We start from the raw sequence: 56,750 nt of genomic DNA, 5'->3' as shown, positions 1-56,750 counted from the left end.
TCCTCACCGACATTCCCGGATATGAGCATTCGGGAGTGTCGCAATCGGGGCAGTACGGCACGCTCACGTCCGTACGGAATGCCCTCCAGATGCAGCAGGCCGCGAAACTCGACAAACCCGAATGCGCGTCGTCGACGCGCGCCGTCTCCTCGAACAAGGACGTCTGGTCCGCGCCGGCGGCGTTCGTCGCGTTCGCCAAGGGCCGGGACCAGACCGTCTCGGAGATCCTGATGGCGGTCGGCCCGGACGTGGCCGCGCAGCAGGTCGGGCTCCGCGTCCCCGCCTCGTGCCGGAGCTTCCGGGCGAGCGTCGGCGGCCGCTGGTCGACCGGCTCGATCGTCGAGGCGCGGGGCGCGCGCATCGGGGAGGCCACCCGGACCGTCGGCGTGGCGACGACGACGGGCGCCGCGACGGTGAAGACCTGGTACGTCGTGCTGCGCTCGCGCGGATACCTCGCCGCCATCACCCTCTTCGGGCCGAACGCGACCCGGGACGAGGCCGAGAACCTGGCCCGGCAGGCGTACCAGCAGGCCGAGCGCATCCTGCCGTGAACACCCGCGCAACATCGGGCGGCCGGGCTCTAGAGGCGGAGTGATCGCGGCGGGTACGGTTTCGCTGAGGAGAAGGAGGACGCCGTGGTGGGCAGGCAGGGCCGGGTGACCGGCAGGATCGGTCCCGGCCTGGTCGGCGAGGTGATGATCCCGATCCGCGGTGGGGTGGAGGCGTTCTACGCCTACCCGGCGATCGACGGCGAAGAGATGGCGGTGGGCTCGCTCGTGGTGGTGATGGATTACCACCCACCGCGAACCGTCTACGTCTCCTCTGCGTCTATTTGACGTCCTAACCGCTCGGCTCCCTAGGAGGAGCGATGCCGATAGTCGCCGTGGCGATCGGTGTGGTCGTCGCCATCTTGGTCCTCGTCATCCTGTTCAAGGCGGTCTGGCGGGTCGCCGAACCCAACGAGGCACTGATCATCTCGGGGCTCGGAGCCCGTGCGCACAACCGGGACACCGCCGAAAGTCTCGGCTTCAAGATCACGACGGGCAAGGGCACCATGGTCCTCCCCGGGTTCCAGACCTGCCGGCGGCTCTCGCTGGACACCCGGGTCTCTGGGCTCGAGGTCACCTGCGTGACCTCCCAGGGCATCAAGGTGCACGTCCGCGGTGTGGTGATCTACAAGGTGGGTGACGACTTCACCTCCATCGCCAACGCCGCCCGGCGCTTCCTCGACCAGCAGAAGCAGATGGACGACAAGACGCACCAGCTGTTCGCCGGGCACCTGCGCTCCATCGTCGGCAACCTCACCGTCGAGGACCTGCTGCGCGACCGCGACCGGCTCACCAACCAGGTCCGCACCTCCTCCGCCGACGAGATGGGCAAGCTCGGCCTGGTCGTCGACTCGCTGCAGATACAGGACATCGAGGACGAGGTCGGCTACATCGACAACCTCGGTAAGCCGAACTCCGCCGCCGTCGCCGCGGCCGCGCGCATCGCGCAGGCCCAGCGGAACCAGGAGGCCACCCAGGCGGAGCAGATGGCCGAGCAGGCCAACGCCGCCCAGATCCGCGACACCGAGATCAAGAAGCGGGAGTACCAGGGCCAGGTCGACCAGGCCGCGGCCGAGGCCAAGCAGCAGGTCATCCTCAAGGAGACCAAGAACGCCGAGCTGGAGGCCGACCGCAAGGAGAAGGCCCTGGAGGCTGAGGTTCGCAAGCCCGCGGACGCGAAGGCGTACGAGCGGGTCACCCTCGCCGAGGCCGAGCGGCAGGCGGCGGTGGCGAAGGCCCAGGCCGAGTCGGAGGCCACCAAGATGACCGGCCAGGCCGAGGCCGAGGCGACCCGCGTCAAGGGTCTCGCCGAGGCGGAGGCGATCAAGGCCAGGGCCGACGCGCTCGCGGAGAACCAGGAGGCGGTCATCGCCCAGCAGCTCGCCGAGAACTGGCCCGAGATCGTCGCCGCCGGCGCGAAGGTGTTCGGCAACGTCGACAACATGGTCGTGCTGAACGGCGCGGAGGGCGTCGAGGACATGCTCGCCAAGGCCCTCACCCTCGGCGGCACCGGTCTCGGCGTCGCCCGGCAGCTGCTCGCGTCGATGAACGACGGTCGGCAGCAGATCGCGTCCCCCAACGGAAAGCCGGTCGCGCCGGAGAAGGCCGCGCCGGGAACGGCCGCGGACACCGGCGGCGCGGCCTGATGACCCGGCCCGCCGTCCGTACGGCCCGGTGGTTCCCCGGGCCGTACGGACGCCGCCCTCCCGCTCCTTGCCGTCGTCGGGGCGGCGCCTCGAGCCGTACGGGAGCCGGATGGCGCCTCGAGCCGTCGGTCGTCCTGGGCGGTGCCGGGCCGAAGAGGGCTTGGAGCATCGCGCTTGCTCACGCCGCATCCTCCTCTTCGAGCTGAGCGACGAACTCGGCGAGCGCAGCCGCCGGAATCCTCCGGAGGCCACCGATCTTCACCGAGCGGAGCGCCCCCGAGCGCATCAGTTCGTAGACCTTCGTCCGTCCGACTCCCAGCGCATCGGCGGCGTCTTCAGGACGCACGAGGCGCGCCGGAAGGCGGCTGACACCGGCATCGGTCATCACGCGGCACCTTCGCCTATGGCCATGGGAGCCAGGGCGCCGAACGGTGCAGCCCGACCACTTCACCGCTGTGCATCCCGTACGCCAGCGCGATCACGATGGCGACCTCGAAGCGGTGACCGGTCACGGTGCCGAGGAGCTGCCAAGGCGGCGGCGCAAGTTCCGCCGTAGGCCGCCCGTTCCGGCACGTCCGACAGGCCTACGGCGACTTGCAGGCCGCCCCGCTCACCAGTCACGGATCCGGTAGACGCGTCAAAAGCCTGCCAGCTCAGGGGACGTCATTACTGGCTGCCTCGGTGTGCATCTTCCCGCTTTCAGTTCCGCAGCGGCGGTGCGGTAACGGATTTTCCTCCGCGGGATCCGGGGCGGGGCGGATGGTGGGTCTCGGACAGCGGCCGGCCCCGCGCCGTAGTGACGCGGGTCCGGAGCGGTGGATGCCCGTACCCGCTCGTGCAGACGAACGGGAAGTCACGGTGGGGCGGACCTCCGTAGCCCGGGTTCCGCGTAGGTCGAACGCCCTGGGAGCCGTGGAGGCCACGCTGACCGTGGGGGAAATGCCTACCTCGGCAGAATAGGCAACGTTGCCGATATTCCGACAGTCTCCGGTGAGGATAAGGTCATCGGCACGCATGGGCGATGGATGAGATCGTCATATTTGAAAGGAGGGCTCGGCATGGTTCGTAAGCTGCTGGTCACCGGACTGGCGGCCGCGGGGATCGCGGCGGCGGACGCTACCGCAGGCGCTGCGGCAGCCGCCAACGATTGGCAAAGGGTGGCATATTAATCAACCCACGATAGTTGTGTCGCCGCCGGCGATGCATGGTATGCCTCGCGGGGCCACAACATCTCATGTGTGATGAACTCTGACAGGAACAACTAACTGTGGGTCGGCCACAAGAAGTAACTCTTTTCCTCGACCCGTCGTTCTCGGAATGGCGGGCCGCCTATGACGTGCAGATCACCGTTATCGCACACGGCGGGTGGCCGGCGGCCCGGACGCCGGCGCGCAGATGGCTGAGCCCAGGAGTCACCCACAAGGCCCTCACCTTCGCAGCCGACAAGGTCGATGGCGGCCTCTTGCCTCCACCTTCGACGCGGGGCCGCCGCCCCGCAGTGCTGCTGTTCGGTGGCTCAGACGGGTATCGCTCGGGCTGATACGGCCTCGGCGCAAGCCTTATTCTCCCAGCTGAGAAGCGCTTTTCTCATGTAAACGCTCAGATCACCCGCCGCGCGCATGAAAGCGCGGGGCTGATGAGGGATGGCTGGGAGCAAATCCGGGTGTACTCCTCCGCCGTGGCGGTGCCGATGATGACGTGGTCGCCTCGCGTACGCCCTCCGGCCGGTGGTGGACGAGGTGGAGGCCGGGTACTTGCAACCGTCTTCAGATCAGTGAGAAAGGTGACATTTGAACGGCGTTATAACCACAGTTACCGTGTTCTGCGTCGCTCAGATGCTCGCCGCCATCCTGATGGCGCGCAACCCTCGTCACCGAGGGCTATATCAACGATCTCGGCTACAACAAAGCGTTCCCCTGGTCAACTTCCTGTGCTTCGGAGCAGGGTGGTCGATCAGCGTGGCATTCGGCGGTGATCCGCTGCTCGCTCTCGTCGTCGCAGGCTGCGGGGGCGTGGCGGGTGTCCTGACGGGGCGGAAACTAACCGATTTTTGGCCGGCGGGTTCGGTGTTCATGGTGACGATCGCAGTGTTGTGCGTGCTGCCGATCGTCTGGACCACAGTGTTTCTGAGGTACATCATCGAACATGGTGTTAGCGCCGAGACGATATTCCTGGTATCGGTCGGTGCCATCCTGTACACCGTCTTTTTGCCGTCCGACCTGTTGGCGCAACTCGAGCGGTGGCAGATCGTGCTGCGATGCAGATGGCGGAGGGCGCGCAGCAGCGTAAAGCCCTGTCCACCGGGGTACGCGCCAATGGTCTCGGTGCAGGTCCCGATCCACGCCGAGCCGCCAGAAATCGTCATCCAGACACTCAACGCACTGAGTCAGCTGAATTACACGAACTACGAAGTCCTGGTCATCGACAACAACACGGCCGATGAGGACCTGTGGCGGCCGGTGGAGCGTCACTGTGCGATGCTGGGCCCTCGATTCCGATTCCTGCACGTTGAAGGAATCACCGGTGCCAAGGCGGGCGCGCTGAACTGGGCTCGGCCCTATATGAATCCCGGCACCGAACTGGTGGGCGTGGTCGACGCCGACTACGTGGTGGCCCCGGACTGGCTCACGCACGCAGTCGGCCACTTCGTAGATCTCCGCATGGGTTTCGTCCAGTACCCGCACGCATACCGTGACTACGAGTCGTCGGTCTTCCGCAGCATGGCCAATGCGGAATACCGCGGATTCTTCTACTCCGACATGATCGGGCTCGACGAGAATCGGGCAGGCATTACGGTGGGCACCATGTCGCTGATCCGCCTGGCCGCTCTCGATAAGGCCGGAGGCTGGGCGGAGTGGTGTTTGACCGAGGATTCCGAGCTGGCCATCCGCATTCACGCCTGCGGATACACGTCGACCTACGTCGAGCGGCCCTACGGCTGGGGCCTGATACCCGACACCTGGAGCGGTTACAAGAAGCAGCGATTTCGATGGACCTACGGCCCGGTACAGGAGCTGCGCAGGCATGCCGGGCTTTTTCGTCCGGGGAGGCGACGGATACCGTCGATGCTCGACCTCACCCAACGGATCTACCACGCGAACCATGGTGTGAAGAACGCGATTGAGGGAATCCGTTTCGCCGGCCTGGTGCTCGGACCGGCGCTCCTGCTCTCCATGATCGCGCACCGCGATACCTGGCCCTTGCCGCTTGCCTGGATCGTCCCCCTCGCCGCCATATCCATCGGCAGGCAGGCCCTGCGCTGGACCCTGTGCCGGAACATCCTGGGATTCGATATCCGTGATTACGTCGGATGGGCGCTGGCCTCAACGGCGCTCACCTACACGATAGGCCAAGCCTCACTGGCGGCTCTCCTGGGCCGGAAGGCCATCTGGCGAAGGACCGATAAGTTCCGCCGAATACAGCCTAGGTTCGCAGCTTTGCAGAGCGCTGCCGCAGAGGGCGTATTCGCCGTGGTCTTCCTGGCATTCACCGTACTGTCGGTGACCGTCCTGCCGATGGGCATCCTGTCCGTGGCGATAGCGTATGGCTTCCTGACAAAGTCGATCACTTTTGCCGCGGCACCGGTGTTGTCGTATCTGTCGGATCGCGAGCAGCGGAAGAGCTTCGGCCCACCTCAGAATGGTTCGGCCCTATCGGCGTCCGACCACGCATCATCCATCGCTGGTCCGGGAAACACTTTGGCGTCGGCAGGCAACTACTGACGGCACTTATTTTCAAGTGGAGAGAGGGAGCTCGGATGCCCGTTATCTGCAAGCCTGCTCTAGCAGTGCCGGAGAACGTCATTACCTTGGACGACACTCTTGAATTGGCGCAGCGGCTTCATTCTGATCATCCACGGCTGGGGCTGGCCTTGCGACTCATTCGCAACACGGGTGTGCTGAAGCGACATCTGGTCCAGCCCATTGAGGCGACTCTGACCCATCCGGGGCTGACTGAACGCACCAGAATCTACGTGGAGCAGGCGACGCGCAGGATACCTTCGGCGGTCGACGAGGCGCTGCGGAACGCCGCCTTGGAGGCGGGGGACATCGACGCGATCGTCGTCGTCTCCTGCACGGGGTTCACCATGCCGCCGCTCAGTACCTGGATGATCAACAATCTCGGTTTCCGGTCGGACACCGTGCAGATACCCATCGCTCAACTGGGGTGTGCCGCCGGGGGCGCCGCGCTCGGACGCGCGTACGACTTCGCCGTCGCCCATCCCGGCGCCAATGTGTTGGTCGTCTCCTGTGAGTTCTGCTCCCTGTGCTATCAACCGTCCGATCTCGAGGTCGGCAATCTGCTGTCCAATGGCCTCTTCGGCGATGCCGTAGCGGCCTGTGTGGTGACCGGGCACGACCGGCCTGGACTGATGATCGACAGGGTGGGTTCCCGGATTGTCGCCGACACAGAGGATTGGATCTCGTACGAGGTGCGAGAAACAGGGTTTCATTTCCGGCTGGATAAGCGAGTGCCTGGCACTATGCGGCAGATCGCGCCGGAATTGGAGAAATTCGTGGCCGAGAATAGCCGGCACGTCGACGAGCTTGACGTGTACGTCATCCATGCCGGCGGGCCGCGCATTCTGGACGACCTTTCGATGTACCTCGGAGTGAAGCCGGAAAAGTTCGATCTCAGCCGGGAGACATTGCGGGAGTACGGCAATATCGCCTCCGCCGTCGTGTTCGACGCGCTACGCAGGACGTTCGAGAGGCAGGACATCCCGGACGGTGCCAGTGGCCTGCTGGCGGGATTCGGGCCTGGTATCACCGCGGAGATGGTGCTGGGCACCTGGCGCGGTAACTCGTGAAAGGATTGATCATGACCGTATCGACATCGTCGGCCAACGAGTTCCTGCTCGGTGGGGAGACGCCGGTCAACCGGCTGGGCTATGGCGCCATGTGGTTGACCGGGCCGGGTATGTGGGGTCCGCCCGAGCGGCCCGAGGAGGCCATCGCCGTTCTGCGGCGCGCCGTGGAGCTCGGTGTGACGTTCATCGACACTGCGGATTCCTACGGACCGGGGTACAACGAGGAGATCATCCGCGCGGCGCTGCATCCGTACCCTGAAGACCTGATCATCGCTACCAAGGGTGGGATGCTGCGCTCTGGGCCGACGGACTGGCAGCACGGCGAGGGAACAACTCCGTACATCGTCGCCTGTGGCCGTCCTGAGTACCTGCGTCAGCAGGTCGAAGTCAGTCTGCTACGCCTGGGCGTCGAGCAGATCGGTATGTACCAGCTGCACCGCATCGACAGCACGGTTCCGCTCGAGGATCAGCTGGGTGCCCTGACCGACATGCAGGCCGAGGGGAAGATTCGTCACATCGGTCTGTCCGGACAGCCGGAGATCACCATCGAGCAGCTCACAGCGGCGCGTGCCATCACCGAGATCGTCGCTGTGGAGAACTTGTACAACGTGGCCGACCGGGCCGGCGAGAAAGTGCTGCGCCACGTCGAGGAGGAAGGCATTGCCTTCATCCCCTGGTTCCCGCTCGGCCACGGCGACCTGGTCGGTTCCGGCAGCCGTCTCGCCGAGGTGGCTGCCGACTTCGGTGCCACCGCCGCTCAGCTCGCCCTCGCCTGGCTGCTGCGCCAGTCGCCCAACACCATCCTGATTCCCGGCACCACCTCGATCGCGCATCTGGAACAGAACATGGCAGCGCGCGACGTCCGGCTGACGGATGACCAGTGGCGTGAGGTGGAGGAAGCCGCCGCCCGAATGAAGCCGTGGAGGCCCGCATGACCATCGACACCCCGCACCCGAACGCGGAAACGCTTCGCCTGCTGTACAAGGACTTCAGTCTGTTGGAGAAGTACGCGACGGAGGACGTGAAGCTGCACCCCGCCGACCGTGCGCCTGGTTATTCCCCGGTGCAGGGCAAGCAGGCTGTCCTCCGCCACGAGCGGGCGCTGCTCGATGCGACCCGCGGAACCCTGCTCATGGACGTCGAAGCAATTCACGCCAACGAATCATTCGGCGCGGTTCTCGGTACGCTCCGCGCGTCGGTCGACGGCGAGGTCGCCATGCCCTTCTGCGGACTATGGCGGTTCTCCGACGGGCTGATCACCGAGCATTGGGAGAACGCCTACGACGCGCCATCCCTGACCCGGGCGCTCAGCGGAAAGGCGTCGTCGTGACGCCCTCCCCCAAACCGGTGATCGGCCAGGCCATCGACGGTCTGGAACTCGACGCCGACCTTGCCGTCCTCCTCGAGGACGCGCCGATCACCCGGATCACACTCCCTTACGGCGATCCCGCTTGGCTGCTGTCCCGCTACTCGGACATCCAGGCCGTGACCAACGACTCCCGCTTCACCAGGGCAGCGCTGGGCGTCACCGTGGACCCGCCTCGCGTCACGCCGACGTTCATCGTGCCGCCGGATGCCGTACAGCGCAAAGACCTCCCGCGGTCGGCCATGATGCGCGAGTCGATCGGCAAGGGCATCAACCACCGGCGGATGCGTGCCTACTCCGAAGTCGTGCAGCAGGTAGTCGAAGCGGCCATCGACGACCTGGTGCGGCACGGCCGGCCGGGCGATCTCATCGAGACCGTGTCCTCCAGGGTCCCGCTGACCGTCATGGGCCGCCTTATGGACATCCCCCGGCCGGTGCTGGATGACATCCGCAGGTGGACCACCTCGCTCTTCAGCATGGAACCGGAGCGGCACGAGGAAACCGCTGCAGCCAAGAAGGGCTTGTTCGGCTATCTGGGCGGACTGCTCCAGGAACGTCGCGCGCATCCGGGCGGCGACATGGCGAGCCGGTTGATAGCCGACTCCGGCGGGCTGACCGACGGAGAGATCATTACGGCTCTGGGCCAGCTGCTGGCGATCGGCATCGCCCCGACGAACGCGCTGCTCGGCGACATCCTTTACGCCATGCTGACACGCCCTGGGCAGGTGGAGAGGTTCCGTTCCGACCCGGCCGGCATCCCCCGATTCATCGAAGAGACCGCCCGGTACACCCAGGTGCTCGTCGGATTCGGCCCAGCGCTGGTCGCGCTCGAAGACGTGCATTTCGACGGCGTGACCATCGCGGCAGGAGAGTCGGTGGTCTACTCGTATGCCAGCGGCAACCGCGACCCGGCCGTCTTTGAGCGCCCGGCGGAGTTCGACGACTCCCGGACTGGCACCAAACACCTGATGTTCGGCGCGGGCCAGCACGCCTGCGTGGGTCAACACTTCTCCCGCCTGGTATTTGAGACCGTCCTCACTACGCTCGTCACCCGCCTGCCCGGCATCGAACTCGCCGTTCCGGAGAACGAGATCCGCTGGGACGGCCGCACGATCTGGCGCTTCCCGGAGACGTTGCCCGTGAACTGGTGACCGGGATGTGCCGGTCGGTTCCGAACCCGGCCACACCCGAAGCTGTTCCTGCCGTCCATTCGACCTTCGATCGCGTACGGGCCGGCGAGGAACGCCGCCTGATGTGATGAGGGCCGGAGCGTTCGCTCTCGGCCCTCGGAGGCCGCGCGGCCCGATAGCGTAACGGCATGACCGACGCGCGGGTGGCCGTCACCGTCGATCTCGTCGTCCTCACGGTTCGCGAGCATCGGCTGTGCGCGCTCGTCTGGCGCCGGGACCGGCCGCCGTCCCCCGGGGCTTGGTCCCTGCCCGGCGGGTTCGTGCAACTCGACGAGGACCTGCCCGTCGCGGCCCAGCGGCTGATGGCCGAGCGGGCGGGCCTGGCCGGGGTGCGGGTGCATCTGGAGCAGCTGGCGACCTACGGCTACCCGGACCGCGATCCGCGGCAGCGGGTGGTCAGCGTGGCGTATCTGGGGCTCGCTCCGGACCTGCCGGCCTCCAGCCGGGCGCAGGTGCTGTGGGAGCCGGTCGGGGACCTGACCGAGCGCGACAAGGCGGCGTTCGACCATCGCCGCATCCTCCTCGACGGGGTCGAGCGGGCCCGCGCGAAGCTGGAGTACTCCCCGCTCGCGGCGGCGTTCTGCCCGCCGGAGTTCACGGTCGCGGAGCTGCGGCGGGTGTACGAGATCGTGTGGGGCACGCCGCTCGATCCCCGGAACTTCCACCGGAAGGTGACGAAGGCCGAGGGGTTCCTGGTGCCGACGGACCGCACGACGACGCGGGACGGCGGGCGGCCCGCGCGCCTTTACCGCCGGGGCAGCGCCGAGTCACTGCACCCGCCGATGATGCGACCGGGCTGTTGACGAGGCATTTGTCCGGTTTTGGTACCTTCCTGCCATGCCTGAGGACGTTGCACGCGAGCTCGTACGCCAGATGATCGACGAGGTCGGCGAGGACGGCGTGGCGGCGATGGGACGTCTGCCGGGACTCGCCGCCGCGGTCGACCAGCACGCGGCGGCGATCCGCGACCTCGTCGCGGGGGCCGGCCGGGAACTCACCCCGCAGTTCCTCCGGGAGTACCTCGACGAGTTCACCGACGCCGCCATCGAGCGCGGCTGGTGGCCGGACGAGGCGTTCGACTTCGAGACCGTCCGCGTGATCGCCATCTGCGCGCTCATCCGTGAACTCGAGGCGCTCGCCTAGCACGCGGCGGTGCGCGCCCTGCTCGACCAGGGCGCCTCGCACGCGGATTTCCAGAAGCCGTTGATCAAACTTTTTGCCTCGGGTCAGGATCATACAGAGCAGCAAACGCATTTCAGCGAATCCACCAGACCGGAGGCTACCCATGAACCTCGACGACCTGCTCATGATCGCGATGCTCGTCGGCAGTTCCGTGCTCGCCGGGGCCGTCACTTACGCGCTCACCGGCCGTGATCTCAAGGGACCTGCCAGGGTGGCGGCCTCTCTGCTCAGCGCCTTCCTTGTGGGTGCGACGTCGCTGTTCGTTCCCTGGCTTCCCCTGCTCGCCTTTCTGGCCACCATGGTGGGCTATCTGGTAATGCGCCGCCTGCTCAAGCCCGGCCTCGCTCTTGCCGCCTCGGCGGTCGTTCTCTTCGGCGGTCTCTCATCCGCGGTGATGCTCATGGCCGCCGCCCTGGACCGAATGTGACAGTGGAGCGGACGCCCGCAGGAGAACCAAGTGATGCTCCTAGGCCTAAGCCCTGGTGGCGACAGGGACCCGCCTCGCTTCGTACAGTGAGGCCGTACGTCTCCGTCCCGGGAGGACAAGGGTGTCCGAGCAGCGCAGTCCACGTTTCCGTTCCGTGCTCGACGACTACGTCGCGTACAAGCCCGGCAAGGTCGCCCGGTCACCGGAGGGCCGGTCGTTCAAGCTGTCCTCGAACGAGTCCCCGTACGGGCCGCTGCCCTCGGTGCTCGAGGCGATCAGCGGCGCGGGCGGGCTCGTCAACCGGTACCCCGACAACGGCTGCGTCGCGCTGGTCGAGGCGATCGCCGGGCGGTTCGGCGTGCCCCCGGAGCATGTCGCCGTCGGCTGCGGGTCCGTCGGCGTCGCCCAGATGCTGCTGGAGGCCGTCGGTGAGCCGGGCGTCGAGGTCGTGTACGCCTGGCGGTCCTTCGAGGCCTATCCCACCCTCGCCGACCTGGCCGGCGTCACCTCGGTCCGCGTGCCGCTGGCCGAGGAGACCCACGACCTGCGGGTGATGGCCGACGCCATCACCGACCGGACCCGCCTGATCTTCGTCTGCAACCCGAACAACCCGACCGGCACGGTCGTGCGGCGCCCGGAGCTGGAGGCGTTCCTCGACCGGGTGCCGGAGGACTGCCTCGTCGTGCTCGACGAGGCCTACCACGAGTACATCCGCGACCCCGAGGTCCCGGACGGGCTCACGCTCTACGGCGACCGGCCGAACCTCGCGGTCCTGCGCACCTTCTCCAAGGCGTACGGGCTGGCGGGCCTGCGGATCGGCTTCATGGTCGCCCAGCCGCACATCGCCGAGCAGGTGCGCAAGACCTACCTGCCGTTCACGGTCAGCTCCGTCGCCCAGGTGGCCGCGGTGGCGTCCCTGGAGGCCGAGGCCGAGCTCCTCGAACGCGTCGAGGCGACCGTCAAGGAGCGCGAGCGGGTCCGCGACACGCTGCTGGGCCAGGGCTGGACGGTGCCGCCCACCGAGGCGAACTTCGTGTGGCTGCGCCTCGGGGAGGACACCATGGACTTCTCCGCGGCCTGCGACGCCGCCGGGGTCAGCGTCCGGCCGTTCCCCGGCGAGGGCGCGCGCGTCTCGATCGGCGCGCCCGAGGAGAACGACGCCTTCCTCGCCGTCGCGGAGGCCTACCGCGGCCGTTCCTGAGCCGCTGGCTCGGCGGCCGGTTCGCTCCCGGCCGCCGGACCCGGCTCCGCGTCCGTACGGGGGCGGCGCTCCGTCGACACGACGAGACCGACCCCCAGGATGATGACCAGTCCGCCGGCGAGGATCGTCCACGTCGCGTGCTCGCCCGCGAACGCCACGCCGAGCAGCACCGCCACCGCAGGGTTGACGTAGGCGTACGTCCCGACGAGGGAGATCGGGGCGTTGCCGAGCAGCCACACGTACGACGTGAAGGCCACGAGCGAGCCGAAGACGATCAGGTAGGCCAGACCCAGCCAGGACGCCCGCGAGACCTCGCCGAGGTGCAGCGTCTCGCCGCGCCCGAAGCCGGCGGCGAGCAGGGCGACACCGCCCGCGGCCATCTCGTACACGCTCGCGGCGAAGGGGTTCTCCGGCATCGGCAGCCGGGAGGACAGGAACGATCCGATCGACCACGACAGTGAGGCGACCAGGACCACCACCACGCCGGTCACGTCGCCCGAGCCGCCGCCGCGGGTGAGGGTCAGCAGCGCCAGCCCGCCGAAGCCGACGAGCACCCCCGCGACCGTCGTGACCGGCGGGCGGTCGCCGGTGGCCACCCGGAACACGACGAGCCACAGCGGAACGCTCGCGACGAGCAGCGCGGCCAGGCCCGAGGAGATGTGCTGCTCCGCGATGCCGACCATGCCGTTGCCGCCGGTCAGCAGCAACAGGCCGACGAGGGCGGCGGTGCCGAGACGGCGCCACGGCACGCGCAGCACGGAGGGGCCGCGCAGGATCACCAGGACGGCGCCGAGCACGACGGCCGCGACGACGAACCGGAGCCCGGCGCTGACCAGCGGCGGCATCGTCTGGACGACGTAGTGGATGCCGAGGTAGGTCGAGCCCCAGACGACGTACACGATCGACAGGGTCGCCCACGTCAGCGGCGAGCGGGAGTCATGAGTCTGTGTGGTCATGGCTCATTACACGGTAGTGGCTGGGGCGTTCTCCGCGCCACGCCCTTTTCCGGCCCCTGACCCCACGGATCGCGCCGGAACGGTCGTTCAGCCGCAGACGTACTCGAAGGCGCCGGAGGCCTGCGGGCCGGTCCCGTCCGACCCGACGATCTCCAGGGTCGCGACCGCGTGCAGGGTCCCCTCGCCCTTCACGGTCCAGCGCAGCGGGACCTGGACCGAGCGCTGCCCCTTGCGCATGCTCTCGGACAGGACTCCGGAGACCTGGCCGTCACTGCGCCGCCAGCGGTACCTGACGTCGCCGTAGCCGCCGTTGGTCCGGATCGTCCCGACGAGTCGTACGGTCGTGTCGCAGGACTGCGTCGTGGCCGGCGCGCTCACGCTCACGCCCGTCACGGCGACCCCGGGACCGCCGCGCAGCAGCCACCACACGATCAGGCCGGCGAGCACCGCGACGCCCAGGGTCAGCAGACCGCCGGCGATCCGGCGCCCGAGCCGCCGGCGCCGTCCGGCCCCGCTCCACCTCTTCGCGACCTCCGCCGGGACGCCCGGCCCGAACCGCAGCGTCGCGGCGTCCCCGGGCCGCGAGGCGCCGGTGTCCCCGGTGTCCCCGAATCCCGGGCCGCGGCCGTCCCGGGACCGCTCCGGCACCGCGTACGGCAGGAGGTCGTCGGATCCGCCGGTCGCCGACGGCAGGGTCTCGTCGGAACCGTGGCCCGTCTCACCCCGGTCGCGCCACGTCTCGCCGACGTCGCGCCGGGTCTCGTCCATGTCGCGCCGGGTCTCGTCCATGGCTCAGTCCCCCACCGCGGGGCACTGCCCCTTTCCACCGGCCGAACGACCGCCCGACGAGGCGTCGGCGGTCACCACCCGGACGCACTGCCCGAGCTCCCGCGTCACCGTCACCTGGTGGCTGCCGGCCCCCTCGACGCTCGCCTCGCCGGACACGGACTGCTCCCCGGAGGCGAAGACCACCGTGACGCCCACGGTCCCGGGGCCGCTGACCGTCACGGTGACGGTCGCCGTCACCACGTAACCCGAGGCCGCGGCGGCGGCGCGGTTCGGGGCGGCGCCGTTCGCGGCGGCGCCGACGGTGACGCCGTCGACGCTGAGGCCCGTGACCGTCGTGGGCGTGCTCTTCACGGGCTTGGGCGTGGGCTTCGGGACGACCACCACCGGCTTGGTCGGGCCCTTCGCCGGAGTGGTCGCGCCGGGGGACGCGGGGGCCGGTGGCGACGTCGTCCCGGATGTGGGCGGCGACGCGGCCGGCGTGGGGCTGTCCGACGGCGTCGGGCTCGGCGACGGCGACTCGGTCTCGCTCGGGGAGGGGTTCGGCTCGGCCACCACGGACGGCGTCGAGGTGGCGGCCGCGCCGACGCCGAGGCGGTGGTGGGAGTCGGCCAGGACGTACGCCCCGCCGCCGCCCGCCACGATCGCGCCCACCGCCATCCCGGCCACGACCATGAGCCGGCTCCTCCCCAGGCGGGTCAGCGCCAGGGCCGTGCCGCCCGCGGTGATCGGCCGGGCGAGCGGGAACAGGTATGCCAGCAGGGCGGCGAGGGCCGCGAGGCGGACCCGGCCCCGCTCCTCCCAGCCCGGGCCGTACCCCGCGAGCGCCGCGTCCTCCAGCTCGGCGAGGAACGCCTCGGCCGACGCCGGCCGGTCGGCCGCGGCCTTGGCGAGGCCGCGCGCGACCAGTCCGCGCAGCTCCGGGGGCACCCGCTCGACCGGGATCGGGTCGAGCCGGTGCGCGGCGGCCAGCGCCCACAGCCCGTCGACGGGGTACGGGCGCTCGCCGGTGAGGCACTCGTAGAACACGCCGGTGGCGGCGTACACGTCGGTGGCCGGCCCGACGGCGCCGGTCGTCCACTGCTCGGGCGCCATGTAGGCGGGCGTGCCGGAGGCGGCGGCGTGCTCGTCCGCGCGGACCGCGATGCCGAAGTCCGCGAGCCGGCTCTCGCCGTCGTCGCCGACGAGGACGTTGGCGGGCTTGTAGTCACGGTGGACGACGCCGGCGGCGTGCGCGGCCGCCAGGCCGCGCAGCGAGCCCTTCAGGACCACCAGGGCGGCCTCCGGGCCCGTGGGGCCCTGGGTCCTCAGGACGTCCTTGAGCGTGACGCCGTCGACGAGCTCCATGACGAAGGCGGCGGTCGCCGGCGTCTCGTAGTACTCGTACAGGCGTACGACGTGGGGATCGGCCAGCTCGGCCATCAGCCGCGCCTCCGCCCGGAACCGGTCGAGGAACTCGGCGTCGGCCCTGAGTTCCTCCGACAGGTACTTGATGGCGGCGGGCGTGCCGGTCGCCTCGTGCACGGCCAGGACGACCGTGCCCGACGCGCCCTGGCCGAGGACGCGGATCTGCCGGTATCCGGGAACCGTTCGGTTTCCGTCCATGACGTTCCTTGGTTCGAACGACGGAGAGCGCCGGGGGCCCGACACTACGTATGCGACGTTCGCCGCCCTCGTGGCGTTGAGGGAACGCGCTGAAGTGGCCGGATTCGGTCATGCCCGAAGGGGCCGCTTGCCCGGGCAGCCCCCGGATCCCGCATCCGGGATCGTCGCGGAGGTCCGCGCCGCGCTGTGGGCCGTCCCGGGACGTCCGGGCGGCCCACCGCGCGACGAAATCGGCTGACAATCCGGCTGACAGATCGGCTGACAGGCCGGCTGACGGAACGGCCGGCGGATCAGCCGGCGGATCAGCCGGTCTTCGGCCCGAGCTTCTCGACGATCAGCCGGTAAAGCTGCCGGGGACGGCCCGGCTGCGGGGTGCGGTTCGGCGGCAGGGGCCAGGCGAGGCCCTCCTCCACCAGCGTCCGCAGCAGCCGCCGGGCCGTGCGCGGGGTGACGCCGAGCATCTTCCCGGCGTTCTCCGCGTCCACAATGAGCGGCTGCCGGCCGTCGGGACCCTCCTCGCCCGGCTGGTCACCGAGCTTGTCGGCCAGGCGGGCGAGGATCTCCAGGCCCTTCGGCTTGGCCGGCGCCGGAGCGCGCGGCGGGGTCCGCGGGGCGGGCACGAGCGCCCGGCCGTCCCGGTCGAGCGCGAAGCCCTGCGCCCGCTGCGACGTCTGCGAGCGGGCCAGCGCCGCCCGCGCGTGCGTCTCCGCCTCCTGGGCGGTACGGCCCATGCCGATGCCGACCTCGACGGCCAGCCCCAGCTCCTCCCGGACCCGCTCGACGAACGGCGGCGTGCGGAACCCCTCGGTCGCGGCCGTGATCGAGCCGCGCGTCGCGGTGACGAGGTAGCTGTGGTCGTCGAGCGGCCAGACGGCGGCGCTCATCCGGTGCGCCTCCTGGAGGAGGAGGCGCTGCAGCGACAGCTTCAGCTCCTCGCGCCAGTAGCGCGGCGTGACGCGCCGCGGCGTCTCGCGCAGCGTGGGAACGTCCACGACCACGACGACGAGCTGGGACTCCTCCAGCCGGTGATGGGCGCCGAGCAGCGCCGAGGTCTGCAGCGCGGACCGGATCGCCGCGCCCGTCGGCCGGATGCGGAGCGTCGGCACGCCGGCCAGTTCGAGCCGCTCCGCCGTCGCGTGCACGCAAGTGAGCGCGACACTTGTGGCGCCGCGGCGCCACAAACGCTCGTGAAAGGCTGCCAGGGTCCCCGGTCCGGCCGCCTCCTCCCGCAAGTGCACGTGCTCGGTGCTGAGATTGATCTCGCCGTACGCCTCTTCGACCTCCGCGCGGCTCAGCACGTCGATGCTGACGCGCGACGGTTCGTGGTTCTCGTCGAGCGCGGCGCGCAGGAGCGCCCCCTGCAGCGCGGCGCCGTTCAGGGGAACGAAGGTCGCCGGCATCGTGAGGACGCCGGCCTTACGCGCGAACTCGTACGGGACCGGGCTGGCGAACAGGCAGACGTCCACCCCCGACCCGAGCCGTACGACCTTGTCCGCGGCCTCCTGCTCGTCGCGGTACGCGGCCGCGACGAGGCGGCTCGGCACCGGAGTGGGGCCGTGGCCCATGAGCATGACCCGCTCGACCAGGTCGTGTGGTCCGACGACGCCGATGGTCAGATCGGGCGTCACCGATCCGCCCCGAGGTCCGCTCATGTCCGCCCCTCCCGGCGCCGTAGCGCCTCCAGGCGGCTTTCGGCCGGTCCCACCCGCCGCGGGTCCTCGCTCGCGGCCGTCGACGCACGGCCCTCACCCAACGCATGACTCATCGCACTGACGCCCCTCATCTGGTCGTCCGCCCCAGCTCCGTGAACTAACACCTCATTGGGCAGATCGCCGGAGGCCCGTGGTATGTGACGCGTCTTAGCGAAATCGGTTAAGAGAGCGTCGAAAAACCACTAGTGGAGAGCGTCCGGTGAGGAGAATATTACTAACCGGTTAGGTCAGTGCGGGTCGGGAATGCTGTGATCATTTTGGTCCGTTACGGTCGTACGCCCCGCCCCGGCCACGGGCCGGAGTTCACACCGGGGCCGGAACGGGGCGTACGCGCCGGAGATCAGACCAGGCGCTCGATGTCCGCGCCCAGGGCGTTCAGCCGCTCCGCGATGTGCGAGTGGCCGCGGTCCAGGTAGTAGCCGTTCGTGATGGTGGTCTCGCCCTCCGCCACGAGGCCCGCGAGCACGAGCGCGCTGCCGGTGCGCAGGTCGTGGGCGACGACCTCGGCCCCGCGCAGCGGCGTCGCGCCGTTGACCTTGGCGCGGTTGCCGTTCACCTCGATGTCGGCGCCCATCCGTACCAGCTCGTCGGCCAGCTTGAACCGGCCGTCGAAGATGCGCTCGTAGATGTAGCTCGGCCCGTCGGCGAGGCAGGACAGCGCCATGATCGGCGACTGGAGGTCGGTGGCGAAGCCGGGGTACTCGTCGGTGATCACGTTGATCGGCCGCAGCGGCCGGTCGCGGCGGACGCGCAGCACGGCGCCCTCCTGCGCGAACTCCACGCCCATCTGCTCCAGCTTGTCGGCGGCGACGCCGAGGTGCTCGAGCGAGGCGCCGACCAGGCTGATCTCGCCGCCCGTCGCGGCGGCCGCCATCACCAGCACGCCCGCGTCGATGCGGTCGGGCATCACCGTGTGCTGGACCGCGGTGAGGCGGTCGACGCCCTCGACGGTGATGAAGCCGGTGCCGCCGCCGGTGATGCGCGCGCCCATCCGCTGCAGGAGCTGGATGACGTCCAGGACCTCGGGCTCGAGGGCGCAGTTCTTGATCAGCGTGGTTCCCTCGGCGAGCGAGGCGGCCATGAGGAGGTTCTCGGTGCCGGTGTGCGACGGCGTGTCGAGGTAGAGCGTGCCGCCCTGCAGCTGCCCGGCCTTGACGTGGATGCTGCCGCGGCCGTCGTCGCTCACCTGCTCGGTGACGGTCGCGCCCATGCGCTTGAAACCGTTGTAGTGGAAGTCGAGGTTGCGGCTGCCGAGGTTGCACCCGCCGACGCCCTCGATCACCGCCTCACCGAGCCGGTGCAGCAGGGCCGGCACGAACAGGAACGAGCCACGGAACCGCGAGGCGATCTCTTCGGGCAGGACCGGGCTGGTCAGCTGCGACGCGTCGATCACCAGGGTGCGCTCGGCCTCGTGCAGCTCGGCCTTCGCGCCGACCGCCTGGGCCAGCTCGACCGCGCGTTTCACGTCCTCGATGATCGGCACGTTCCGGAGGACCGTACGCCCCTCGGCCGCCATCAGGGAGGCGCCGATCATCGGCAGGACGGCGTTCTTGGCGCCCTGGACGAACACGGTGCCGTTCAACTCGGCGCCGCCCCGCACGCGGTAACGGACCTCGTGGCCCAAGCTCATATCGCCGGTGCTCCTTTGGCTGCGGTGAAGTTAGACTGCCCGCTCGGTCGGTCGGCGGGTCACGAGTGCCGCGCGTGTGACACGGGCGGCCCCAGTATTCCATCGGGCGCTCCGTGGCATGACCGAAACTTCCGGTCTGGCGTGGTAGCGCCGATTTGTTAGATGCGGCGGGCCGCAGGTTTGTTGGGGCCTCGCGGACCTCGGCGACCGGGCTGGCCGATGCGTTCAGCGTTTCACTTGTACGAACCTGAGCCATGAGCATACCCACGGGTGCGTGTGGTATCTGCGGCGCGCCGTGCCCGCCGTACGGCGGTGAGGCGGGCGGTGACGCCCGGTGCGGCCGCCGGGCAGCGTGTCCGTTATGGGGACACGACCCGCCCGGCACCGCTCAGTCGCGCCGGGTGGCCTCCACGGCGTCGCCGACGGCGATGGCGCCGAGGGCGCGGGGGACGGCGTTCTGGCCGAAGATGACGCCGCGGTCGCCGTCCGGGAACACCAGGGTCCGGTAGGTCGCCAGGGTGCGCAGCGGCTCCCGGCCCTTGACGGCGGTCTCCTGGTCGGTGGTCGTGATCACGCACCGGGCGCAGGGCTTGACCAGCTCCAGCTCGACCTCGCCGATCCGCAGGGAGCGCACGGAGTCCTCGCCCCACGCGCCGAGGCCCTCCACCACGATGTTGGGCCGGAAGCGGTTCATCGGCAGGGGCTCGTCGAGGCGGGAGTTCAGCTCCGCCAGAGACTCCACTGAGACGATGAGCAGCGGGAACTCGTCGGCGAACCGGACCGTGCCGCCGCCGACCTTGGTCGGGCGCCGGCCGGTGAACCCGACGAGGCGGCACTCGCGGCCGAGCGCGGCGGTGAACCACTCCGCGGCCTCGTCGCCCTGGTCGACGCCCGCACAGGGGTTGCCGTGCACCGTGACGTCCAGCACCGGCCCGTCGGCCGGGACCGCGTGGCCGAGCGGCGCGTCCGGCCCGGTCCCGGCGAAACCCACGGTCAGCTTCACGCCGTCGTACGACGGGCGCAGCAGCGCCATGCGCGGGATCTCCCGCTGCGACAGGTGCCGCCCGTCCGGGCGGATCAGCATGAACGCCCGGTCGTGCTGGAACCCCTCCGGGAGGAGCTCGGCGCGGGTCAGCGGCGTGCCGCCGGCGCTCTTGATGGGATAGACGTTCAGCTCGCGGACGACGGCGGTCATGGCGGAGCTCCCTTCGTACCCCACCATGATCGCATTTCTCCCGCGTCAGCTCAGGGCGGCGAGGCGCTGGAAGACGCCGTCGAGGCGCTCGACGTACCGCTCCGGCCGGCAGACCTCGTCGAGCCGTGCCTCGTCGAGGGTCAGCCCCGCCGCGGCCGCCTGGGTACGCAGAGTCTCGCGGAACGGCGTCCCGGTCTCCCAGGTCTCCATCGCGGCGCGCTGCACGAGGGGGTACGCCTCGTCGTCGCGGGACATCCCGGCGTTGACGAGCTCCAGCAGGACGGTGCTCGTGTAGATCAGCCCGCCGGTCGACTCGAGGTTGGCGCGCATCCGCTCGGCGTCGACGACGAGGCCGGTGACCAGGCGGTGTGTCAGGTTGAGCATGTAGTCGAGCGCGATGGCGGCGTCGGGCAGCGCGATCCGCTCGGTGGAGGAGTGCGAGATGTCCCGCTCGTGCCACAGCGGGATGCCCTCCAGGACCGGGACCACCTGGGCGCGCACGATCCGGGCCATTCCGGCCAGGCGCTCGGAGATGATCGGATTCTTCTTGTGCGGCATCGCGGAGGAGCCCTTCTGGCCCTTCCCGAACGGCTCCCACAGCTCACGGACCTCGGTGCGCTGGCCGTGGCGGACCTCCAGCGCGATCGCCTCGCAGACCGTGGCCATGATCGCGAGCGTGGAGACCCACTCGCTGATGCCGTCGCGGATCACCACCTGGGTGGACACGTCGGCCGGGGTGAGCCCGAGCTCGGCGGCGACGTACCGCTCGACCTCCGGGTCGATGTTGGAGTAGGTGCCGACGGCGCCGGAGATCGCGCAGACCCCGACGGCCGCACGGGCGCGGCGCAGCCGGTCACGGGAGCGCGCCATCGCGAACGCGAAGTCGGCGACCCGGTGCCCCCAGACGTCCGGCTCGCCGTGGATGCCGTGGGTACGGCCGACGCGCAGCGTGTCGCGGTGCGCCAGTCCGTGGTCGCGCAGCGCCGCGACGAGGGCGTCGGCCTTGGCGAGGAGGATGTCGGTCGCCTCGACGAGCTGCACCGCGAGGGCCGTGTCGAGCAGGTCCGAGGACGTCATGCCGAAGTGGACGTACGCCGCGGCCTCGCGGGGCCTGGTGTTGTCGGCCCACGCGGACAGGAACGCGATCACGTCGTGCTGGGTCGTCGCCTCGATCTCGGCGACCCGCTCGGGGGTCGGCGGCGGGGCGGCGCGCACCGGCTCGACGACGTCCGCCGGGACGGTGCCCGCCTTCGCGTGCGCCTCGAGCACCAGGGTCTCGACCCGGCACCACAGTTCGTACTTGTGCGCGTCGCTCCAGACGCGGCCCATCTCCGGAAGGGTGTAGCGCTCGATCACCCTTCCAGTGTCCCAGGGGTCAGAACAGGTAGCTCACCCAGGACCGCCAGTTCTCATTCGCGTCGACCATGCTGAACGGCCCGCTCCCGTTGCCGGAGGAGTACTCCCACCAGGCGTAGTCCAGGCCCTTGGACTTGTAGAGCGCGACCTTGTCCTTGACGTACTGGTCGTGGCCGGTGGCGCCGGCGCCGATGCCGAACTCGCCGATCCAGACCGGCAGGCCCTCCGTCTTGGCCAGGTCGAGCTGGACCTGCAGGTGGGAGGCGAGCCCGGCCTTGTTCGCGGAGTTGTAGCCGGTGGTGCCGTCGGAGGGGTTCGGGACCATGCCCAGGCCGGTGGAGTTGTCGTAGCCGTTCGTGTAGCCGCTCTTGGCGGCCCCGTTGTAGTAGTCGTGGACCGACCAGATGAGGTTGCCGCGGTTCGTCGGCGTGAACGATGAGAACGACGAGGCGGGCACCTTCGAGTCGCCGTACGACGGCTCCAGCATGATGTTCGTGACGCCGTCCTTGGCGCGGATCGCGTTCACGATCTTCGTGTAGTCGGACAGCAGTCGCGCGGACCTCGTGGAGGAGCGGAACGGCTCATTGACCGGGTCGTACGCCGCGATCGCCGGCTCGTCCTGGTACCGGTTGGCGATCGTCTGCAGGAAGCCCAGGCCGTTCTCGACCACCGCGTCCAGGCCCTCGGTCGTGTCGTCGGGCGTGACCTGCGCCCAGCCGGGCACGTGCTCCTGGCCGTCGTTACCGCCGGACATGTGGACGCAGTCGAGGATGACGTAGAGACCGGCGGCCTTCGCCCGCGTGACCGCCGTGGCCAGGGTGGCGAACGCCGTCTCGTTCCACTCGGCCTCGGTCGGCTGGAACATGTCCCAGAACAGGACCATGCGGACCGCGGTGAAGCCCTTGGCCTTGATCGAGTCGTACGTCGACTGCCCCCAGGTGCCCGTGTCGTGGGCGTCCCAGACCGGCTGGATGTTCGGGCCGGTCAGCAGGTGGGTCGTCCCGGCGGAGTCGACGAACGCGTGGGACGAGGTGGCGTGCAGCCGGGTGAGAGCGGCGGCCCGCGCCCTTCCGGTGGCGGCTCGCGCCCTTCCGGTGGCGGCCCGTGCCGTGCCGGTGGCGGCCCGTGCCGTGCCGGTGGCGGCCCGTGCCGTGCCGGTGGCGGTTCGCGGGGCGGTGCCCGGTTCGCGGGCCGGGGTCCCGGCGAGGGCGGTGCCGCAGGTACCGGCCGTCAGGAGGAGCGTGGCCAGGGTGAGTCCGGCTGAACGGCGCATGACAGTCATCCCTTCCGGAGGACCAAGATCAACACCGGACTCTAGATCAACTTCTCCGTTCCGTCAGGAGAGCCGCCACGATGATGAGGACGTCAGACCTTGGCGGCGATGTCCGTGCGGTAGTGCGCGCCGCGCAGCCGGATCCGCTCCGCCGCGGTGTACGCCGCCGCGCGGGCCGCGGCCAGATCCGGGCCGGTGCCGACCACGTCGAGCACCCGCCCACCGGCCGAGACCGGCAGGCCCCGCTCCAGCTTGGTGCCCGCGTGCAGGACGTACGCGCCCTCCACCGCGTCGGCCTCCTCCAGCCCGGCGATGGGGTCGCCGACGGTGGGCCTGCCCGGGTAGTTCTCCGCCGCGACCACGACGGTGACCGCCGCGCCCGGCCGCCATTCCAGCGCCGGGGCCGACCCCAGCCCGCCGACCGCGCACGCCTGCAGCAGCGAACCGAGCGGGGTCGCCAGCCGGTCCAGGACGACCTGGGTCTCCGGGTCGCCGAACCGCGCGTTGAACTCGATCACCCGGACGCCCTTCGACGTCAGCGCGAGCCCGGCGTACAGCACGCCGGTGTACGGGGTCTCGCGGCGCCGCAGCTCGTCGACGGTCGGCTGGATGATCGTCTGCACGACCTCGTCGACCAGGCCCGCCGGCGCCCAGGGCAGCGGCGTGTAGGCGCCCATGCCGCCGGTGTTGGGCCCCTGGTCGTCGTTGTAGGCTCGCTTGAAATCCTGCGCCGGCAGCAGCGGGACGACCGTCGTCCCGTCGGTCAGCGCGAACAGCGAGACCTCCGGGCCGTCGAGGAACTCCTCGATGACGACCCGCTCGCACTGGGCGGCGTGCCGCGCGGCGATCGCACGGTCCTCGGTGACGACGACGCCCTTGCCGGCGGCCAGGCCGTCGTCCTTCACGACGTACGGCGGCCCGAACGCGTCCAGCGCGGCGTTCACGCCGTCGGTGCTCTCACACACCCGGGAGTCGGCGGTCGGGACACCGGCCGCCGCCATGATCTCCTTGGCGAACGCCTTCGAGCCCTCGATCCTCGCCGCGGCGGCGTCGGGGCCGAAGCACAGCAACCCGGCCCGGCGCAGAGCGTCGCCCACACCCGCGACCAGCGGCGCCTCGGGGCCGATCACGACGAGCTGCACCGCCAGGCGCTGCGCGAGCTCGACCACGGCGACCGGATCGGTGGGATCCAGGACATGGTTGTCCGCGAGCGCGCCGGTGCCGGCGTTTCCGGGGGCGCAGTGCAGCGCGGTGACGTCGGGGTCTTGGGCAAGGGAGCGGATCAGCGCGTGTTCGCGCCCGCCCGAGCCGAGAACGAGGACTCGCACGCAGGGAAGCCTACCGAGATCTCCCGTTTCCCGGGCCGGCGAGGGAAGTCGCGGCGCACCCGGGTCTGCGGGCAGGCGAGGGAAGGAGCGGTGGGGCCGCGGCGTTGATCCTCCACGGGACCGGACGCGTGATTTCCGAAATAATCCGGGAAACCTGTGAACCGGCGGGCGCCGCCGGGCGTCCTTATTTCCCGGTGTAACCTCAGAGGCCGCGCTCTGACGCCCCTGACCGAAGGAGGTGGTCGAAATGAGTCCTGGCGATCCTTGCAGTAACGCCGAGCCTCCTCACAGTCCGACCACCTCTACTCGGCGTCCGGCCGCCTCCGGCGCGCGCTCCCCGCTCTGATCTCGGGTCGACGCGCGCCGTCGCGCGTGCGGCCGGGCCAGGGAAGGATCCCTCATGGCCATGACCAGGGTTCGCCCCGGACGCGCGACCCGCGTCCTGTTCAAGCCGCTCGCCCGTCCCGGTCGCATCGCGGCCGGTGAGTCGATCAACCAGCGGTCCGCCCTCATCGACTGGGCGGCGTACGTCGACGGCGAGCGCGTCGGCACCACCAGTCTCGCCGAGGCCGTCGAGCTGGTCCGCGCCCCCGACGACCTTCCGGAGGGCGCCGAGCCGCGCAGCCGCTTCGTCTGGGTCGGGCTGCACGAGCCCGACGCCGCCGAGCTGGAGCGGCTGTCGGAGGTGTTCGGCCTGCACCCGCTCGCCGTGGAGGACGCCGTCCACGCCCACCAGCGGCCGAAGCTCGAACGCTACGACGACGTGCAGTTCGTCGTCATGAAGACGGTCGGATACGTCGAGCGCGGTGGCACGGAGACCGTGCGCACCGGCGAGATCATGATCTTCTGCGGGCCCGACTTCATCGTCACCGTGCGGCACGGTGAGCACGGCGCGCTCGCGCCCGTCCGGCAGCGTCTCGAGGACAACCCCGAGCGGCTGGCCCTCGGCCCCGCCGCCGTCCTGCACGCCATCATCGACCGGGTCGTCGACGACTACATCTGCGTCGGCAACGCCGTCCAGCAGGACATCGACGAGGTCGAGGAGAACGTCTTCTCCGCCGACGCCACCAACCAGGCCGAGCGCATCTACCGGTTGAAGCGCGAGGTCATCCAGCTCAAGCGCGCCGTCGGCCCGCTGTCCGGCCCCCTGCGCAACCTCGCCGCCCGCCGGTTCGTCCCGGCCGAGATCCGGGAGTACTTCCGCGACGTCGACGACCACCTCGCCCGCGTACGCGAGCAGGTCGAGTCCTGCGACGAGCTGCTCACCCCGATCCTTCAGGCGCACCTCACCCAGGTGACCGTCACCGACAACCACGACATGCGCAAGATCTCCGCGTGGGCGGCGATCCTCGCGATGCCCACGGCGATCACCGGGGTGTACGGCATGAACTTCGACCACATGCCGGAGCTGCACTGGAAGTACGGCTACCTGCTCGCCGTGGGCGTCATCGCGGCGGCCTGTTTCGTTCTCTATCGCGGCTTCCGCCGCAACGGCTGGCTCTGACCCGCCGAGCGTTCAGCGGCCCAGCACCGTACGGAGACGGTCGGGGTAGTCGGTGACGATCGCGTCCACGCCGAAGGCGATGAGCCGCCGCATCTCGGCCGGATCGTTGACCGTCCAGGGGACGACCCGCAGGTTACGCGCGTGCGCCGCCGCGACCAGTTCCGGGACGACCATGACCCGCTTCGGGGAGAGCATGGTCGCCCCGGCGTCGGCCGCGGCGGCGATCAGTCCGCCCGCCGGGTCCCGCCCGGCCATCCACGACGCGTCGAGCGTGTCCGGCTCGACCAGCGCGACGCGCTGCCCGCCGGGCAGCAGTTCCCGGGCCACGCCCAGCACCCGCCAGTCGAACGCCAGCAGCCGCACCCGCTCCAGCAGTCCGTACGACTCCAGCACCTTCACGGCCGCGACCGTGATCGTCTCGATGTCCGGCCACGATGGGTCGGTCTTGATCTCGACGGACAGGCGTACGTCGTGCGGGGCGACGAGCTCGCACAGCTCCGCCAGCGTCGGCACCTCCGCGCCGGGGATCGGCGTCTGCGTCGCCTCGAACCGCGTGTTCAGGATCCCCGCGTCGAGCGTCTTGACCTGCGCGAGGGTGAGCTCCCGGATCGGCCGGCCGGCGTAGGGGTAGAGCGGGTCGCCGGGCCGGCACGGCCCCCGGTCCCGTACGGTCCCGGGGTTCAGCGCCTGGTCGTGATGGAGCACCGGAACCCCGTCCGCAGTGAGCGCGACGTCCAGTTCGAGCACGTCGACGCCGAGTTCGAGGGTTCTGGCGAACCCCGCGATGGTGTTCTCCGGCCACAGTCCCCGCGCCCCGCGGTGTCCTTGGATCTCCATCCGTCACAGCGTACGGGCCCGTTCGGCGGCCTTCGTACCGTACGGGGGTCACCCGGGCGTACGGGGCGGGCGGATCAATCCCGGCGGAGGTTCACTCGCCGCGCCACCAGCGGGTCAGGGGGTTGCTGCGCCGGGGACCGGCGTCGAGCAGCGCCGCCGCGAGACCGCCCGCCCGGCCCATCCCCTGGGTGCCGGGGGTCGGACGCGGCGGAATGTGGACGGGCGCGAAGCGCACCGGCAGCGAGACCAGGGCGCGCTGGGCGAACCCGGGCCGCCACTCCAGCCCGCTCGTGGGGACGGCCAGTTCGAGGTCCGGCAGCGCGTCGAGCACCCTCTCAATGGCGATCGAGGCGATCGTTCGCGCCTGGCTCTGCGCCGGGCACTTGTGCGGACCGGCACCCCAGGCCAGGTGGGCGCGGTTGCCCGCCCGGCTCATAGACATGGCAGCCGGGTCGGTGTTGGCGGCCGCGAAGCCGATGACGACCGGCTGGTCCGCCGGCAGCAGGACACCGTGCAGGGCGACGTCCTGCGTGGGGTAGCTGATCGCCCAGTTCGCCACCGGTGGGTCGGCCCATAGGACCTCTTCGAGCGCGTCCTCGACGGGCAGGTTGCCGCCCGACAGGTCACCGGCGAACCGGTCGTCGGACAGCAGCAGGAGGAGCGCGTTGACGATGAGGTTCTGCTCCGTCTCGGTGGCGAGGCCCACGAGCAGGAAGATCTGCTCGATCACCTCCTGGTCGGTGAGCCCGGACGGGTGTTCGATCAGCCAGGACGTCAGGTCCTGGCCGGGCCGGGCGCGCTTGAGCGCGACCAGTTCGGCCACGGCCTTGACCGCGAGCTGGTTGTTGTCTGCCGCGTCGACGTTCTCGACGACACCCCGCATGCCCGTGACGATGCGTTCCCCGATCTCGGGCGGGCAGCCCAGGATCTCGTTGAACACCAGCATGGGCAGCACCAGGGCGTACTCGGCGCGCAGGTCCACCGAGCCCTTCTCGGAGAAGCCTCGCATGAGCGTGTCGACGTTGCGCTCGACGGACTCGCGCACGGTGTTCGGGTCGATCCTGGACAGGCCATCGGCGATGGCCGCGCGCAGCCGGGTGTGCGCCGCGCCGTCCGTCAGGTTGACGGCTGGCCGGTACATCATGAACGGCAGGACCGGGCAGTCGGACGGGACGCTCCGCTGCCACCGGCGGGCGTCCTTCGGGAAGGTGACGGGGTCGCGCAGCACGTCGAGCGCCGCGTTGTACGAGATGACGAGGGACGCCGGAACACCCGGGGCCAGCTCGACGGGGGCCACCGCGCCGTACCGGCGCAGCGCGTCGTAGACCTGCCGGGGGCGGGCGGCGAACTCCGGGCCGTACAGCGGCGTCCGCCCGCCGTGGGCGGGGCATCCGGTGGCGAACGCGTCCCTGCGCGTCTCAGAACTCACGGATGCTCCCGTTCTGCACCGCGATGAGGTACTCGACCAGGGTGATCAGCGCGCGGGTCGAGGACGCGCGGTTCCGGGCGTCACAGAAGATCAGCGGCGTCGAGGGCAGCAGGTCGAGGGCCTCACGCAGCTCCTCCTCCCTGAAGACCGGCGCGCCGTCGAACCGGTTGATGGCGACGGCGTAACGGAGCTTCTGCTCCTCGAGGAAGCTCATGATGTCGAAGGACTGCTCCAGCCGCCGGGTGTCCGCGAGCACGAGGGCGCCGAGGGCGCCGCGCGACAGGTCGTGCCACAGCTGGGTGAACCGGTGCTGCCCCGGGGTGCCGAACAGGTACAGCACGAGTTCTTCGCTCAGCGTCAGCCGGCCGAAGTCCATCGCGACGGTGGTCGTCTCCTTGTCGGGCACTCCGGCGAGGTCGTCGATCAGGGCGCCGGCCTGCGTCATCCGCTCTTCGGTGCGCAGCGGCCGGATCTCCGACAACGTGCCGACCATCGTCGTCTTGCCGACGGCGAAGTGACCGACGATCAGCAGCTTGACCGAGGTCCGTACGGTGTCGCGCACATAAGTGCCGTCAGAGACGAGCGCGGAGTCCATCGAGCACCTCCTGGAGAAGCCGGGTCGAGGTCTCGCCGTCGTCCATGCCGCCGACCCGGGTCACGATGTGGCCGCTGTCCACCAGGTCGGAGAGGAGGACCTTGGTGACGCTGATGGGAAGGGAGAGGTGACCCGCGACCTCGGCCACCGAGAGGGCGCCGCCCCGGCACAGCTCCAGGACCCGGCGTTTCTCCGGGCTGAGGCCGCTCACGTCCGAGCGCGCGGCCATGACGAGCGTGACGAGGTCGAAGATGTTGCGGGTCGGGCGGGCGCGCCCGCCCGTCACCACGTGCGGCCGGACGAGCGCCCGTCCCCGTCGATACGTCATGCGCCCTCCTTCGCCGGAGGAGCGACCGGAGACGCCGTGCTCGTCGTTCGCTCGCTCCGCTCGTTCATGCGCCGGCCCCCGTCTGTCTCGGCGGAGCGGTCAGCTCCTTGCCCAGGCGCTGGACGAGTTCCTGCAGGCGGAACGAGATGGCCTCCATGTCGACGCGCTCCGTCGTCGAGACCGCGAGGTACGCGCCGGGGCCGGCGGCGACGAGGAAGACGTATCCGTCGTCGAACTCGGTCACGGTCTGCCGCCAGGTGGTACGCGAGTTCCCGCAGAACTCCGCGGAGCTGCGGGCGAGGGACTGCAGCCCGGACATGCCCGCCGCGTGGCGTTCGGCATCGTCCCGGCTGATCCGCTCGGAGTAGGCCATCAGCAGGCCGTCCGCGGACAGCAGGATGGCGTGCCGCGTTTCCGGCATTTTCAGGGCATCGTCGAGCATCCAGCCGAGCTTGTTGTTCGCGTCCTGCGTCATTCGGCGAAATTCCCTTCGGACTCCGGAGTACCAGTGGCGCGGCCGGCTCGGGTACCGCGCTGCCAGGCGCCCATCCCGGCGGCGATGTCACGCGGCGGGCGCGTGGAGGGCGCCGGCTCGGACGAGGGCATGGGCTGCTCGCCCGTGGTGGTGACGCGCCGGCGCTTCGGCAGGCCGTTCGCGGTGACCTGGCGTTCCTCCCGCGTCGGCGACGGACCCTGGCCGGACAGGGCCGGCGCGCCGGTCGAGGTCGACGCGCTCGGCACCGGCGGTGCGCTCGGCACGACGGGCGGGGCCGGCAGGGCCGGTGCGCTCGGCACGGCGGGCGGGGCCGGGAGGACCGGCGCGGGACGATCGGCGCCGGCGCGTATGGGCTGCGGCTCGCTCCCCGCGGGGGCCGGCTCGGCGTCGACGTGGGTGAGCAGCTCGGTGGGGAGGAAGAGTACGGCGCGGACTCCGCCGTACGGCGAACTGCTGTCGACGGACACCCGGAAGCCGTACCGCGCGGCCAGCACACCGACGACGGCGAAGCCGACCTGCGGCGGGTCGCCGAGACGGTTGATGTCCACGGACTCCCGGCCGGACAGCAGCCGCTCGGCCCGCTGGATCTCCTCCGCGTCCATGGCGACGCCGGCGTCGTCGACCACGATGGCGACGCCGTTGTGCGCCTGCCGGAAGTTGACCTCGACGCTCGTGTTCGGCTGGGAGTGGCGGGCGGCGTTGTCCAGGAGTTCGGCCACCGCCAGCACCACCGGCTCGACCACGCGGCTGACGACGGCGACGTTGGACTGCGGCTGGACCTGGACGCGCAGGTAGTCGCGGATGCGGGAGGTCGCGCCGCGTACGACGTCGACCAGCGCCGCGGCGGACCGCTGCTGGCCCGGCCAGGAGCCGCAGAGCACGGCGGTGGCCTGGGCGCGCCGGCCGATCTGGGCGTTCATGTGGTCGATCCGCATGAGGCCTTCGAGGACCTCGGGGTCGTCGTGGCGATCCTGCATGGTGGAGATCGCCAGCTGCTGCTCGTTGGCGAGGCTCTGCACGGCGCGCATCATGGCCTTCAGCGTGACCTTGGCCGCCTGGTCCGCGCGCTCCTTCGCGCGCTCGGCGTGGTCCGAGAAGAGGTTCAGGAGCGCCCGGATGCCCTGTTCGGCGCTGGTTCCCGCGAAGCTCGGATTGCGCGGGCCGGGAACCGTCACCGGTTTGCCGTAGAGGGACTCCACCAGGGCCGGGGCGCGGACCGCCACGAGGTGGCGCAGCTCCTCGTCACGGATGCGCGCCGTCTCCTCCAGCGTGCCGGCCCGGCGGCGCAGCCGGCCGGAGATCTGCCGCTCCCGTACGAGCAGCACCACGGCGACCAGGAGCCCGGCCGTCAGGCACACGAAGGCGACCGCCGACATGTATCGCTCCTCAGATCCTCGATGTGGAAAGGGGAAAACCCGAGCGCTCCACATTTCGGGGCAAGTACTCAGTAAGTCGCAAAGACTACAGCCCGTGATCTTGGTGTACCAGGCCAATGCGAAAAAAGACCGGCCGAATAAAGGTCTGGTCGCACCCGACTTGACGGCCCTGAGGAGTCAGGGCCGTCAAGTCGCTCTGTCAGATCAGTGAACGAAGCTGAAGCGTCTGGTCACGGCCGGGACCGACGCCGATGGCGCTGATCTGAGCCCCCGACATCTCCTCCAGCGCCCGGACGTAGTCCTGCGCCTTCTTGGGCAGGTCCTCGAACGTCTTGCACTCGGAGATGTCCTCCTGCCAGCCGTCCAGCTCCTCGTAGATCGGCTTGGCGTGGTGGAAGCCGGTCTGGGTCATCGGGAGCTCGTCGCAGCGCTCGCCGTCGATGTCGTACGCCACGCAGACCGGGATCCGCTCCAGACCCGACAGCACGTCGAGCTTGGTGAGGAAGTAGTCGGTCACGCCGTTGACGCGCGTGGCGTACCGGGCGATCACCGCGTCGAACCAGCCGCAGCGGCGGTTCCGGCCGGTCGTCACGCCGTACTCGCCGCCGGTCGTGCGCAGCCAGTCGCCCGTCTCGTCGAGCAGCTCGGTGGGGAACGGCCCGGAGCCGACGCGGGTGGTGTACGCCTTCAGGATGCCGATCACCCTGGTGATGCGGGTCGGGCCGACGCCCGAGCCCGCGCACGCCCCGCCCGAGGTGGGGCTGGAGGAGGTCACGAAGGGGTACGTCCCGTGGTCGACGTCGAGGAGGGTGCCCTGGGCGCCCTCCAGCAGGACCAGCTTGTCCTGTTCGAGCGCCTTGTTGATCACGAGGGCGGTGTCGGCGATGTGCGGGCGCAGCCGCTCGCCGTACGCGATGTACTCCTCGATGATCGGATCGATCTCGATGGCACGCCGGTTGTACACCTTGGCGAGGATCTGGTTCTTGTCCCGGAGCGCGAGCTCGAGCTTCTGGCGCAGGATGCCGGGGTCGAGCAGGTCCTGCACGCGGATGCCCATGCGGGCGATCTTGTCGCCGTACGCCGGGCCGATCCCGCGGCCGGTGGTGCCGATCCGGGCCTTGCCGAGGTACCGCTCGCTCACCTTGTCGAGGGCCTTGTGGTGCGGCATGATCAAATGCGCGTTGGCCGAGATCAGCAGGCGATCACAGCTCACCCCGCGCGCCCGCAGGCCATCGATCTCCTCCAGCAGCACTCCCGGGTCGATGACCACGCCGTTCCCGATGACCGGGACGACGTCCGGGGAGAGCACCCCTGACGGGAGCAGATGCAGAGCGTAGGACTGGTCGCCGATGACGACGGTGTGCCCCGCGTTGTTTCCGCCCTGGTATCGGACGACATAATCGACGTCGCCGCCGAGAATATCGGTGGCCTTGCCCTTGCCTTCGTCACCCCACTGGGCGCCGACGAGCACGATGGCCGGCATAGGAGTTCTCTCCCCTGGCATCGACGAAGCCCCTGGCGCAAGCAGCAGCGACAGGGGCTCTTGCGATCAGAGGGTACCCGCCGGATGACCGCGAGGAAAACGGTAGGTGCCGGTCAGGAGGTCAGAACCTCGGCCGCCGTGGGGCTGGAGTCCCGCAGGAAGGTCCGGCAGCGCTCCGCCTCGTCCTCCTCGCCGATCGCCGCGGCGGCCCGGGCGAGGGCGTGCAGGGCGCGCAGGAAACCGCGGTTCGGCGCGTGCTCCCAGGGGATCGGGCCATGCCCCTTCCACCCTGCGCGGCGGAGCGCGTCGAGCCCGCGGTGGTAGCCGGTGCGGGCGTAGGCGTACGACTCGATCACATCGCCCTTCCCGAAGGCACGGTCGGCGAGCTCGGCCCAGGCGGCCGGGTACGCCGGGAAGCGGGCGGCGACCTCGAAGGGGTCGACCCCGGCCTCCAGGGACTGTCGGGCTTCGTCGGTGTCCGGCAGCTCGGTCGGGGCCGGCCCGCCGAGAAGGTTCTGGTGCTCCATGGGGTCATCCTGCCCTTTTCAGCGGCGTTCTCCTATTCCAGAGGGTGGGAAACTTCGTCGATATTGCTGCTGGGTACGGTTGCGGCATGACCGAAACCACGTTCACCATCGGTGGAGACCTGACCGTAAAACGTCTGGGGTACGGCGCCATGCGCATCACCGGGCCCGGCATCTGGGGCCCTCCGGCCGATCGGGACGAGTCGCTCCGGGTGCTGCGGCGCGCCGTCGAACTCGGCGTGGACTTCATCGACACCGCCGACTCCTACGGCCCGTACGTCTCCGAGGAGCTGATCCACGAGGCGCTGCACCCGTACGAGGGCGTGACGATCGCCACGAAGGCCGGTCTGGTCCGGACGGGACCGGACGAGTGGCACCCGGTCGGCCGGCCGAAGTACCTCCGCCAGGAGGCGCTGATGAGCCTGCGCCGGCTCGGCCTGGAGCGGATCGACCTGTTCCAGCTGCACCGCATCGACCCGGAGGTCCCCCTCGCCGACCAGCTCGGCGAGCTGCGCGACCTGCGGGACGAAGGGAAGATCCGGCACATCGGGCTGTCCGAGGTCAGCGTCGAGGAGATCGAGCGGGCCCGGGAGATCGTTCCGATCGTCACCGTGCAGAACCTCTACAACCTGACCAACCGCCAGTCCGAGGACGTCCTGGACTACTGCGAGCGGGAGGGCATCGGGTTCATCCCGTGGTTCCCGCTGGCCGTCGGCAAGCTCGCCAAGCCGGGCGGACGCCTCGACCAGATCGCCAAGGAGCTGAACGCCACACCGTCCCAGGTCGCCCTGGCGTGGCTGCTCCGGCGCTCGCCGGTGGTGCTGCCGATCCCCGGCACCGGTTCCGTCGAGCACCTCGAGGAGAACATGGGCGCCGGCGACCTCACCCTGACCGACGACCAGTTCGTCGCGCTGTCCGAGCTGTCGTAGACGAACTGCTTCAGAGCGGGATCCGGTAGAGCAGCGCGCCGTCCTCGCCGTGCGCGGCGGCGGCGTGCGGCCACACGCGGCCGATCGCCGCCCGCGCGGCGTGGTTGTCGGCCAGGACGTCGGCGCGCAGTCCGTCGATTCCCCGGGTGCGCGCTAGGGCGGTCAGGCCGGCGACCAGCCGCCGGGCGACGCCCCGGCGCTGCCAGGGGTCGGCGACCATGACCGCGAGGTCCGCCAGCTCCGGCAGGGTCGCGTCGCGCGTGTACTCGGCGATCCCGACGATCTCGGTGTCCGCGACGGCGACGAGCGCGTCGCGGTCCCAGCGGTCCACCCGGCCGAGCGTCTCCGCGTAGAACGCCGGTATGCGCGGCGTCCCGGCGAAGAACCTGCGGTACAGGCTGAGCGGCGAGAGCCGCATGCCGAGCACGCCCTCCCGGTCGCCGTCCTCGTACGGCCGCACCCCGACCGCCGACGCGGTGTCACCGGTCGGGGACGCCGCGGGCACCATCAGTCTCGTCATGAAACTCATTGCATCATTAGTGAGTTTCATGAAGCAACGGTGAAGGGCGAAGAAGGGCCGGGGGACGTCCCCCGGCCCTTCAGCGCCGGATCACAGGTGGAGGTGTCCGAGATCGATCCTGTGCTCCGAGCCGACCGCGACATGCCACGGAAGGGCGCCGCGGCCACCGTCGTCCGGAAGCTCGAAGAACAGCGAGTCCGGGACGGCCGGCGTGGTGACGACGGACCAGTGCAGGTCGAGGTGGCCTGCCGAACCCGGCGCGATGACGACGGTCTCGTCCGTGCTGCCGGACGCGCGGGTCACGGTCGCCGGAATGGTCCGCGCCCCGCCCTCGGGACCCGGCTCCGTGAACGTGAGGCCCGTCAGGTCGTTGCGCAGGACGCAGCCATCCTCGCCGCGGTTCGTGAAGTCCAGCGTGGCGTACCGCTGGCCCGCGCCGGCGTCGACCTGGCCGAGCGAGATCGTGAGGTCCGTGCTCCGGCAGCTCGGCGTGGCGGTGGCGGCGACGGCCGGCACGGCCGCCGCGATCGAGCCGCCCATGATGGCACCGGCGACGATCGCCGTCCGGATCCGGCGGCGGGTCCTGTCGTTCATCGATGCTCCCCGAACGATCGGCGGACGCGGTGCGCGCCCGTCGGGAGATTGTTGTCGGAGAGTCAGATGCCGGTCCGACCAAGATCGTTCACGCCGCGCGGCAGAAAGATCAAGAAGGTCGGCGGCGGGTCAGGCAGGGGCGTCCCGGGCCTGCCGGACGATCCGGTCCGTCGGGCGCGCGCCTGGGCCGGGACGCGGCTCGACATCGGCCGGGCCCATCGCCACGCCGCACTCCGAGCAGGTCAGCGCGGGCGTCAGCCGCCCCGTGCAGCCGTGGTGGATGAGGACGACCGGCGAGCCGTCCACGGCGTAGTGCTCGTCACCCCACAGCAGCAGGGACATCATCGCCGGCCACAGCCCCACGCCCTTGCGGGTCAGCCGGTACTCGTAGCGGTCGGGCCGCTCCTGGTAACGGTGGCGCCGGAGGATGCCCTCGTCGCACAGGCGGCCCAGCCGGTCCGCCAGCACGTTGCGCGCCACGCCCAGGTCCGCCTGGAAGTCGTCGAAGCGGCGGACGCCCTCGAACGCGTCACGGATGATCAGCAGCGTCCAGCGCTCACCGACGATCTCGAGCGCCCGGGCGATCGAGCAGTTCTGGTCGTCGTACGTGCGGTGGAGCACGAAACCCAGCGTAGGTCGCCGGGTTTCGTCAAACAACGCGGGGACGGCCGGTTCGGCCGGCCGTCCCCGCACGTCGCCTCCGGGACGTGTTACTTGATCTTCGTGCCCTGGGAGAGGAGGTGCTCACAGGCCTCGACCACGCGCTGGGCCATGCCCGCCTCGGCGGCCTTGCCGTAGGCGCGCGGGTCATAGGCCTTCTTGTTGCCGACCTCGCCGTCGATCTTCAGAACGCCGTCGTAGTTCTTGAACATGTGGTCGGCGACCGGCCGGGTGAAGGCGTACTGCGTGTCGGTGTCGATGTTCATCTTCACCACGCCGTACGACACCGCCTCCCGGATCTCCTCCAGCGTGGAGCCGGAGCCGCCGTGGAAGACCAGGTCGAACGGGCTCTCCTTGCCGTGCTGCGCGCCGACGACCTCCTGGATCTCCTTCAGGACCTCCGGCCGCAGCTTCACGTGACCCGGCTTGTAGACGCCGTGCACGTTGCCGAACGTCGCGGCGAGGAGGTAACGACCCTTCTCGCCGAGACCGACGGCCTCCACCGTCGCCAGGGCGTCGCCCGGCGTGGTGTAGAGCTTCTCGTTGATCTCGCCGACGACGCCGTCCTCCTCGCCGCCGACGACACCGATCTCCATCTCCATGATCACGCGGGCCTTCGCGCACTCCTCGATGAGCTCGGCCGCGATCTGGAGGTTCTCCTCGAGCGGAACGGCCGAACCGTCCCACATGTGCGACTGGAACAGCGGCTCCTCGCCGCGGGCCACCCGCTCCTGCGAAATCTTGATCAGCGGCTTCATGAAGCCGTCGAGCTTGTTCTTCGGGCAGTGGTCGGTGTGCAGCGCGATCTGCACCGGGTACTTCTCGGCGACGACACGCGCGTACTCCGCAAGCGCCGTCGCACCCGTGACCATGTCCTTCACGGTGGTGCCGGAGAGGAACTCCGCACCGCCGGTCGAGACCTGGATGATCCCGTCGCTCTCCGCCTCGGCGAACCCGCGCAGGGCGGCGTTCAGCGTCTGGCTCGAAGTGACGTTGATCGCGGGGTAGGCGAAGCCCTGACGCTTTGCCCGATCGAGCATCTCCGCGTAAACCTCTGGGGTCGCGATGGGCATGGCTCTTCCTTCCTTGGGCATGGCTCCCGGCCGGCTCGACTCCAGTATCCCGAAATCCGCGCCCGGCCCTGACATGGCACGCCTACCGGTACCCTCAGCCCGTGGCCCTCGCCGTGAATCTCCTGGATCCCCACTCCCTCATCGCGACCTTCGGGCTCGTGGGCATCCTCGCCGTCATCTTCGCCGAGACCGGACTGCTCATCGGGTTCTTCCTGCCCGGTGACACGTTGCTGGTCACCGCGGGCGTCTTCAGCACGACGTCCGCCGCGACCGCCAACCACATCTCGCCGCTGCCGCTGCCCGCCCTCCTGATCGGCGCGCCGCTGTGCGCGATCGCGGGCGCCCAGGTGGGGCACTTCCTCGGCGCGAAGTACGGCCGGAAGCTGTTCGACCGGCCCGACTCGCGGCTCTTCCGGCAGGACCACGTCGAGAAGGCCGAGCACTACTTCAACAAGTTCGGCCCGGCCAAGGCCGTCGTGCTGGCCCGCTTCGCCCCGGTCGTGCGGACCTTCCTCAACCCGCTCGCCGGGATGCTGGAGATGTCGGCGAGCCGGTTCTTCGTCTTCAACACGATCGGCGCGGTCCTCTGGACCGAGACCATCATCCTGCTCGGCCGGTTCCTCGGCGATCGGGTCAAGGGGATCGACAAGTACATCCTTCCCGTCGTCGCCGTGGCCGTCCTGATCTCGGTGATCCCGGTGATCCGGGAGATCATCAGAGGTCCCAAGAAGCCAGGCCAGGGCGGTGACGGGCGAAAGACGGCGATGCCATCTGGCCGTCACCGTCGCTGACGGCCCCGGTTATCGCTAACCTCCCCCTGTGGGACGTCACCGATCAGACCCCATGGGTCTCGCACGCATAGCCATCGCGGTCCTCGCCGTCACTCTGGCGCTGGGTCTCGTGATAGTCGGTGGCATCTCGCTCTGGGGCGCGCTCACCAAGGACGCGTCCAAGACGGCGTCGTCCGTGCCCGAGCCGTCGTCCAGCGCGGTCACGCCCACCGACGCGGGCAGGTCCAAGCGGAGCGCACCGAGCGCCCAGTCGGGCAACGAGATCGACGTGCAGTGCCTGGTCGCCCAGTGTCAGATCTACGTCGCCGGGCCCACGGCCACCGACGTCATCGCCCACGGCGCGCTGAGCCGCGGCGAGCGCCGCCGCTACACCGGCACCCGGCTGATCCTCCAGGTCGACGACGCGAGCACGGTCAGCGTCGTCATCAACGGACAGCAGCAGCCGAAGGGCCGGCGCGGCCAGCAGCGTACCTACCACGCGCCGGCCAGGAGCAGGTAACGGCGTCTCAGCCGAGGCCGAGGTCGTCCAGGGTGAAGACCGAGCGGTACTCCAGCCCCGTCTCCGCGATCCGCGGCCCCGCTCCGCGCTCGACGATGGTGGCCACGCCGACCACCTCGGCGCCCGCCTCGCGCAGCGCCTCGACCGCGGTCAGCACCGAGTTCCCGGTCGTGGAGGTGTCCTCCACCGCGAGCACCCGCCGCCCGGCGACGTCGGGCCCCTCGACGCGCCGCTGCAGCCCGTGTGCCTTGCCCGCCTTGCGGACGACGAACGCGTCCAGGTGCCGCCCGCGCGCGGCGGCGGCGTGCAGCATCGCGGTGGCCACCGGATCGGCGCCGAGCGTCAGCCCGCCGACCGCCTCGTAGCCGAGGTCCTCGGTGAGGTCGAGCATCGCCCGCCCGACGAGGGGCGCGGCGTGCCCGTCGAGGGTCACGCGGCGCAGGTCGACGTAGAAGTCGGCCTCCCGGCCGGACGACAGGACCACCCTGCCGTGGACCACGGCCTTGCTCTTGATCTCGGCCAGGAGATCGTCGCGCTCCGTCATGGGTGAAACTCTATCCACATGACACCCGGCACCATCGTCCTGCTGCACAGCCCGCTGACCACCGCGTCCGCCTGGGGCGCTCTCGCCGAGGCGCTCGGACCGTACGACGTCGTGGTGCCGGAGGTCACCGACGACGACCGGCCGCCGTACGCGGGCCGTTACGTCGCCTGCGCGGCGCTGGAGATCACCCGGGCGGGCGCGCGGGCGCCCGTCGTCCTGGTCGGCCACGGCGGCGCGGGCCCGCTGCTGCCACCGGTCGGCGCGGCCCAGCGCGCGGCGCACCGCCTGGTCGGCGGATACGTCTTCGTCGACGCGGAGCTCCCGCCCCCGGCGGGGTCGAGCCGCCTGGACCAGGTGGGGGCGTTCGGGCCGGAGTTCGCCGAGGCGCTGAAGAACGGCGGGCGGTTCCCCGACGAGGACCCGCCGACCGGGGTGCTCCCGCGCCCGCGCGACGAGGAGTTCTTCGCCGAGGCGCTGCCGATGCCGCAGGACTGGCCGGACGCGCCCTGCGGATTCCTGCGAACCTCCGAGGCGTACGAGCGGCAGGCCGCGCAGGCGAGGCTGCGCGGCTGGACGGTCGCCGAAACGGCCGGGGGGCACTTCGCCGCCGTCACCGACCCCGAGGCGACGGCCCGGGCTTTGACCGAGCTGATCGCGGCCCTGTGAGCCGGTGAGGGGAGCGCGCGACACGCGGAGCGCGCGCGTCCGCAAGGCCTGTCCGTAAGGGGTGATCACTGTGTCCGCCGGGGCAGAGACGCGGGGTGTTCCCGCTGCGTGAAGCGGGTGGTACCGTCGCCCATCGGGCATCCGGGTTCGGTGGTCTTCCCAAGTCAGCCGTGTCGCGGGGCTCCCCGTCATACAGTGGCGAGCGACGAGTCAACGTTGACACGCGGAAGGAGCGCGGCTGCCCGGGTCCGGGAAGCCACATTTCCCCCATAATCTGCAGGAGCGGCCGATCATTGGATCGGCCCACGCCGACGACGGACTTGACTACGCTGTAGTGCCCGAGGTCGCTCGCCGGCTCGAAAGCTCACCCATGAGTCACTGATAAGGGTCTCGTGCCGAGAAAGGGGCGGTGTCGCGTGGATCGCTGTGCGCTGTTCGTAGATGCCGGCTATCTGCTGGCCGACGGCGCGATGGCGGTGCACGGAACCCGCCGTCGCGAGTCCGTGTCGTGGGATTTCGCAGGCGTGCTGCAGCTCCTCGGCAACCTCGCGCGAGAGCGCACCGGCCTGCCGCTGCTGCGCTGCTACTGGTACGAGGCGACGGTCGAGGGCCGCCGCACGCCCGAGCACGACGCGCTGGCGGACCTGCCGGGCATCAAGCTGCGGCTCTCCCGCATCCGCCCGGGACGCCGCGAGGGCGTCGACACCGAGATCCACCGCGACCTGATGACGCTCGCCCGCAACGGCGGGGTCGCCGACGCCGTCATCGTCAGCGGCGACGAGGACCTCGCCCAGGTGATCGCCGACGCGCAGGACCTCGGCGTCCGCGTCACGGTCGTGCACGTCGCCGTCGACGGCAACTGGACCATCTCGCGGGTGCTCCGGCAGGAGTGCGACGACCTCATCGAGATCGGCTCCGGTCACCTCCGGCCGTACGTCAACCTGCTGGCCGGCGTGGACACCTCGTCCGCGCCGCTGGCCAACGGCCAGTCGTCCAACGGCTCGGGCGGCGCCCTGGCCCCGCTCCGGCCGTCCCCGCAGCACGGCGCCGCGCCGCCGAGCACGCCGATCACCGCGACGCCCTCGCTCGGGTCCACCGCCGGCAGCACCACCTCGTCGAGCCTCGGCCGCCACTCCAGCCCCGGTCAGCCGAGCACCTCCACGCCGCCGCTGCGCCCCGCGCCCACCCACTCGGCCCCGACGCCGCCGGCGCCCTCGATGCCCACGGCCGGCTCCCCGGCGACCGGCAACAACAGCGGCCCGCAGTACCCCCAGCAGCCGGTCGGCCCGTACACCGGCCCGCAGCAGATCACGCCGACGCCGGTGCAGCAGTCCACTCCGACCCTGGCCGACGCCGTGAAGGCGGCGCACAAGGAGGGCCAGGAGTTCGGCGAGTCGGTGGCCCGCGACGCGCCCGCCCTGTGGCTGGAGGCGGTGCTGGCCCGCAAGCCGCGGATGCCCTCGGACCTGGAGGCACGGCTCCTGCAGGGCTCGTCCCTGCCGATCGACTTCCTGCTGCACGACGAGGTGCGGCACGCCCTGCGACGCGGCTTCTGGGACGCGCTGGAACGCTCGCGGCGCAGCTGAGCGCGGTAACGTTCTGTACCGGCCGGGCCGGCCCGGCCCGGTTCTGGTCGAACGATCATCCCAATTGACCAGATTCGCAGCAGGTACGCCGGGTAGCGTCTAGAAGGTGACGCATGTGACCGAAGACGACCTCGATGACCTCGAGTTCGAGACTCTCCGCACCGGTGATCACGCCGCTGCGGCGACACGGTTCATCGAACTGGCCGATACGGCCTCAGGCGACGTCTCCCGCGCCGACCTGTTGCTGCGTGCCGGTGAACAGTGGCAGCACGCCGGAGACCACGAGAAGGCCGCGGAGGCGTATCGCCGCGCGCTGGAGGACGGCGGAGAGACCTACGGCGATCCGCGCATCTACCTCGCGGGCGCCCTCTTCGAGCTGAACCACACCGACGAGGCCCGGGCACTGATCGACCAGGTGCGCGCCGGCGACCCGAAGGACCCGGAGGTCTTCCGCGCCGTGGCCGAGCTGCTGCACGAGCAGGGCGACCTGGCCGGCGCGCACGACTGGTCCACCGAGGGCGCCGACCTCGCCCGGTCGACCGACCCGGACGCCCTCGAGGGCCTGCTGCGGATCCGCTACCGCTGCCGCCTCGACCTCGGCCGTCCCGAGGACGAGTACGACGCGCTCCTCGACGACCTGCTGAAGAAGACCGACGAGGCGCCCGACGAGCAGTTCCGCTGAGCCGGTTCGCCGACCCCGGCTCAGCGTTGAGCCGGTTCCGCCGACCCCTGGCTCAGGTCAAGCGGGCCCGGCCCAGCTCGCGGAGGCGGTCCTCGGCGTCGGCGGAGTCCCAGCGGACGGAGGCCGTCCGCCCGTCGACCCGTACGGTCGCCAGCGCGTTGTCGAACCACGGCCCGTCGGTCAGCCGCCACCGCAGCGGCGGCCGCCGCACCCCGGCGAGCCGCGCCAGCGCGCGTACGGGCAGGTCACCGATCCGCCGGCAGGCCGCCTGGTTGGCCACCTTGAACCGGCCGACGAGCGGGTTGCGCAGCGGCGAGCAGACGACCTGGGAGATCGGCGTCCCGGTCCCGCGCACCCGCGCGAGGTAGGAGAAGTGCACGTCGCCGGACACCAGCGTGATGCTCGCCGGCGGCCGCGGCCCGTTCGCGACGTCGAGCAGGGTGTTCGCCACCGCCCGGAACGACCGCTGGAACGCCGCCCAGTGCTCCAGGTCGGCACCCTGCCGGAGGCGTTCACCGAGACCCGCCGCCCACCGGCCCCACGCGCCGCCCGCGACCGCCTCGTTCCACGCCTCGATGTCGTGGATCGAGTTCGGCAGCAGGAACGGCAGGGACGTCGCGACGATGAGATGGTCGACGTCCGCGCGGCACTGCTCGTCGAGCCAGGCGTGCTCCGCGTCGTCGAGCATGGCGCGTTCGCCGTCGCGCAGGACCCGCCCGCACCGGCTGTCGACGACCACGAGCCTCGTCCGCCCGTGGTCGTGGACGTAGCTCCACCGGACTCCCGCCGGCTCCCGGTCGGCCCGCCCGGCGAACTCGTCCACGATCGGGCCCGCGTCGCCGTCGGCGGCGAGGACCTTCCGGTAGACCGGGTCGGCGGCGCGCTCCGCCGGTGACAGGTTGCCCAGGTGCTGGTAGACCCAGTACGCGCCGAGCCCGCCGGTGATCCGCCGCTGCCACCAGCTCTGGGCGTGCATCTGCCGCCGCCACGTCTCGGAGGTGTTCCAGTCGTCGCGGATGTCGTGGTCATCGAAGATCATCGAGCTGGGCACCGTGGCCAGCAGCCACCGGACGAGGGGATCCTCACCCCAGGCGAGCCGGTACAGCTCCGCGTACTCCTCGAAGTCCGCGATCTCCCCGTACGGCGGTTGCTCGATGTCGCGGCGCGCGGCGATGAACCTCCGGATCTCCGGCCCCGTCTCGTCGGCGTACACCTGGTCGCCGATCAGCAGCAGCTCGTCGGGCGGCTCCTCACCCGCCATCAGCCGCCGCGCGTACACCGCCAGCAGGTCGAAGCCGTGCGTCTCCACCGACGCCGGCGCGACCCGGCACGACCCGACCGCGAACCGCCGCGCCCCATCGGCCGTACGGGTCCGGATGCGGCCGGGCGGATCCCCGGCCTCCGGCCACACCCGCTCACCGTCGAGCAGCACCTCGTACGGGGTGTCCGAGCCGGGCGTGAGACCCTCGACGTCCACGAGCGCGTAGTGGTGCCCGTGGACGGTGAAGGTCCGCGTTGCGGCGCCGAGGACGCTGACCTCGCATGGCCGGTCGGTCTCCACCCACACCGTCGCCGTACGAGGCCCGGCGTGCCGCAGCATCGGCCCAAGGACAAGTCGTGTCATGCCCTAACGGACTACCCCTATCACCGGGACCACGTCCACTCAGCCGCGTCTTCGGGCGGCAAGCGGCCGGTCGGAGACCGTTCACCGCGGTGTGATCAACTACTCGGCGTCGTAGTGATGCCGATCTCTTGTCACGTGAGGGGAAAGCTCTTCATGATGCAACGCGCCACCCGTCGTGCCGCTCGCCGTATCGCCACGGCGGTGGTCCCGGTCGCCGTCGTCGGAACCCTGGCGGTCCCCGGAGCCGCAGACGCCGCCACATCGCCCGGCACGGCCCGCACGACCGCCACCTGCCCGCCCGCGGCCACGGCGGTCGGCTACAGCGACGTCCTGAACAAGACCGTGTTCAATGGGATCGAGGTCGGCGGACTGTCGGCCATCGCCTACGACCGGCGCACCCACGGGTACGTGACCGTGGAGGACCACAGCGGCACCCAGCCCGCCCGGCTCTTCTTCTTCCGCGACGCCGCCGCGCCCAAGGTCACCGGCGTTCTCGGGCTGACCAGGCCGGACGGCACCGCCTACGACGGGAACGACTTCGACGGCGAGGGCGTCGCCGTCCTCCCCAACGGGAACTTCCTGGTCAGCTCGGAGAGCGAACCGTCGATCCGGGTGTTCGACCGTCAGGGCCGCGAACGCGGCTCGCTCGAGGTCCCGGCGCGCTTCCGGGTCGCCCCGGCCGGTGAGGCGACCGTCAACGCCACCCTCGAAGGGCTCACCATCTCGCCGGACGGGCGTCACGTCTACGCCGCGATGGAGGGCACGCTGAGCGGGGACGCGCCGGCCACCGGCGAGGGCGTGTGGCGGCGCATCCTGGTGTACCGGCCCCATGGCGGCGGCTACCGGCTCACCCGCCAGATCGGCTACCGGGTCGACCCCGGCAACCGGATCGCCGACCTCGCGGCGTACGGCGACGGGCGACTGCTGGTCCTCGAAGCGGCCTACGACGCCGCCAAGGGCAACACCATCCGGCTGTACGCCGTGCGCGACGCGGACCGGGCCCCGGACGTGAGCAGGGTCGCGAACCTCTCCGCCGCGCCGTCCCGCGCCATCGTTCGCAAGGAACTGGTCTCCGACCTGGTCCACTGCCCGACCCTCGGCGCCACCAGCCCCGGACCGCAGACCAACCCCCTGCTGGACAACTATGAGGGCCTCCAGGTCGACACCTCCGGTCTCCGGAAGGCCCGCATCCACCTCATCAGCGACGACAACTTCTCCGCGACCCAGGTCACGCGCGTCCTGACCCTCACCGCCCGCCTCCCCTGACGAACCGCCGGCTCGCCGTCGAGACTTCTAGTCGTCGAGACGACCGAAGTCTCGGCGGCGAGCGACAAGGCGTGCGGTGGACAGGGTGACGGGGACCAACCCAGCACGACCCAGGCTTGGAAGTCGATGCCGCTGACCTAGGCATTCTCGACGATTTCCCGTGAGCGACCGTAGGTGACCGTGATCGTTCGCTCCGGCGGGCACGTAGCGCGTACGGGCTACGCCTACTCTGCTGTCGTGTCGACGAACATTGAACCCACCGACCCGGACAGGGAGCAAGCTTTCGGTCGGATCGCGTTCTGGCTCGATCCTGATGATCTCCGTTGGCTCGCTGGACATTGCTGTTGCGCCGCCGACGCGACGGAAGCCACCCGGGACCGGTGCCTCCGGCTTCGCTTCCGCGCGAGCGCCGCTCTGCACAAGGCCGGCCTGGACGATGACCCGCGCGGCAGGCCCGCCTCCACCTCATGAGTGACGACAACTTCTCTGCGGCCCAGGTCACGCGCGTCTGACCTCACCGTCCGCCTCCCCTGACCCATTGCGGCAGCGGTCGTACGGGCCCCGGGCATGGCTGCATGCTTTCCCGTCGGTCTTTGCTCTGCTCACGCCGAGTAGGCAGTGGACCCATCGTCCTCGGCCTGGAGAGTGGATGGCAACCGTCCGAACCGGGGCCGGTCTTTCTCTTGGCTCTGGACGACTCTGCCGTCGCGCCATCTGCCCCGCCGACACCCATGCGACCTCGCGTCAGCGGCAGCGGGGAACCGAACTGTTGGGATCAACGACGGACTTGGACCGGGTGGTCTGGCGGGGTCGGGGCGGTGAGGTGGCGGGCGGGCCAGAGGCGGACGGCGGCGGTGAGCATGCCCGCGGTGACGACCATCAGCAGGAGCCGGTAGTCCACGACCGAGACCAGGGCGGCGCCGGCGGCGATGGAGATGGTCTGAGGGCCGGTGACCAGCGTCTCGGCCGCGGTGGAGACGCGGCCGATCAGCGGACCGGGCGTGCGCCGCTGGAGCACCGTGGTGAATCCGACGACCATCGTCGCCTGGCCCAGGCCGGTGATGACCAGGCCGATGAGGATGACGGGCAGCGACGGGAGGGCGTACAGGCCGTTCCCGAGTCCGGCCGCCGCCATGCCGGCCGCGATCGCGGTGAGCTCGCCGACCCCCGCGATGAGCCGGGCGACCCGCAGTCCTCCGACGATGGCGCCGATCCCCTGGGCCGCGGTGAGCACGCCGACGAACTCGGGCGGCCGGTGCAGGCCCTGGTCGATGACGGCGAAGACCGCCGACTCGGTGATGCCGCTGACGAGGAAGCCGATGGCCATCGCGATCGTCATGCGGCGCAGTGCCGGGTCCGTCCTGAGGTGGGTCACCCCCGCCGTGAGCTCGCTCGGCCAGCGCGGGTCCGAGCGTACGGGCGGATCCTCGCGCGACCGCATCCGCGCGATGACGGCCGCCGCGACGACGAACGTGGCCGCGTCGATCGCGGCGACGGCGGCGCCGCCTAACGTGGCGAACAGCGCCGCGCCCGCGAGCGGGCCGCCCAGCCGGAGCCCCTCCTTGACCGTCTGCAGCGCGCCGTTGGCGTCGGCCAGCAGGTTCTCGGCGAGCAGGTCCTTCAGCAGGCCGTTGAGCGCGGCAGCGATCGTCACGGACGAGATGCCGTAGAGCGCGGCGACCGCATAGATGATCCAGACGTCGGTGGCGTCGCGGACGGCGAACAGCGGGAGCAGCGCCAGCGCGGAGGCGAGGTTGGCGACCACGAGGAATGGGCGGTGCCGGAAGCGGTCGACCAGCCACCCGCCGAGCGGGGCCAGGGCGTACGGCGCCGCCACGAAGAGGGTGACGAGGCCGGCCGCGCCGTTCGAGCCGGTGAGGCTCTTGACCCAGATGGCGAAGACCAGGATCAGCAGCGCGTCACCGACCATGCTCGCGGCGAGGCCGGTGAAGAGAAGTCTGAACGCCGGGATCCGGAGGACGGCGCGCATCAGTCTTCGGCGTACGGTTCGGCGGGTACGGCCCAGGCGAAGATCCGGACGCGGCGCGCCCCAAGAGGACGTTCGGCGGGATCACGGCGCTCCCGATGCCGGGTGACGATGGCGATGAGCGCCTCGTTGAGCTCTTTCAGCTCTTCGGCGGTGAGCCAGTCGACGTTCTGCACCCAGTTCGCGGCGTCCTGCCACTCGGGCGGGTCGGTGCGCCGCCATGCCAGCCAGTCGCGGAGCCCGGCGAACTCCTGCTCGGTGTACTGCGCGCTGAGCGCGTCACTGGCGGCGGCCACCTCGCCGGTCTCGTCACCGTCACCCCAGGACAATGCCCGGGGCACGGGGCGCCAGGGACGGTTCCGGCCCTTCGCGCCGCCGGCCTCCTCGACGAAGCCGTACTTGGCGAGCTGGCGGAGATGCCAGGAGCAGTTCGCCGGGCTCTCGCCGACCATCTCGGCCAGTTCCGTGGCGGTCGCGGTGCCGCGCTCGTACAGGGCCTGGCACAGCCGCATGCGTACGGGGTGGGCGAGCGCGCGCAACTCCCGCGCGTCACGCAGTTTCCTCTCAGGTTCGTCCATGCCAGGACGATAGTTATGAAAAGGGACTTTCGAAAGACTCTTTTGACACTCGGGTCAGGTGCCGCGGCGGAACCAGCGGTGGCCTCCCGGAGGCCGGGTGGTGGCGGCGGGGCGGGCGTTCGCGGCGGTGTGGGGCCGGTAGGGCAGTGCCGCCGGGTGGCGGGGCGGGGAGGTCAGGCCCTCGCCGGGCCAGAACGGTCCGCGGGCGACGAAGGCGCGGACGCGGTCGGTGAGGTCGTCCAGCTCCGTCTGCCGGTCCGCAGGGCCGGCCGTGGACCGGGTCCCGTCGGGGTGGAGGAGGTCGTGGACGGTCTCGGGTCCGTTGGACAGCAGGAGGGCCGCGCGCGGCGGCAGCCCGAGGGACATCGCGTCCATCTGCCCGCCGCGTACGAGGCGGATGAGCGTTTCGACGACCCGCTGCCAGTCACCGATCTGCGGCCACGCTCGCCCGCCGTCCAGTTCGAAGGTCAGTGTCGACAGCGGCACGACGCACCCGGGGACGCGTCCCGGGAACTCGGTCAGGCAGCGGTACATGAGGCCGCCGTCGGGCTGCGGGATCGCCGGATGCAGGAGCGACCGGGCGTGCACGATCGTCGCGTTGATCGGGACCGGGTGCCGCGGGTCCTCGTACGGCTCATGGAGGGCGAGGAAGTGCACGTCCTGAACTGTCATGATCCGTACGGTCTCACGGAGCGACGGCGCGGCGCGGCCGGACGAGGCGGCGCCGTCCGGAGCACGATGGCCGGAACCGGCAAGTCGGCGAATGCCGATGAGGGGGCCCGGTCGTACGGGCCCCCTCGCATGATGACTCAGGCGTCGACCGGTTCGGCCTCCGGGACGCTCTCCAGGGCCGCCGGTCCGCGGTCGCGAAGGACGAGGAGGGCGAGCACCGCGGCGGCCAGGACGCCGCCCGCTCCCACCAGAAAGGTGGTCGACATCGCGGTGGTGAACGCGTCGTGGGCGGTACGGGCCAGGCCGGCGTCTCCGGTACGGGCGGCGAGGGCGAGCGCCTCGCCGATCGAGTGCCGGGCCTGCTCGGGGGCCGTCGCGGGCATCGCGCGGGTGAAGGTACCGGACAGGACACTGCCGAGGATCGCGACGCCGAGGGCGGCGCCCGCCTGCTGGATCGTGTCGTTCAGCGCGGAACCGACTCCGGCGTGCTCGGCCGGTACCGCGCCCATCAGCGCGGTGATGGCCGCGGGTACGGCCAGGCCCCCGCCGACGCCCATGAGGCCGAGCGCGACGCCCACCACGGCGAACCCGTCACCCGGTGAGACCGTCGCCAGCACGCCGAACCCCGCGGCCGTGATCACCAGCCCGGTCACCGCCATCATGCGGTTCCCGATCTTCTGCCCGATGGTGGCGCCGATGGTGTTGAACACCAGCGCGGCCGCCGCGAGCGGGACGAACGCCAGCCCGGTCTCCATCGGCGAGTAGCCGAGCACGAACTGCAGATACTGGGTGGCCGCCAGCAGCAGTCCGCCGTTCGCGATCTCGGCGAGGGTGAGGGAGAGGCTGCCGCCGGTGAAGTTCCGGTCGCGGAACAGGCTCAGCGGCACCATCGGGGTCGAGACGCGCGTCTCCCAGAGCACGAATCCGGCGAGCGCGGCGACCGCGACGGCACCCGCGGCGAGGGTCGTGGGGCTGCCGAAGCCGTACCTCGGCAGTTCGATGATCGTCCAGACGAGCGCCGTCATGCCGATCACCGACAGGATCGCGCCGAGCGGGTCGGGCTTACGCCACGGTCCCTTGGACTCGGGCATCAGCACGAGCGCCGCGATGATCGCCAGGGCGGCGATCGGGATGTTGATCAGAAACACGGCGCCCCACCAGAACCGGGCGACCAGCAGACCGCCGACGACCGGGCCGCCCACCAGGCCGACCGTGGCGACCGCGCTCCAGACGGCCATCGCCTTCGGGCGCTCCGCCTCGTCGAATACGGTGATCAGGATGGACAGCATGCTCGGCATGACCAGCGCGCCGCCGACGCCCATCAGCACGCGCGCGGCGATCAGCAGGGCGGGTCCTGTCGCGAACGTCGCCGCGAGCGACGCACCGCCGAAGAGTGCCAGCCCGATCACCATCATCCGGCGCCGGCCGTACCGGTCCGACAGGCTTCCCGCGGTGAGCAGCGCTCCGGCGAACACGAGGATGTAGGAGTCCAGGATCCACTGAATGTCCTGGGCGCTCGCGCCGAGGTCCTCGGTGAGCGACGGGATGGCCACGTTGAGGGCCATGTTGTCAATGACCAGCACCAACGTGCTGAGACAGAGCACGATCAGAATCAGCCAGCGGCGTGGATGACGGTTCATCACGCCTCCCTTCCGGCGATGCGTACAGTGTTCGCTAACTGGCGCACACTGTACGCATGAGGAAACAGTGTACGCAAGTGCGTACGCCGTGCTCACCTGCACACGCTGTGCGCTACGCTGTGGATGAGCGCGAGGAGGCACTGTGACCACCGATGACCGGCCGATCCCGTCGGTGTGGGCTCGCCCCAGCCGAGGAAGGCGCGAGCAGCCGGCGTTGAGCCGGCAGCAGATCGTGGCCGAAGCCGTCCGATTGCTCGACGCGGAAGGCGTCGACGCGCTGAGCATGCGCAAGCTCGGCACCCGCCTCGGCGCGGGCGCGACCTCGCTCTACCGGCATGTCGCCAACAAGGACGAGCTCGTGGAACTCGCGGTCGACGAGGTCTTCGGTGAGCTGCGGGCGCCCGACATGAGCGACCCGGCGCACTGGCGGGAGGCGACGATCGCCTGCGCCCAGGGCATCCGCGCGGTGATCCTGCGGCACCCGTGGATGGCCTCGATGCTCGGCGCGATGGCCTACCTCGGCCCCAACCTCATGCGCCTGTCGGAGGACATGCTCGCCATGCTGGAGGCGGCGGGCTTCCCTCTCGCCGAGGCCAACGGCGCGATGAACACCGTCTTCGCCTACGTCCTCGGCATGACCGGCAGCGAGGCGGCATGGCTGACCATGCTCGCGCGCAGCGGCCAGTCCGAGGATGAGTGGGCCGAACGCCTTAAACCGGCGTTCGAGGACCTGCACCGCACCCACCCGCGGCTCTCCGCCCTGTTCACCGCCCAGGCCGACGAGGACCCCGGACGCCGCCGCGAGGAGGAGTTCGCGTACGGCCTGAACCGCATCCTCGACGGTGTCTCCGCCGCCCGTACGACCCCCGCCTGACCGGTCCTGTTCCCGCCGGCCGACGTGCGGAACGCCCGGTCGAGAGCGACGGGGCCGGCCAACAGAAAAGCGGCCCCCAAGCCGGGGGCCGCTCTGCTGTCGTCAGGCGACGGTGGCCGCGGGCTTGACGGTGAGGGTGTCGGAGCCGAGGTGGGTGTCGACGATGACCTCGTCGCCGTCGCTGATCTCACCGGACAGCAGTTCCCTGGCGAGCTGGTCGCCGATCGCGCTCTGCACGAGGCGGCGGAGCGGACGGGCGCCGTACGCCGGGTCGTAGCCGGTGAGGGCCAGCCACTCGCGGGCGGCGTCGGTGACGGTGAGCGTCAGGCGCCGGTCGGCGAGGCGGCGGGCCAGCCGGTCGATCTGCAGGTCGACGATCTTCGTGAGCTCCTCGGTCGACAGCGCGTCGAAGACGATGATGTCGTCGAGCCGGTTGAGGAACTCGGGCTTGAAGCTCGCCTGCACGGTCGTGATCACGGCGTCGTGTTTGGCGGCGGTGTCCAGGCCCGGGTCGACCAGGAACTGCGAGCCGAGGTTCGACGTCATGATCAGGATGACGTTGCGGAAGTCGACCGTACGGCCCTGGCCATCGGTCAGGCGGCCGTCGTCGAGCACCTGGAGCAGGACGTCGAAGACCTCGGGGTGGGCCTTCTCGATCTCGTCCAGCAGCACGACGCAGTACGGCCGGCGGCGGACCGCCTCGGTGAGCTGACCGCCCTCCTCGTAGCCGACGTAGCCGGGAGGCGCGCCGACGAGGCGGGCGACCGAGTGCTTCTCGGCGTACTCGCTCATGTCGATGCGGACCATCGCCCGCTCGTCGTCGAACAGGAAGTCGGCGAGCGCCTTGGCCAGCTCCGTCTTGCCGACGCCGGTCGGGCCGAGGAACAGGAACGACCCGGTGGGCCGGTCGGGGTCGGAGATGCCCGCCCGCGCCCGGCGTACGGCGTCGGAAACGGCCCGCACCGCGCTCGACTGCCCGATGAGGCGGCGGCCGAGCTCCTCCTCCATGCGGAGCAGCTTGGCCGTCTCGCCCTCCAGCAGCCGGCCGACGGGGACGCCGGTCCAGGACGACACGACCTCGGCCACGTCGTCGGCGCCGACCTCCTCCTTGACCATGGTCTCGCGGGTCTCGGCGGCCTCGGACGCCTCGGCGAGCTGCTTCTCCAGCACGGGGATCTCGCCGTACATGAGGCGGGCGGAGGTCTCCAGGTCGCCGTCGCGCTGGGCGCGCTCGGCCTGGCCGCGCAGGTCGTCGATGCGCTTCTTCAGCTCACCGACCTTGTTCAGCCCGGCCTTCTCCCGCTCCCAGCGGCCGTTGAGGGCGTTGAGGCTCTCCTGCTTGTCGGCGAGCTCGGCGCGGAGGCGTTCGAGACGGCGCTTGGACGCCTCGTCGGACTCCTTCTCGAGGGCCAGCTCCTCCATCTTCAGCCGGTCGACCGAGCGCTGCAGCTCGTCGATCTCGACGGGCCGCGAGTCGATCTCCATGCGGAGCCGGGAGGCGGCCTCGTCGACCAGGTCGATGGCCTTGTCCGGCAGGAACCGCGCGGTGATGTACCGGTCGGACAGCGCGGCGGCGGACACGAGGGCGGCGTCGGAGATCTGCACCTGGTGGTGCGCTTCGTACCGGCCCTTGAGGCCGCGCAGGATCGCGATGGTGTCCTCGACCGTCGGTTCGCCGACGAAGACCTGCTGGAAGCGCCGCTCCAGCGCCGGGTCCTTCTCGATCCGCTCGCGGTACTCGTCGAGCGTGGTCGCGCCGATCATGCGCAGCTCGCCGCGGGCCAGCATGGGCTTGAGCATGTTGCCCGCGTCCATGGCGCCCTCGGCGGCGCCCGCGCCGACGACGGTGTGCAGCTCGTCGATGAACGTGACGATCTGGCCGTCGCTCTGCTTGATCTCGTTCAGGACCGCCTTGAGGCGCTCCTCGAACTCGCCGCGGAACTTCGCGCCCGCGACCATCGCGCCGAGGTCGAGGGAGACGAGGCGCTTGTTCTTCAAGGTCTCCGGCACGTCGCCGGCGACGATCCGCTGGGCCAGGCCCTCGACGACCGCCGTCTTGCCGACGCCGGGCTCGCCGATGAGGACCGGGTTGTTCTTCGTACGGCGGGACAGCACCTGCACGACGCGGCGGATCTCGGTGTCGCGGCCGATGACCGGGTCGAGTCTGCCGTCGCGGGCCTGCGCGGTCAGGTCGACGCCGTACTTCTCCAGCGCCTGGTAGGTCTCTTCGGGGTTCTCGCTGGTGACGCGGGTGTGGCCGCGGACCTTCTCGAACGCCTCCAGCAGGGCGTCGGGGGTCGCGCCGTTCTCCTTCAGGAGGGTGGCGACGGGGCCGCCGTCGGTGGCCAGGCCGACGAGCAGGTGCTCGGTCGAGACGTACTCGTCCTCGAGTTGCTTCGCGCGGTTCGCGGCGGTGTTGAGCACCTTGAGCAGCGGCCGGGAGGTGTCCGGCGCGTTGACGGTCGAACCGGCGGCCTTCGGCAGCGCGGCGAGCTGCTCCTCGGCGCGGCGCCGGATCGCCTGGGGGTCCGCGCCGACGGCCTCGAGCAGGGGCGCGGTGATGCCGTCGGTCTGGCCGAGCAGCGCGACCAGCAGGTGCACCGGCTCGACCAGGGGGTGGCCTTCGGTCGAGGCCCGCCGGACCGCGACCGAGACGGCCTCTTGGCTCTTCTGGGTCAGCTTGTAATCCACTTATTCCTCCCCCCGTGAGCGCCACAGCACCACGCTGGTCTGCCGGATCGGCACGAGGTCCGCTCCAGTGTCAGAACCGTGGCCGTTCTTCAGCTTGGCGAGCCGGGCCGCGACGGCGCGCGTGGACTCCAGCTCGTTGGACAGCTCCTCGACCAGCGCCCTGAGGCGTGCCACCTCCGCGCGCAGAGTCTCGGACTCGCGCTGCAGGTCGAGGATGTGCTTGATGCCGGCGAGGTTGATGCCCTCTTCCTGGGACAGCCGCTGGATCTCCCGGAGCATCACGATGTCCCGCATCGAGTAACGGCGCCCGCGCCCGGCCGTACGACCGGGGGACACCAGACCCATCCGGTCGTACGTGCGGAGGGTCTGCGGGTGCAGCCCGGACAACTGAGCCGCCACCGAGATGACGTAGACCGGACTGTCGTCGCCGAACGGATCCAATACGGTCACCCCTCTCTCGCCGACCGCAGCAGCTCGCTGCGCAGGTCGTCACCGCTGTTGCTCGCGCGGATCTTCTCCAGTGCCTCCCGTGTCGTGTCGTCGATGTGCTCCGGGACCTGCACCTCGACGGTGACCAGCAGGTCGCCCTTGGTGCCGTCGCGGCGCGTCGCGCCCTTGCCGCGAACCCGGAACGTGCGCCCGTTCGGCGTGCCGGCCGGGATCCGCAGGGTGACCGGCTGGCCGCCGAGGACCGGAGCCTTGATCTCCGCACCGAGGGTGGCCTCGGGGAAGGTCACCGGCACGGTGACGGTCAGGTTGTCGCCGGACCGGCCGAACACCTTGTGCGGCGTGACGTGCACGACGACGTACAGGTCGCCGCTGGGCCCGCCGTTCTCGCCGGGCGCGCCCTTGGCCTTGAGCCGGATCCGCTGGCCGTCGGCGACTCCGGCGGGGATGCGCGCCTGGATCGTGCGGGTGCTCTGCGCCCGCCCGCTGCCGTGGCAGGTGGTGCAGGGGTCGTCGACCACGAGGCCACGGCCGTGGCACTCACGGCAGGGCTCGGAGAAGGCGAACCCGCCGGCGTTGCGGCTCTCCTGCCCCGTGCCCTCACAGCGGGGGCACACCCGGGGCACCGTGCCGGTCTTGGCGCCGGTGCCCCGGCAGGTGGGACAGGCCGCTTCGCTGGTCAGCCGCAGCGGCACCGTCTTGCCGTCGAGGGCGTCACCGAAGGTCAGCGTGACCTCGGTCTCGACGTCGGTGCCGCGGCGGGGCCGCCGGGCGGACTGCTGCCGGCGGCCGCCGAACAGCCCGCCGAAGAGGTCACCGATCCGCTCGCCGGTCCCGGTCGTGCCTCCGGGCTGGTTACCGAAGAGGTCGCCCAGGTCGAAGCCGAAGCCACCGCCCTGGGCGCCGCCACGCGGCCGGGCGCCGCCGAAGAGGCTGCGCGCGTCGTCGTACTCCTTGCGGCGCTTCTCATCCGACAGGACGTCGTAGGCCTCGGAGATCTCCTTGAACTTCTCCTCGGACTCGGCATCGCCGCGGTTGGCGTCCGGGTGGTACTGACGCGCCAGCTTCCGGTAAGACTTCTTGATCTCGTCTTGCGTCGCGGTCTTCGGAACACCGAGGACCTTGTAGTAGTCCTTCTCAATGAAGTCCTTGGTGCTCACCGGCGTTCCTTACCTCTTTCGCTGTCGGTCTTCGTCTCAGTCCTCGCCGGCGCCGGCGCCGTCGCCGTCGGTCCCGGCCTCCGGCTTCGCGCCGTCGGCCGCGCTCGCCGGCTCCGGTTCCGACTCCGACGCCGGCTCCGACGCGGCCTCCGCGGACGTGCCGAGGTCCGTGGTCGGCTCGGCGACGGCGACCCGGGCGGGCCGGAGGGTCCGCTCGCCGATGCGGTACCCCGCCTGCAGGATCTGAACGGCCGTCGGCTCGGTGACCTCGTCGGAGTAGGAGTGCATCAGGGCCTCGTGGACGTTGGGGTCGAACGGCTCACCGGCCTCCCCGAACGACTCCAGCCCCAGCTTGCCGACGATGCCCTCCAGGGACTCGGCGACATGCTTGAAGCCCCCGGTCAGCTCGTCGTGCTCCCGGGCGCGGCCGATGTCGTCGAGCACCGGCAGCAGCTCCCCGAGGACGTACGCGAGGGCCTGCTCGCGAACGGCCGTACGGTCCCGGTCGACCCGCTTGCGGTAGTTGGAGTACTCCGCCTGCAGCCGCTGCAGGTCGAGCGTGCGCTCGGCGAGCTCCTTCTCCAGCTTGGCGGCCTTGTCGGCGTCCGCGCCGGAGGGCGCTTTCGCGGTGGGGGACTCGGGAGCCGACGTGTCCGCCGGCTCCCGAACCTCACCGGTCTCGGGATCGATGCGCCGCTTGTCGCGGATCACCGGGCCCTGGCGCTCCTCGGCGTCGTCACGACGCTCCGTCACGCTTCCTCCTTGAGTACCAGCTCGTCACGGTGTGCGGGGGACGCCCCGGTCACGCCGTGCCGCCCTTGGTGTCCTTGTCGTCGTCCACGATCTCGGCGTCGACGACCTCGTCGTCCTTCGCCTGCTCGCCGGCCTGGCCGTCGGCCGGGCCCTCGGCGGTCGGCTGGTTCTGGGCGTACATCGCGGCGCCCATCTTCTGGCTGACCTGCGCGAGCTTCTCCGAGCTGCTGCGGATCGCGTCGACGTCCGTGCCTTCGAGGGCCTTCTTGACCTCGTCCAGCGCCGACTGGACCTCGGTCTTGACCTCGGCCGGGATCTTCTCGTCGTTCTCGCGGAGGAACTTCTCCGTCGAGTAGGCGAGGGTGTCGGCGTTGTTGCGGGTCTCGGTCTCCTCGCGGCGCTTGCGGTCCTCCTCCGCGTACTGGTCGGCCTCGCGCATCATGCGGTCGATGTCGTCCTTGGGCAGGGCGGACCCGCCCGTGATGGTCATCGACTGCTCCTTGCCGGTGCCGAGGTCCTTGGCGGAGACGTTCACGATGCCGTTGGCGTCGATGTCGAACGTGACCTCGATCTGCGGGACACCGCGCGGCGCCGGCGGCAGGCCGGTCAGCTGGAAGGTGCCGAGCTTCTTGTTGTACGCCGCGATCTCACGCTCGCCCTGGTAGACCTGGATCTCCACGGACGGCTGGTTGTCGTCGGCGGTGGTGAACACCTCCGACCGCTTGGTCGGGATCGTGGTGTTCCGCTCGATGATCTTGGTGAAGATGCCGCCCTTGGTCTCGATACCCAGGGACAGCGGCGTGACGTCGAGCAGCAGGACGTCCTTGACCTCACCCTTGAGCACGCCGGCCTGCAGGGACGCGCCGACCGCGACGACCTCGTCCGGGTTGACGCCCTTGTTGGCCTCCTTGCCGCCGGTCAGCTCCTTGACCAGGTCGGCGACGGCGGGCATCCGGGTGGAGCCGCCGACGAGAACGACGTGGTTGATGTCGTTCACGCTGATGCCGGCGTCCTTGACGACCTGCTGGAAGGGGCCCTTGCAGCGGTCGAGCAGGTCCGAGGTCATCTTCTGGAACTCGGCGCGGGTGAGCTTCTCGTCCAGGTGCAGCGGACCCTCGGACGAGGCCGTGATGTACGGCAGGTTGATGCTCGTCTCCGAGGAGCTGGACAGCTCGATCTTCGCCTTCTCGGCGGCCTCGCGGAGCCGCTGCAGCGCCATCTTGTCCTTGGACAGGTCGACGCCGTGCGCGTTCTTGAACCGGGTGACCAGCCACTCGACGACCTTGTTGTCCCAGTCGTCGCCACCGAGGTGGTTGTCACCGCTGGTGGCCTTGACCTCCACCACGCCGTCGCCCACCTCGAGGAGGGAGACGTCGAAGGTGCCGCCACCGAGGTCGAAGACGAGGATGGTGGCCTCGCTCTCCTTCTCCAGGTGGTAGGCGAGCGCCGCCGAGGTCGGCTCGTTGATGATGCGCAGGACGTTGAGGCCCGCGATCTGGCCGGCCTCCTTCGTGGCCTGCCGTTGGTGGTCCGAGAAGTACGCCGGAACGGTGATCACCGCGTCGGTGATCTTCTCACCGAGGTAGGCCTCCGCGTCGCGCTTGAGCTTCTGCAGCACGAACGCGCTGATCTGCTGGGGCGTGAAGTCCTTGCCGTCGATCGTGGTCTTCCAGTCGGTGCCCATTTCGCGCTTGACCGACCGGATGGTGCGATCGACGTTGGTCACCGCCT

General features: G+C 70.4%; 54 protein-coding genes (2 of these 54 cut by a window edge). 21 read left to right on the top strand and 33 right to left on the bottom strand.

Annotated elements, in window-relative coordinates; translation table 11 throughout:
- From NE235_RS17900 to NE235_RS17890, 3 genes are all read left to right on the top strand, one after another.
- Positions 1-551, top strand: the 3' portion of a protein-coding gene (locus tag NE235_RS17900) for a hypothetical protein (protein WP_252804275.1). Its footprint begins 148 nt before the window's first position; the window shows 551 of its 699 coding nt (coding positions 149-699); the start codon falls outside the window, past its left edge; the stop codon is at positions 549-551.
- 87 nt (positions 552-638) lie between these two features.
- On the top strand, positions 639-836 hold the full coding sequence (locus tag NE235_RS17895; protein ID WP_252804273.1) for a hypothetical protein: 198 nt from the start codon (positions 639-641) through the stop codon (positions 834-836).
- Positions 837-868: 32 nt separating this feature from the next.
- Positions 869-2,194 (top strand): flotillin family protein, encoded by a 1,326-nt coding sequence (locus tag NE235_RS17890; RefSeq protein ID WP_252804271.1) that lies wholly within the window; start codon positions 869-871, stop codon positions 2,192-2,194.
- A 178-nt stretch (positions 2,195-2,372) separates the two neighbouring features.
- On the opposite strand, the gene NE235_RS17885 is transcribed toward NE235_RS17890, so the two are convergent.
- Positions 2,373-2,579, bottom strand: coding sequence for a helix-turn-helix domain-containing protein (locus NE235_RS17885; protein ID WP_252804269.1), 207 nt, complete (start codon positions 2,577-2,579; stop codon positions 2,373-2,375).
- A 1,450-nt stretch (positions 2,580-4,029) separates the two neighbouring features.
- On the opposite strand from NE235_RS17885, the gene NE235_RS17880 reads away from it, so the two are divergent.
- The 9 genes from NE235_RS17880 (at position 4,030) to hisC (ending at position 12,370) form a co-directional block, all read left to right on the top strand.
- A complete protein-coding gene (locus NE235_RS17880) occupies positions 4,030-5,916 on the top strand; it encodes a glycosyltransferase (RefSeq protein WP_252804268.1) in 1,887 nt (628 codons plus the stop codon).
- A gap of 35 nt (positions 5,917-5,951) precedes the next feature.
- Positions 5,952-7,004 carry a type III polyketide synthase gene (locus NE235_RS17875; RefSeq protein ID WP_289848769.1) on the top strand — a complete coding sequence of 351 codons (1,053 nt, stop codon included), beginning with the start codon at positions 5,952-5,954 and terminating at the stop codon, positions 7,002-7,004.
- Between the two features lie 11 nt (positions 7,005-7,015).
- Positions 7,016-7,939 (top strand): aldo/keto reductase, encoded by a 924-nt coding sequence (locus tag NE235_RS17870; RefSeq protein ID WP_252804266.1) that lies wholly within the window; start codon positions 7,016-7,018, stop codon positions 7,937-7,939.
- A complete protein-coding gene (locus NE235_RS17865) occupies positions 7,936-8,334 on the top strand; it encodes a nuclear transport factor 2 family protein (RefSeq protein ID WP_252804264.1) in 399 nt (132 codons plus the stop codon). The genes NE235_RS17870 and NE235_RS17865 overlap by 4 nt, the downstream gene beginning before the upstream one ends.
- Positions 8,331-9,521 (top strand): cytochrome P450, encoded by a 1,191-nt coding sequence (locus tag NE235_RS38225; RefSeq protein ID WP_252804263.1) that lies wholly within the window; start codon positions 8,331-8,333, stop codon positions 9,519-9,521. The genes NE235_RS17865 and NE235_RS38225 overlap by 4 nt, the downstream gene beginning before the upstream one ends.
- Before the next feature lie 167 nt (positions 9,522-9,688).
- Positions 9,689-10,363: an NUDIX hydrolase gene (locus NE235_RS17855; protein WP_252804253.1), complete on the top strand. Its 675-nt coding sequence runs from the start codon at positions 9,689-9,691 to the stop codon at positions 10,361-10,363.
- A gap of 34 nt (positions 10,364-10,397) precedes the next feature.
- Positions 10,398-10,703, top strand: a complete 306-nt coding sequence (locus NE235_RS17850; protein ID WP_252804251.1) for a DUF6401 family natural product biosynthesis protein — start codon at positions 10,398-10,400, stop codon at positions 10,701-10,703.
- Between the two features lie 142 nt (positions 10,704-10,845).
- Positions 10,846-11,169, top strand: a complete 324-nt coding sequence (locus NE235_RS17845; RefSeq protein ID WP_252804249.1) for a hypothetical protein — start codon at positions 10,846-10,848, stop codon at positions 11,167-11,169.
- A gap of 121 nt (positions 11,170-11,290) precedes the next feature.
- Positions 11,291-12,370, top strand: a complete 1,080-nt coding sequence (gene hisC, locus NE235_RS17840; protein WP_252804247.1) for a histidinol-phosphate transaminase — start codon at positions 11,291-11,293, stop codon at positions 12,368-12,370.
- On the opposite strand, the gene NE235_RS17835 is transcribed toward hisC, so the two are convergent.
- The 9 genes from NE235_RS17835 to purD form a co-directional block, all read right to left on the bottom strand.
- Positions 12,352-13,326, bottom strand: a complete 975-nt coding sequence (locus tag NE235_RS17835) for an EamA family transporter (protein ID WP_252804245.1) — start codon at positions 13,324-13,326, stop codon at positions 12,352-12,354. The two genes, hisC and NE235_RS17835, sit on opposite strands and share 19 nt — an antisense overlap.
- An 87-nt stretch (positions 13,327-13,413) precedes the next feature.
- The gene (locus NE235_RS17830) at positions 13,414-14,115 is read right to left on the bottom strand and encodes a hypothetical protein (protein ID WP_252804243.1); all 702 of its coding nucleotides are present in this window, start codon (positions 14,113-14,115) and stop codon (positions 13,414-13,416) included.
- A 3-nt stretch (positions 14,116-14,118) separates the two neighbouring features.
- Positions 14,119-15,717 (bottom strand): serine/threonine-protein kinase, encoded by a 1,599-nt coding sequence (locus NE235_RS17825; RefSeq protein ID WP_252804241.1) that lies wholly within the window; start codon positions 15,715-15,717, stop codon positions 14,119-14,121.
- Between the two features lie 302 nt (positions 15,718-16,019).
- A complete protein-coding gene (locus NE235_RS17820; protein ID WP_252804310.1) occupies positions 16,020-17,303 on the bottom strand; it encodes a transcriptional regulator in 1,284 nt (427 codons plus the stop codon).
- A 466-nt stretch (positions 17,304-17,769) separates the two neighbouring features.
- Positions 17,770-19,059: a UDP-N-acetylglucosamine 1-carboxyvinyltransferase gene (murA, locus tag NE235_RS17815; RefSeq protein ID WP_252804239.1), complete on the bottom strand. Its 1,290-nt coding sequence runs from the start codon at positions 19,057-19,059 to the stop codon at positions 17,770-17,772.
- A gap of 388 nt (positions 19,060-19,447) precedes the next feature.
- On the bottom strand, positions 19,448-20,254 hold the full coding sequence (locus NE235_RS17810) for an MOSC domain-containing protein (RefSeq protein ID WP_252804237.1): 807 nt from the start codon (positions 20,252-20,254) through the stop codon (positions 19,448-19,450).
- A gap of 45 nt (positions 20,255-20,299) precedes the next feature.
- The gene (purB, locus tag NE235_RS17805; RefSeq protein ID WP_252804234.1) at positions 20,300-21,610 is read right to left on the bottom strand and encodes an adenylosuccinate lyase; all 1,311 of its coding nucleotides are present in this window, start codon (positions 21,608-21,610) and stop codon (positions 20,300-20,302) included.
- A gap of 19 nt (positions 21,611-21,629) precedes the next feature.
- Complete coding sequence (locus NE235_RS17800) at positions 21,630-22,883, bottom strand: glycoside hydrolase family 5 protein (RefSeq protein WP_252804232.1); 1,254 nt, start codon at positions 22,881-22,883, stop codon at positions 21,630-21,632.
- Positions 22,884-22,975: 92 nt separating this feature from the next.
- Complete coding sequence (purD, locus tag NE235_RS17795) at positions 22,976-24,211, bottom strand: phosphoribosylamine--glycine ligase (protein WP_252804230.1); 1,236 nt, start codon at positions 24,209-24,211, stop codon at positions 22,976-22,978.
- A gap of 400 nt (positions 24,212-24,611) precedes the next feature.
- Here purD and corA point away from each other — a divergent pair, with 400 nt between their 5' ends.
- A complete protein-coding gene (gene corA / locus NE235_RS17790; protein ID WP_425542449.1) occupies positions 24,612-25,715 on the top strand; it encodes a magnesium/cobalt transporter CorA in 1,104 nt (367 codons plus the stop codon).
- 12 nt (positions 25,716-25,727) lie between these two features.
- On the opposite strand, the gene NE235_RS17785 is transcribed toward corA, so the two are convergent.
- From NE235_RS17785 to NE235_RS17750, 8 genes are all read right to left on the bottom strand, one after another.
- Entirely contained in the window at positions 25,728-26,552 is an 825-nt protein-coding gene (locus tag NE235_RS17785) for a glycerophosphodiester phosphodiesterase family protein (RefSeq protein ID WP_252804226.1), read from the bottom strand.
- 91 nt (positions 26,553-26,643) lie between these two features.
- The gene (locus NE235_RS17780; RefSeq protein ID WP_252804224.1) at positions 26,644-27,981 is read right to left on the bottom strand and encodes a cytochrome P450; all 1,338 of its coding nucleotides are present in this window, start codon (positions 27,979-27,981) and stop codon (positions 26,644-26,646) included.
- Complete coding sequence (locus NE235_RS17775) at positions 27,971-28,576, bottom strand: GTP-binding protein (protein WP_252804222.1); 606 nt, start codon at positions 28,574-28,576, stop codon at positions 27,971-27,973. Before NE235_RS17775 ends, NE235_RS17780 begins: the two co-directional genes overlap by 11 nt.
- Positions 28,554-28,904, bottom strand: coding sequence for a DUF742 domain-containing protein (locus NE235_RS17770; RefSeq protein WP_252804220.1), 351 nt, complete (start codon positions 28,902-28,904; stop codon positions 28,554-28,556). Before NE235_RS17770 ends, NE235_RS17775 begins: the two co-directional genes overlap by 23 nt.
- Positions 28,905-28,968: 64 nt before the next feature.
- The gene (locus NE235_RS17765; protein WP_252804218.1) at positions 28,969-29,379 is read right to left on the bottom strand and encodes a roadblock/LC7 domain-containing protein; all 411 of its coding nucleotides are present in this window, start codon (positions 29,377-29,379) and stop codon (positions 28,969-28,971) included.
- Positions 29,376-30,776, bottom strand: coding sequence for an ATP-binding protein (locus tag NE235_RS17760; RefSeq protein WP_252804216.1), 1,401 nt, complete (start codon positions 30,774-30,776; stop codon positions 29,376-29,378). Before NE235_RS17760 ends, NE235_RS17765 begins: the two co-directional genes overlap by 4 nt.
- A gap of 199 nt (positions 30,777-30,975) precedes the next feature.
- Positions 30,976-32,259, bottom strand: coding sequence for an adenylosuccinate synthase (locus NE235_RS17755; RefSeq protein WP_252804214.1), 1,284 nt, complete (start codon positions 32,257-32,259; stop codon positions 30,976-30,978).
- A 113-nt stretch (positions 32,260-32,372) separates the two neighbouring features.
- Positions 32,373-32,786 (bottom strand): DUF3151 domain-containing protein, encoded by a 414-nt coding sequence (locus tag NE235_RS17750; protein WP_252804212.1) that lies wholly within the window; start codon positions 32,784-32,786, stop codon positions 32,373-32,375.
- An 86-nt stretch (positions 32,787-32,872) separates the two neighbouring features.
- On the opposite strand from NE235_RS17750, the gene NE235_RS17745 reads away from it, so the two are divergent.
- Complete coding sequence (locus tag NE235_RS17745; RefSeq protein ID WP_252804210.1) at positions 32,873-33,712, top strand: aldo/keto reductase; 840 nt, start codon at positions 32,873-32,875, stop codon at positions 33,710-33,712.
- A 10-nt stretch (positions 33,713-33,722) separates the two neighbouring features.
- On the opposite strand, the gene NE235_RS17740 is transcribed toward NE235_RS17745, so the two are convergent.
- From NE235_RS17740 to fbaA, 4 genes are all read right to left on the bottom strand, one after another.
- A complete protein-coding gene (locus NE235_RS17740; protein ID WP_252804208.1) occupies positions 33,723-34,232 on the bottom strand; it encodes a GNAT family N-acetyltransferase in 510 nt (169 codons plus the stop codon).
- 90 nt (positions 34,233-34,322) lie between these two features.
- On the bottom strand, positions 34,323-34,826 hold the full coding sequence (locus NE235_RS17735; RefSeq protein ID WP_252804205.1) for a DUF4232 domain-containing protein: 504 nt from the start codon (positions 34,824-34,826) through the stop codon (positions 34,323-34,325).
- 129 nt (positions 34,827-34,955) lie between these two features.
- The gene (locus NE235_RS17730; RefSeq protein ID WP_252804203.1) at positions 34,956-35,447 is read right to left on the bottom strand and encodes a winged helix-turn-helix transcriptional regulator; all 492 of its coding nucleotides are present in this window, start codon (positions 35,445-35,447) and stop codon (positions 34,956-34,958) included.
- 89 nt (positions 35,448-35,536) lie between these two features.
- Entirely contained in the window at positions 35,537-36,559 is a 1,023-nt protein-coding gene (gene fbaA, locus NE235_RS17725) for a class II fructose-bisphosphate aldolase (RefSeq protein WP_252804200.1), read from the bottom strand.
- 101 nt (positions 36,560-36,660) lie between these two features.
- Between fbaA and NE235_RS17720 the strand changes: the two genes are divergently transcribed.
- Positions 36,661-37,350, top strand: coding sequence for a DedA family protein (locus NE235_RS17720; RefSeq protein WP_252804198.1), 690 nt, complete (start codon positions 36,661-36,663; stop codon positions 37,348-37,350).
- A 52-nt stretch (positions 37,351-37,402) separates the two neighbouring features.
- Positions 37,403-37,849: a hypothetical protein gene (locus tag NE235_RS17715; protein WP_252804196.1), complete on the top strand. Its 447-nt coding sequence runs from the start codon at positions 37,403-37,405 to the stop codon at positions 37,847-37,849.
- Between the two features lie 7 nt (positions 37,850-37,856).
- On the opposite strand, the gene pyrE is transcribed toward NE235_RS17715, so the two are convergent.
- Positions 37,857-38,393 (bottom strand): orotate phosphoribosyltransferase, encoded by a 537-nt coding sequence (gene pyrE, locus NE235_RS17710; protein ID WP_252804193.1) that lies wholly within the window; start codon positions 38,391-38,393, stop codon positions 37,857-37,859.
- Between the two features lie 18 nt (positions 38,394-38,411).
- Here pyrE and NE235_RS17705 point away from each other — a divergent pair, with 18 nt between their 5' ends.
- The 3 genes from NE235_RS17705 (at position 38,412) to NE235_RS17695 (ending at position 41,327) form a co-directional block, all read left to right on the top strand.
- Complete coding sequence (locus NE235_RS17705) at positions 38,412-39,059, top strand: alpha/beta fold hydrolase (protein ID WP_252804191.1); 648 nt, start codon at positions 38,412-38,414, stop codon at positions 39,057-39,059.
- A 416-nt stretch (positions 39,060-39,475) separates the two neighbouring features.
- Positions 39,476-40,645 (top strand): NYN domain-containing protein, encoded by a 1,170-nt coding sequence (locus tag NE235_RS17700; RefSeq protein WP_252804189.1) that lies wholly within the window; start codon positions 39,476-39,478, stop codon positions 40,643-40,645.
- Positions 40,646-40,760: 115 nt separating this feature from the next.
- The gene (locus NE235_RS17695; RefSeq protein ID WP_252804187.1) at positions 40,761-41,327 is read left to right on the top strand and encodes a tetratricopeptide repeat protein; all 567 of its coding nucleotides are present in this window, start codon (positions 40,761-40,763) and stop codon (positions 41,325-41,327) included.
- A 52-nt stretch (positions 41,328-41,379) separates the two neighbouring features.
- Here the strand turns inward: NE235_RS17695 and NE235_RS17690 are convergent, their stop codons facing one another.
- A complete protein-coding gene (locus NE235_RS17690) occupies positions 41,380-42,951 on the bottom strand; it encodes an alkaline phosphatase D family protein (protein WP_252804185.1) in 1,572 nt (523 codons plus the stop codon).
- A gap of 153 nt (positions 42,952-43,104) precedes the next feature.
- Here NE235_RS17690 and NE235_RS17685 point away from each other — a divergent pair, with 153 nt between their 5' ends.
- Complete coding sequence (locus NE235_RS17685) at positions 43,105-44,217, top strand: esterase-like activity of phytase family protein (RefSeq protein ID WP_252804183.1); 1,113 nt, start codon at positions 43,105-43,107, stop codon at positions 44,215-44,217.
- Positions 44,218-44,992: 775 nt separating this feature from the next.
- Here NE235_RS17685 and NE235_RS17680 read toward each other — a convergent pair.
- The 4 genes from NE235_RS17680 to NE235_RS17665 all read right to left on the bottom strand — a co-directional run bounded on the left by NE235_RS17680 (position 44,993) and on the right by NE235_RS17665 (position 49,094).
- On the bottom strand, positions 44,993-46,207 hold the full coding sequence (locus NE235_RS17680; protein ID WP_252804181.1) for an MFS transporter: 1,215 nt from the start codon (positions 46,205-46,207) through the stop codon (positions 44,993-44,995).
- Positions 46,207-46,782, bottom strand: a complete 576-nt coding sequence (locus tag NE235_RS17675) for a winged helix-turn-helix domain-containing protein (RefSeq protein WP_252804179.1) — start codon at positions 46,780-46,782, stop codon at positions 46,207-46,209. Before NE235_RS17675 ends, NE235_RS17680 begins: the two co-directional genes overlap by 1 nt.
- A 54-nt stretch (positions 46,783-46,836) precedes the next feature.
- The gene (locus tag NE235_RS17670) at positions 46,837-47,454 is read right to left on the bottom strand and encodes a hypothetical protein (protein ID WP_252804177.1); all 618 of its coding nucleotides are present in this window, start codon (positions 47,452-47,454) and stop codon (positions 46,837-46,839) included.
- Between the two features lie 137 nt (positions 47,455-47,591).
- Positions 47,592-49,094, bottom strand: a complete 1,503-nt coding sequence (locus NE235_RS17665; protein WP_252804175.1) for an MFS transporter — start codon at positions 49,092-49,094, stop codon at positions 47,592-47,594.
- A 142-nt stretch (positions 49,095-49,236) separates the two neighbouring features.
- Here NE235_RS17665 and NE235_RS17660 point away from each other — a divergent pair, with 142 nt between their 5' ends.
- Positions 49,237-49,968 (top strand): TetR/AcrR family transcriptional regulator, encoded by a 732-nt coding sequence (locus tag NE235_RS17660; RefSeq protein ID WP_252804173.1) that lies wholly within the window; start codon positions 49,237-49,239, stop codon positions 49,966-49,968.
- 102 nt (positions 49,969-50,070) lie between these two features.
- On the opposite strand, the gene clpB is transcribed toward NE235_RS17660, so the two are convergent.
- The 5 genes in view from clpB to dnaK are tightly spaced (at most 49 nt apart) and all read right to left on the bottom strand, a layout consistent with a single transcriptional unit that may run on beyond the window.
- On the bottom strand, positions 50,071-52,659 hold the full coding sequence (gene clpB, locus NE235_RS17655; protein WP_252804171.1) for an ATP-dependent chaperone ClpB: 2,589 nt from the start codon (positions 52,657-52,659) through the stop codon (positions 50,071-50,073).
- Positions 52,660-53,100 (bottom strand): heat shock protein transcriptional repressor HspR, encoded by a 441-nt coding sequence (locus tag NE235_RS17650; RefSeq protein WP_252804308.1) that lies wholly within the window; start codon positions 53,098-53,100, stop codon positions 52,660-52,662.
- Positions 53,101-53,105: 5 nt separating this feature from the next.
- Entirely contained in the window at positions 53,106-54,266 is a 1,161-nt protein-coding gene (dnaJ, locus tag NE235_RS17645; protein ID WP_252804168.1) for a molecular chaperone DnaJ, read from the bottom strand.
- A 36-nt stretch (positions 54,267-54,302) separates the two neighbouring features.
- Entirely contained in the window at positions 54,303-55,019 is a 717-nt protein-coding gene (grpE, locus tag NE235_RS17640; RefSeq protein WP_252804166.1) for a nucleotide exchange factor GrpE, read from the bottom strand.
- A gap of 49 nt (positions 55,020-55,068) precedes the next feature.
- Positions 55,069-56,750, bottom strand: partial view of a molecular chaperone DnaK gene (dnaK, locus tag NE235_RS17635; protein ID WP_252804164.1) — the 3' portion only. It continues 169 nt past the right edge of the window; only the last 1,682 of its 1,851 coding nucleotides appear in the window; the start codon falls outside the window, past its right edge; its stop codon occupies positions 55,069-55,071.

The sequence above is a fragment of the Actinoallomurus spadix genome, from assembly GCF_024055725.1.
In the GTDB taxonomy this organism is placed as follows: Bacteria; Actinomycetota; Actinomycetes; order Streptosporangiales; family Streptosporangiaceae; genus Actinoallomurus; species Actinoallomurus spadix.
Note: the sequence above shows the minus strand (reverse complement) of the source record. Positions and strands in the feature narration are given on the sequence as shown.

Excerpts from the sequence above, each read along its gene's own strand:
- NE235_RS17890 (WP_252804271.1), top strand. The coding sequence starts at position 869 with ATGCCGATAGTCGCCGTGGCGATCGGTGTGGTCGTCGCCATCTTGGTC.
- NE235_RS17885 (WP_252804269.1), bottom strand. The coding sequence starts at position 2,579 with ATGACCGATGCCGGTGTCAGCCGCCTTCCGGCGCGCCTCGTGCGTCCT.
- NE235_RS17880 (WP_252804268.1), top strand. The coding sequence starts at position 4,030 with ATGCTCGCCGCCATCCTGATGGCGCGCAACCCTCGTCACCGAGGGCTA.
- NE235_RS17875 (WP_289848769.1), top strand. The coding sequence starts at position 5,952 with ATGCCCGTTATCTGCAAGCCTGCTCTAGCAGTGCCGGAGAACGTCATT.
- NE235_RS17870 (WP_252804266.1), top strand. The coding sequence starts at position 7,016 with ATGACCGTATCGACATCGTCGGCCAACGAGTTCCTGCTCGGTGGGGAG.
- NE235_RS17865 (WP_252804264.1), top strand. The coding sequence starts at position 7,936 with ATGACCATCGACACCCCGCACCCGAACGCGGAAACGCTTCGCCTGCTG.
- NE235_RS17855 (WP_252804253.1), top strand. The coding sequence starts at position 9,689 with ATGACCGACGCGCGGGTGGCCGTCACCGTCGATCTCGTCGTCCTCACG.
- NE235_RS17850 (WP_252804251.1), top strand. The coding sequence starts at position 10,398 with ATGCCTGAGGACGTTGCACGCGAGCTCGTACGCCAGATGATCGACGAG.
- NE235_RS17845 (WP_252804249.1), top strand. The coding sequence starts at position 10,846 with ATGAACCTCGACGACCTGCTCATGATCGCGATGCTCGTCGGCAGTTCC.
- NE235_RS17835 (WP_252804245.1), bottom strand. The coding sequence starts at position 13,326 with ATGACCACACAGACTCATGACTCCCGCTCGCCGCTGACGTGGGCGACC.
- NE235_RS17830 (WP_252804243.1), bottom strand. The coding sequence starts at position 14,115 with ATGGACGAGACCCGGCGCGACATGGACGAGACCCGGCGCGACGTCGGC.
- NE235_RS17825 (WP_252804241.1), bottom strand. The coding sequence starts at position 15,717 with ATGGACGGAAACCGAACGGTTCCCGGATACCGGCAGATCCGCGTCCTC.
- murA (WP_252804239.1), bottom strand. The coding sequence starts at position 19,059 with ATGAGCTTGGGCCACGAGGTCCGTTACCGCGTGCGGGGCGGCGCCGAG.
- NE235_RS17810 (WP_252804237.1), bottom strand. The coding sequence starts at position 20,254 with ATGACCGCCGTCGTCCGCGAGCTGAACGTCTATCCCATCAAGAGCGCC.
- NE235_RS17800 (WP_252804232.1), bottom strand. The coding sequence starts at position 22,883 with ATGCGCCGTTCAGCCGGACTCACCCTGGCCACGCTCCTCCTGACGGCC.
- corA (WP_425542449.1), top strand. The coding sequence starts at position 24,612 with ATGGCCATGACCAGGGTTCGCCCCGGACGCGCGACCCGCGTCCTGTTC.
- NE235_RS17785 (WP_252804226.1), bottom strand. The coding sequence starts at position 26,552 with ATGGAGATCCAAGGACACCGCGGGGCGCGGGGACTGTGGCCGGAGAAC.
- NE235_RS17775 (WP_252804222.1), bottom strand. The coding sequence starts at position 28,576 with ATGGACTCCGCGCTCGTCTCTGACGGCACTTATGTGCGCGACACCGTA.
- NE235_RS17770 (WP_252804220.1), bottom strand. The coding sequence starts at position 28,904 with ATGACGTATCGACGGGGACGGGCGCTCGTCCGGCCGCACGTGGTGACG.
- NE235_RS17765 (WP_252804218.1), bottom strand. The coding sequence starts at position 29,379 with ATGACGCAGGACGCGAACAACAAGCTCGGCTGGATGCTCGACGATGCC.
- NE235_RS17760 (WP_252804216.1), bottom strand. The coding sequence starts at position 30,776 with ATGTCGGCGGTCGCCTTCGTGTGCCTGACGGCCGGGCTCCTGGTCGCC.
- NE235_RS17755 (WP_252804214.1), bottom strand. The coding sequence starts at position 32,259 with ATGCCGGCCATCGTGCTCGTCGGCGCCCAGTGGGGTGACGAAGGCAAG.
- NE235_RS17750 (WP_252804212.1), bottom strand. The coding sequence starts at position 32,786 with ATGGAGCACCAGAACCTTCTCGGCGGGCCGGCCCCGACCGAGCTGCCG.
- NE235_RS17745 (WP_252804210.1), top strand. The coding sequence starts at position 32,873 with ATGACCGAAACCACGTTCACCATCGGTGGAGACCTGACCGTAAAACGT.
- NE235_RS17740 (WP_252804208.1), bottom strand. The coding sequence starts at position 34,232 with ATGACGAGACTGATGGTGCCCGCGGCGTCCCCGACCGGTGACACCGCG.
- NE235_RS17735 (WP_252804205.1), bottom strand. The coding sequence starts at position 34,826 with ATGAACGACAGGACCCGCCGCCGGATCCGGACGGCGATCGTCGCCGGT.
- fbaA (WP_252804200.1), bottom strand. The coding sequence starts at position 36,559 with ATGCCCATCGCGACCCCAGAGGTTTACGCGGAGATGCTCGATCGGGCA.
- NE235_RS17715 (WP_252804196.1), top strand. The coding sequence starts at position 37,403 with ATGGGTCTCGCACGCATAGCCATCGCGGTCCTCGCCGTCACTCTGGCG.
- pyrE (WP_252804193.1), bottom strand. The coding sequence starts at position 38,393 with ATGACGGAGCGCGACGATCTCCTGGCCGAGATCAAGAGCAAGGCCGTG.
- NE235_RS17705 (WP_252804191.1), top strand. The coding sequence starts at position 38,412 with ATGACACCCGGCACCATCGTCCTGCTGCACAGCCCGCTGACCACCGCG.
- NE235_RS17690 (WP_252804185.1), bottom strand. The coding sequence starts at position 42,951 with ATGACACGACTTGTCCTTGGGCCGATGCTGCGGCACGCCGGGCCTCGT.
- NE235_RS17685 (WP_252804183.1), top strand. The coding sequence starts at position 43,105 with ATGATGCAACGCGCCACCCGTCGTGCCGCTCGCCGTATCGCCACGGCG.
- NE235_RS17680 (WP_252804181.1), bottom strand. The coding sequence starts at position 46,207 with ATGCGCGCCGTCCTCCGGATCCCGGCGTTCAGACTTCTCTTCACCGGC.
- NE235_RS17675 (WP_252804179.1), bottom strand. The coding sequence starts at position 46,782 with ATGGACGAACCTGAGAGGAAACTGCGTGACGCGCGGGAGTTGCGCGCG.
- NE235_RS17670 (WP_252804177.1), bottom strand. The coding sequence starts at position 47,454 with ATGACAGTTCAGGACGTGCACTTCCTCGCCCTCCATGAGCCGTACGAG.
- NE235_RS17665 (WP_252804175.1), bottom strand. The coding sequence starts at position 49,094 with ATGAACCGTCATCCACGCCGCTGGCTGATTCTGATCGTGCTCTGTCTC.